This window comes from Bradyrhizobium genosp. L, assembly GCF_015624485.1.
Taxonomy (GTDB): Bacteria; Pseudomonadota; Alphaproteobacteria; order Rhizobiales; family Xanthobacteraceae; genus Bradyrhizobium.
Map to the genome: position 1 here is coordinate 2,953,352 of NZ_CP061378.1, position 57,671 is coordinate 3,011,022.

General features: G+C 64.2%; 53 protein-coding genes (2 of these 53 running past the window's edge). 32 read left to right on the forward strand and 21 right to left on the reverse strand.

Annotated features, from left to right (window positions below; translation table 11 throughout):
- From IC762_RS13710 to IC762_RS13755, 10 genes are all read left to right on the forward strand, one after another.
- Positions 1-307 carry the 3' end of a transporter substrate-binding domain-containing protein gene (locus tag IC762_RS13710; RefSeq protein WP_195789303.1) on the forward strand. The gene continues 944 nt to the left of window position 1, outside the view, so the window shows 307 of its 1,251 coding nt (coding positions 945-1,251); its start codon lies beyond the left edge, outside the window; it ends in the stop codon at positions 305-307.
- Positions 308-397: 90 nt separating this feature from the next.
- Positions 398-1,267: an urea ABC transporter permease subunit UrtB gene (gene urtB / locus IC762_RS13715; protein WP_195789304.1), complete on the forward strand. Its 870-nt coding sequence runs from the start codon at positions 398-400 to the stop codon at positions 1,265-1,267.
- 12 nt (positions 1,268-1,279) lie between these two features.
- Positions 1,280-2,419 carry an urea ABC transporter permease subunit UrtC gene (gene urtC / locus IC762_RS13720; protein WP_195789305.1) on the forward strand — a complete coding sequence of 380 codons (1,140 nt, stop codon included), beginning with the start codon at positions 1,280-1,282 and terminating at the stop codon, positions 2,417-2,419.
- Positions 2,416-3,168, forward strand: coding sequence for an urea ABC transporter ATP-binding protein UrtD (gene urtD / locus IC762_RS13725; protein ID WP_195789306.1), 753 nt, complete (start codon positions 2,416-2,418; stop codon positions 3,166-3,168). The genes urtC and urtD overlap by 4 nt, the downstream gene beginning before the upstream one ends.
- Positions 3,161-3,853, forward strand: coding sequence for an urea ABC transporter ATP-binding subunit UrtE (urtE, locus tag IC762_RS13730; protein WP_195789307.1), 693 nt, complete (start codon positions 3,161-3,163; stop codon positions 3,851-3,853). Before urtD ends, urtE begins: the two co-directional genes overlap by 8 nt.
- Positions 3,854-3,880: 27 nt before the next feature.
- Entirely contained in the window at positions 3,881-4,918 is a 1,038-nt protein-coding gene (locus IC762_RS13735; protein ID WP_195789308.1) for an aliphatic amidase, read from the forward strand.
- Between the two features lie 87 nt (positions 4,919-5,005).
- Positions 5,006-6,337 carry a purine-cytosine permease family protein gene (locus IC762_RS13740; protein ID WP_195789309.1) on the forward strand — a complete coding sequence of 444 codons (1,332 nt, stop codon included), beginning with the start codon at positions 5,006-5,008 and terminating at the stop codon, positions 6,335-6,337.
- A 33-nt stretch (positions 6,338-6,370) separates the two neighbouring features.
- The gene (locus IC762_RS13745) at positions 6,371-7,390 is read left to right on the forward strand and encodes an alpha/beta fold hydrolase (RefSeq protein ID WP_195789310.1); all 1,020 of its coding nucleotides are present in this window, start codon (positions 6,371-6,373) and stop codon (positions 7,388-7,390) included.
- Between the two features lie 48 nt (positions 7,391-7,438).
- Positions 7,439-8,251 (forward strand): CbbQ/NirQ/NorQ/GpvN family protein, encoded by an 813-nt coding sequence (locus tag IC762_RS13750; RefSeq protein WP_283816357.1) that lies wholly within the window; start codon positions 7,439-7,441, stop codon positions 8,249-8,251.
- A 9-nt stretch (positions 8,252-8,260) separates the two neighbouring features.
- Complete coding sequence (locus tag IC762_RS13755; RefSeq protein WP_195789312.1) at positions 8,261-10,552, forward strand: nitric oxide reductase activation protein NorD; 2,292 nt, start codon at positions 8,261-8,263, stop codon at positions 10,550-10,552.
- A 5-nt stretch (positions 10,553-10,557) separates the two neighbouring features.
- Here IC762_RS13755 and IC762_RS13760 read toward each other — a convergent pair whose 3' ends face one another.
- Genes IC762_RS13760 through IC762_RS13790 form a run of 7 tightly spaced genes read right to left on the reverse strand, consistent with a single transcriptional unit; the run spans position 10,558 to position 18,358 of the window.
- Entirely contained in the window at positions 10,558-11,085 is a 528-nt protein-coding gene (locus IC762_RS13760) for a MarR family winged helix-turn-helix transcriptional regulator (protein ID WP_195789313.1), read from the reverse strand.
- A gap of 20 nt (positions 11,086-11,105) precedes the next feature.
- Positions 11,106-11,834, reverse strand: coding sequence for an SDR family NAD(P)-dependent oxidoreductase (locus IC762_RS13765; RefSeq protein ID WP_210338438.1), 729 nt, complete (start codon positions 11,832-11,834; stop codon positions 11,106-11,108).
- 13 nt (positions 11,835-11,847) lie between these two features.
- The gene (locus IC762_RS13770; protein WP_195789315.1) at positions 11,848-12,360 is read right to left on the reverse strand and encodes an aromatic-ring-hydroxylating dioxygenase subunit beta; all 513 of its coding nucleotides are present in this window, start codon (positions 12,358-12,360) and stop codon (positions 11,848-11,850) included.
- Position 12,361: 1 nt separating this feature from the next.
- A complete protein-coding gene (locus IC762_RS13775; protein ID WP_195789316.1) occupies positions 12,362-13,675 on the reverse strand; it encodes an aromatic ring-hydroxylating dioxygenase subunit alpha in 1,314 nt (437 codons plus the stop codon).
- A gap of 13 nt (positions 13,676-13,688) precedes the next feature.
- Complete coding sequence (locus IC762_RS13780; protein ID WP_195789317.1) at positions 13,689-14,651, reverse strand: PDR/VanB family oxidoreductase; 963 nt, start codon at positions 14,649-14,651, stop codon at positions 13,689-13,691.
- Positions 14,652-14,654: 3 nt separating this feature from the next.
- Positions 14,655-16,199 carry an indolepyruvate oxidoreductase subunit beta family protein gene (locus IC762_RS13785; protein ID WP_195789318.1) on the reverse strand — a complete coding sequence of 515 codons (1,545 nt, stop codon included), beginning with the start codon at positions 16,197-16,199 and terminating at the stop codon, positions 14,655-14,657.
- Positions 16,196-18,358 carry an indolepyruvate ferredoxin oxidoreductase subunit alpha gene (locus IC762_RS13790; protein ID WP_195789319.1) on the reverse strand — a complete coding sequence of 721 codons (2,163 nt, stop codon included), beginning with the start codon at positions 18,356-18,358 and terminating at the stop codon, positions 16,196-16,198. The genes IC762_RS13785 and IC762_RS13790 overlap by 4 nt, the downstream gene beginning before the upstream one ends.
- A 294-nt stretch (positions 18,359-18,652) precedes the next feature.
- Between IC762_RS13790 and IC762_RS13795 the strand changes: the two genes are divergently transcribed.
- From IC762_RS13795 to IC762_RS13805, 3 genes are all read left to right on the forward strand, one after another.
- A complete protein-coding gene (locus IC762_RS13795; RefSeq protein WP_195789320.1) occupies positions 18,653-19,744 on the forward strand; it encodes an NAD/NADP-dependent octopine/nopaline dehydrogenase family protein in 1,092 nt (363 codons plus the stop codon).
- 32 nt (positions 19,745-19,776) lie between these two features.
- A complete protein-coding gene (locus IC762_RS13800) occupies positions 19,777-20,718 on the forward strand; it encodes a 3-hydroxybutyryl-CoA dehydrogenase (protein ID WP_246801654.1) in 942 nt (313 codons plus the stop codon).
- A gap of 183 nt (positions 20,719-20,901) precedes the next feature.
- Positions 20,902-21,135 (forward strand): hypothetical protein, encoded by a 234-nt coding sequence (locus IC762_RS13805; protein WP_195789322.1) that lies wholly within the window; start codon positions 20,902-20,904, stop codon positions 21,133-21,135.
- Between the two features lie 134 nt (positions 21,136-21,269).
- Here the strand turns inward: IC762_RS13805 and IC762_RS13810 are convergent, their stop codons facing one another.
- From IC762_RS13810 to IC762_RS13850, 9 genes are all read right to left on the reverse strand, one after another.
- Complete coding sequence (locus IC762_RS13810; RefSeq protein ID WP_195789323.1) at positions 21,270-21,527, reverse strand: hypothetical protein; 258 nt, start codon at positions 21,525-21,527, stop codon at positions 21,270-21,272.
- A gap of 937 nt (positions 21,528-22,464) precedes the next feature.
- Positions 22,465-22,782 carry a DoxX family protein gene (locus IC762_RS13815; protein WP_195789324.1) on the reverse strand — a complete coding sequence of 106 codons (318 nt, stop codon included), beginning with the start codon at positions 22,780-22,782 and terminating at the stop codon, positions 22,465-22,467.
- 3 nt (positions 22,783-22,785) lie between these two features.
- Positions 22,786-23,742 (reverse strand): NAD-dependent epimerase/dehydratase family protein, encoded by a 957-nt coding sequence (locus IC762_RS13820; protein WP_195789325.1) that lies wholly within the window; start codon positions 23,740-23,742, stop codon positions 22,786-22,788.
- 35 nt (positions 23,743-23,777) lie between these two features.
- Positions 23,778-24,686 (reverse strand): LysR family transcriptional regulator, encoded by a 909-nt coding sequence (locus tag IC762_RS13825; protein WP_195789326.1) that lies wholly within the window; start codon positions 24,684-24,686, stop codon positions 23,778-23,780.
- A 163-nt stretch (positions 24,687-24,849) separates the two neighbouring features.
- A complete protein-coding gene (locus IC762_RS13830) occupies positions 24,850-25,047 on the reverse strand; it encodes a hypothetical protein (RefSeq protein ID WP_195789327.1) in 198 nt (65 codons plus the stop codon).
- 313 nt (positions 25,048-25,360) lie between these two features.
- Positions 25,361-26,074: an ABC transporter ATP-binding protein gene (locus IC762_RS13835; RefSeq protein WP_195789328.1), complete on the reverse strand. Its 714-nt coding sequence runs from the start codon at positions 26,072-26,074 to the stop codon at positions 25,361-25,363.
- A complete protein-coding gene (locus tag IC762_RS13840) occupies positions 26,071-27,840 on the reverse strand; it encodes a branched-chain amino acid ABC transporter ATP-binding protein/permease (protein WP_195789329.1) in 1,770 nt (589 codons plus the stop codon). The genes IC762_RS13835 and IC762_RS13840 overlap by 4 nt, the downstream gene beginning before the upstream one ends.
- Positions 27,837-28,880: a branched-chain amino acid ABC transporter permease gene (locus IC762_RS13845; RefSeq protein WP_195789330.1), complete on the reverse strand. Its 1,044-nt coding sequence runs from the start codon at positions 28,878-28,880 to the stop codon at positions 27,837-27,839. Before IC762_RS13845 ends, IC762_RS13840 begins: the two co-directional genes overlap by 4 nt.
- Before the next feature lie 22 nt (positions 28,881-28,902).
- The gene (locus IC762_RS13850; RefSeq protein ID WP_195789331.1) at positions 28,903-30,051 is read right to left on the reverse strand and encodes an ABC transporter substrate-binding protein; all 1,149 of its coding nucleotides are present in this window, start codon (positions 30,049-30,051) and stop codon (positions 28,903-28,905) included.
- Positions 30,052-30,132: 81 nt separating this feature from the next.
- Between IC762_RS13850 and IC762_RS13855 the strand changes: the two genes are divergently transcribed.
- From IC762_RS13855 to IC762_RS13880, 6 genes are all read left to right on the forward strand, one after another.
- On the forward strand, positions 30,133-30,957 hold the full coding sequence (locus tag IC762_RS13855) for an alpha/beta fold hydrolase (RefSeq protein WP_195789332.1): 825 nt from the start codon (positions 30,133-30,135) through the stop codon (positions 30,955-30,957).
- 386 nt (positions 30,958-31,343) lie between these two features.
- Entirely contained in the window at positions 31,344-32,144 is an 801-nt protein-coding gene (locus IC762_RS13860) for an aspartate/glutamate racemase family protein (RefSeq protein ID WP_195789333.1), read from the forward strand.
- 23 nt (positions 32,145-32,167) lie between these two features.
- Positions 32,168-33,346, forward strand: coding sequence for a thiolase family protein (locus IC762_RS13865; protein WP_195789334.1), 1,179 nt, complete (start codon positions 32,168-32,170; stop codon positions 33,344-33,346).
- Positions 33,343-34,584 (forward strand): SDR family NAD(P)-dependent oxidoreductase, encoded by a 1,242-nt coding sequence (locus IC762_RS13870; RefSeq protein ID WP_195789335.1) that lies wholly within the window; start codon positions 33,343-33,345, stop codon positions 34,582-34,584. The genes IC762_RS13865 and IC762_RS13870 overlap by 4 nt, the downstream gene beginning before the upstream one ends.
- Before the next feature lie 30 nt (positions 34,585-34,614).
- Positions 34,615-35,403 (forward strand): cyclase family protein, encoded by a 789-nt coding sequence (locus IC762_RS13875; protein WP_195789336.1) that lies wholly within the window; start codon positions 34,615-34,617, stop codon positions 35,401-35,403.
- Positions 35,404-35,431: 28 nt separating this feature from the next.
- Positions 35,432-36,589: an ABC transporter substrate-binding protein gene (locus IC762_RS13880; protein ID WP_195789337.1), complete on the forward strand. Its 1,158-nt coding sequence runs from the start codon at positions 35,432-35,434 to the stop codon at positions 36,587-36,589.
- Between the two features lie 205 nt (positions 36,590-36,794).
- Here the strand turns inward: IC762_RS13880 and IC762_RS13885 are convergent, their stop codons facing one another.
- Positions 36,795-38,417 carry an AMP-binding protein gene (locus tag IC762_RS13885; protein WP_210338439.1) on the reverse strand — a complete coding sequence of 541 codons (1,623 nt, stop codon included), beginning with the start codon at positions 38,415-38,417 and terminating at the stop codon, positions 36,795-36,797.
- Positions 38,418-38,582: 165 nt separating this feature from the next.
- On the opposite strand from IC762_RS13885, the gene IC762_RS13890 reads away from it, so the two are divergent.
- Positions 38,583-40,211 carry an ATP-dependent acyl-CoA ligase gene (locus IC762_RS13890; RefSeq protein ID WP_246801555.1) on the forward strand — a complete coding sequence of 543 codons (1,629 nt, stop codon included), beginning with the start codon at positions 38,583-38,585 and terminating at the stop codon, positions 40,209-40,211.
- A 128-nt stretch (positions 40,212-40,339) separates the two neighbouring features.
- On the opposite strand, the gene IC762_RS13895 is transcribed toward IC762_RS13890, so the two are convergent.
- Positions 40,340-41,305 carry a GlxA family transcriptional regulator gene (locus tag IC762_RS13895; protein ID WP_195789339.1) on the reverse strand — a complete coding sequence of 322 codons (966 nt, stop codon included), beginning with the start codon at positions 41,303-41,305 and terminating at the stop codon, positions 40,340-40,342.
- 257 nt (positions 41,306-41,562) lie between these two features.
- On the opposite strand from IC762_RS13895, the gene IC762_RS13900 reads away from it, so the two are divergent.
- A complete protein-coding gene (locus IC762_RS13900; RefSeq protein ID WP_195789340.1) occupies positions 41,563-41,856 on the forward strand; it encodes a hypothetical protein in 294 nt (97 codons plus the stop codon).
- 93 nt (positions 41,857-41,949) lie between these two features.
- Here IC762_RS13900 and IC762_RS13905 read toward each other — a convergent pair whose 3' ends face one another.
- Positions 41,950-42,372 carry an SseB family protein gene (locus IC762_RS13905; RefSeq protein ID WP_195789341.1) on the reverse strand — a complete coding sequence of 141 codons (423 nt, stop codon included), beginning with the start codon at positions 42,370-42,372 and terminating at the stop codon, positions 41,950-41,952.
- A 39-nt stretch (positions 42,373-42,411) separates the two neighbouring features.
- Positions 42,412-44,289, reverse strand: coding sequence for a sigma-54-dependent Fis family transcriptional regulator (locus IC762_RS13910; protein WP_195789342.1), 1,878 nt, complete (start codon positions 44,287-44,289; stop codon positions 42,412-42,414).
- 340 nt (positions 44,290-44,629) lie between these two features.
- On the opposite strand from IC762_RS13910, the gene IC762_RS13915 reads away from it, so the two are divergent.
- From IC762_RS13915 to IC762_RS13960, 10 genes are all read left to right on the forward strand, one after another.
- Complete coding sequence (locus IC762_RS13915; protein WP_195789343.1) at positions 44,630-45,673, forward strand: NAD(P)-dependent alcohol dehydrogenase; 1,044 nt, start codon at positions 44,630-44,632, stop codon at positions 45,671-45,673.
- Positions 45,674-45,730: 57 nt separating this feature from the next.
- Positions 45,731-46,102, forward strand: a complete 372-nt coding sequence (locus tag IC762_RS13920; RefSeq protein ID WP_195789344.1) for a hypothetical protein — start codon at positions 45,731-45,733, stop codon at positions 46,100-46,102.
- Positions 46,103-46,173: 71 nt separating this feature from the next.
- Positions 46,174-46,371 carry a hypothetical protein gene (locus tag IC762_RS13925; RefSeq protein WP_195789345.1) on the forward strand — a complete coding sequence of 66 codons (198 nt, stop codon included), beginning with the start codon at positions 46,174-46,176 and terminating at the stop codon, positions 46,369-46,371.
- 152 nt (positions 46,372-46,523) lie between these two features.
- Complete coding sequence (locus IC762_RS13930; RefSeq protein ID WP_195789346.1) at positions 46,524-48,194, forward strand: aromatic/alkene/methane monooxygenase hydroxylase/oxygenase subunit alpha; 1,671 nt, start codon at positions 46,524-46,526, stop codon at positions 48,192-48,194.
- A 106-nt stretch (positions 48,195-48,300) separates the two neighbouring features.
- A complete protein-coding gene (locus IC762_RS13935; protein ID WP_195789347.1) occupies positions 48,301-49,341 on the forward strand; it encodes a 2Fe-2S iron-sulfur cluster-binding protein in 1,041 nt (346 codons plus the stop codon).
- 49 nt (positions 49,342-49,390) lie between these two features.
- Positions 49,391-50,497: an aromatic/alkene monooxygenase hydroxylase subunit beta gene (locus IC762_RS13940; protein WP_195789348.1), complete on the forward strand. Its 1,107-nt coding sequence runs from the start codon at positions 49,391-49,393 to the stop codon at positions 50,495-50,497.
- A 40-nt stretch (positions 50,498-50,537) separates the two neighbouring features.
- Positions 50,538-50,894 (forward strand): MmoB/DmpM family protein, encoded by a 357-nt coding sequence (locus IC762_RS13945; RefSeq protein WP_195789349.1) that lies wholly within the window; start codon positions 50,538-50,540, stop codon positions 50,892-50,894.
- A 110-nt stretch (positions 50,895-51,004) separates the two neighbouring features.
- On the forward strand, positions 51,005-52,048 hold the full coding sequence (locus tag IC762_RS13950) for an amidohydrolase family protein (RefSeq protein WP_195789350.1): 1,044 nt from the start codon (positions 51,005-51,007) through the stop codon (positions 52,046-52,048).
- 5 nt (positions 52,049-52,053) lie between these two features.
- The gene (locus tag IC762_RS13955) at positions 52,054-52,842 is read left to right on the forward strand and encodes a metal-sulfur cluster assembly factor (protein WP_195789351.1); all 789 of its coding nucleotides are present in this window, start codon (positions 52,054-52,056) and stop codon (positions 52,840-52,842) included.
- Positions 52,843-52,920: 78 nt separating this feature from the next.
- Positions 52,921-54,549: a molecular chaperone GroEL gene (locus IC762_RS13960; protein ID WP_195789352.1), complete on the forward strand. Its 1,629-nt coding sequence runs from the start codon at positions 52,921-52,923 to the stop codon at positions 54,547-54,549.
- Between the two features lie 37 nt (positions 54,550-54,586).
- Here the strand turns inward: IC762_RS13960 and IC762_RS13965 are convergent, their stop codons facing one another.
- Positions 54,587-56,527 (reverse strand): sigma-54-dependent Fis family transcriptional regulator, encoded by a 1,941-nt coding sequence (locus IC762_RS13965; protein ID WP_195790123.1) that lies wholly within the window; start codon positions 56,525-56,527, stop codon positions 54,587-54,589.
- A 777-nt stretch (positions 56,528-57,304) separates the two neighbouring features.
- On the opposite strand from IC762_RS13965, the gene IC762_RS13970 reads away from it, so the two are divergent.
- On the forward strand, positions 57,305-57,671 hold the start of the coding sequence (locus tag IC762_RS13970; protein WP_195789353.1) for an ornithine cyclodeaminase family protein. Its footprint extends 635 nt past the window's final position; 367 of the gene's 1,002 nt are visible here — the first part of the coding sequence; its start codon is at positions 57,305-57,307; its stop codon lies off the right edge, out of view.

Here is a 57,671-nt window from a genome sequence, read left to right on the forward strand (position 1 = left end):
CGTGTCGGAGGCCTGCTACTTCCAGACCTACCTGTTCAAGCAGGCGGTCGAGAAGCTCGCGACCAGCGACATCACTCCGCCGAACATCCGCGACGCCGTGAAGGGCGAGGAGACCATCGCGCCGCAGGGTAAGGTCCGGATCGAGCCGGAGAATCTTCACACCTGGCTGTGGCCGAAGATCGCGCAGGCCAAGTCGAACGGCCAGTTCGAGATCCTCGTCGAGACCAAGGAATGGCTGAAGCCGGTGCCCTACGCGGCCTATCCCGGGCAGTCCTGCACCGAAAAGGGCCTGGTCGAGAAGAGCTGACGACGGGGGCCGACGAAGGCCGTCGGCGTGCGGCGCCGGCGGCCATCGCCCAGCGATCATCGGACGAACGGATCACAAGCGGAACTTGGCGTGGACCAATTCATCGAACAGATCATCACGGGCCTCAGCATCGGCTCGATCCTGCTGTTGGTCGCGCTCGGGCTGTCGATCATCTACGGGTCGATGGGCATCATCAATCTCGCCCATGGCGAGTTCGTGATGCTCGGCGCTTACGCGGCCTGGGTGTTTCACACCTATTTCGGGCTCGGTCTGCTGGCGAGCCTGGTTCCGATCTTCCTCGTGGTCGCGGCATTCGGCTGGGTGATCGAGCGCTTCGTATTAAGCTTGCTCAACAACCGGCCGCTGGACACGATCCTCGCGACCTGGGGCGTCGGCATCATGCTGCAGCAGGGGGTGCGGCTGATGGTCGGCAGCGAATTGCGCTACGTGCAATTGCCGCCGGCGCTGTCCGGCAGCATGGACGTGCTCGGCCTGTCGGTGTCGTCCTATCGGGTGTTCCTGTTCGTCATCTCGATCGCGCTGTTCGCGGCAACCTGGTTGCTGATGAACCGCACCACGGTCGGGATGAAGCTGCGCGCCATCATTCAGGATCGTTCGGTCGCGGCGTCGTTCGGCATCAACGCCAAGCGGGTCTACGCGCTGACCTTTGCATACGGTGCCGGGCTCGCGGGCCTTGCCGGGGCGCTGGTGTCGCCGCTGAAAAGCGTGTCGCCCGACATGGGCACCGGCTATGTCGTCGACGCCTTCATGGTGGTGGTGCTCGGCGGCGTGCAGAGCCTTGCCGGCACGGTGGCGAGTGCCTTCATCCTCGGCGAGCTCTCCGGCGGCATCGCCTTCCTGCAGAACGACACGGTGGCCAAGGCGATCGTGCTGCTCGCCATCGTCGTCCTCATCCGTTTCCGCCCGGAAGGGCTGTTCACCGCACGCGTGCGGGCCTGAGATCGCCGCTTCATGTCATCGAACGTCTCCACATCAAACGGATTGCAGCGGCTGACGGTGCAGCTCGCGCCGCTGCTCGTCGTCTGCGCGCTGGTGTTTGCGCTGCCGTTGCTGCTCAACAACGATTTCCTGCTCAACAAGGTCGCGCGCTATCTGGTGCTCGGCATCCTCACGATCTCGCTCGGCCTGTCCTGGGGATTCGGCGGCATCCTCAATCTCGGCCAGGCCATGAGCTTCGGGCTCGGCTCCTACGCGATGGCGATGGCGTTGAAGCTCAAGACCGTTCCGGTGCATACGGGGGCGAGCGGGCTGCCGGACTTCATGGTCTGGAACAATGTCCCGCAGCTGCCGTGGTTCTGGGTGCCGTTCCGCTCGCTGAGCTTTGCGATCGCCGCCGGCATGATCGTGCCGGCGCTGGTCGCGGCGGCACTCGGCTGGTTCATGTTCCGCGGTCGTGTCACCGGCGTCTACGTCTCGATCATCACGCTCGCCACCATGGTGGTGCTCAACCTCGTGATCATCGACCAGCAGAGCTACACCGGCGGCTTCAACGGCATCACCGATCTCGCCCAGCTCGAGATTTTCGGCGTCGCCTTCGATGCCTATGGCCGCGCCACCTACTATCTCGTCGCTGGCTGCGTGCTGCTCAGCCTGCTGGTCGCCTTTGCCTTCACGAAGTCGCGGGCCGGCCTGATCGTGCAGGCGATCCGCGACCATGAGAGCCGGGTGCGCTATTTCGGCTACGACGTCGCGCTCTACCAGATTTTCGTGTTCGCGCTGTCGGCGGCGATCGCGGGGCTTGCCGGCATGCTCTACACGGTGGTGATGGAGTTTGCCTCGCCGACCTTCCTCGGCGTGCAGTTGTCGCTCTCGGTCGTGGTGTGGTGCGCGGTGGGCGGCCGGCAGAGCCTGGTCGGCGCTTTCCTCGGTGCTGTGCTGGTGGCGGGCATGCAGGGCGCGCTGTCGGAATCCGCCGCGTTCCTGGAGACCTGGACGCTGGTGATGGGCGCACTGTTCGTGCTCGTGGTGCTGTTCCTGCCCAAAGGATTGGCCGGCCTCGCGCAGGCCGCGCTGCGCTGGATGGTGCAGCGCCGGCAGGCCGCGGGCGCGGGCGTTGCGCAGGGCGTCGGCCAGACGGAGGGCAGCACATGACCTCCCATCTCGATCTGCGCGACGTCTCGGTGAGCTTCAACGGTTTCAAGGCGCTCAACGCGCTGAACATGAGCGTTCGCAAGGGCGAATTGCGCTGCCTGATCGGGCCGAACGGCGCCGGCAAGACGACCGCGCTCGACATCATCTGCGGCAAGGTCAAGCCGACCGCCGGCACCGTGACATTCGACGGCACCGCGCTGCAGGATCTCGAGGAATACGAGATCGCCCGCGCCGGTGTCGGCCGCAAGTTCCAGGTGCCGAGCGTGTTTCGCGAGCTCACCGTCAGCGAAAATCTCGAAGTGGCGCGGGCCCGTCACACCAGCGTGCTCGGCAATCTGCGCTGGGATGTCCGGAATTCCGGGCGTGAGCCGGTCCAGCGTCTCGCCGAGCTGGTCGGGCTGACCGAACAGCTCGACCGGCCGGCCGCCTATCTCTCGCATGGCCAGACCCAGTGGCTAGAGATCGGCATGCTGGTCGCGCAGGACGCCGAGCTGATCCTGATGGATGAACCCACCGCCGGCATGACGGCGCAGGAGACCCGCAAGACCGCCGAACTGTTCGCGCGGCTGAAGGGACGGCACACCCTGATTGTGGTCGAGCACGACATGGGTTTCGTCAAGGCGATCGGCGACATCATTTCGGTGATGCATATGGGCCAGATGCTCGCCGAGGGCACGGCGGCGGAGGTGGAGGCGCATCCCGAAGTGCGCCGCGCCTACCTCGGATCGGGAGGCATCAGCCATGCTTGAGCTGACCGATATCGACGCCTTCTACGGCAACAGCCGCGCCTTGCAGGGCATCAACCTCACGGTCGGCGGCGGCGAATTCCTCGCGGTGCTCGGCCGCAACGGTGTCGGCAAGACCACGCTGATGCGCAGCATCCTCGGGCTGATGGACCGCGTGACAGGGCGGCTGTCGCTCGACGGCAACGACATCTCTCCTCTACGGACCTATCAGCGCGCCAAGGCCGGCATCGCCTATGTGCCGCAGGGCCGCGGCATCCTGCCGCGCTTCACCGTGCGCGAGAACCTGACGCTCGGCACCTTCGCCGCGCGGTCGCCGAACGGCATCGAGGAGTGGGTGCTCGAGCTGTTTCCGGTGCTCAAGGAGTTCCTCAACCGCCACGGCGGCAATCTGTCCGGCGGCCAGCAGCAGCAGCTTGCGATCGCGCGCGCCCTGCTGGCGCAGCCGAAAGTCATCCTGCTCGACGAGCCGACCGAAGGCATTCAGCCGAATATCGTCGAGCAGATCGAGGACGTGATCGTCAAGCTCAACCGCGAGCGCGGCATCACGGTCGTTCTCGTCGAGCAGAACGTCACGTTCGCACGGCGCGCGTCACACCGCTTCGCATTGCTCGAAAAGGGTCGCGTGGTCGCCAAGGGCGCGATCGGCGAACTCACCGATGATCTCATCCAGCTGCACATGGCGGTGTAGCCAGCTTTCACTGAAGGGAGTCGAAACATGCTGCATGGTGATATTTCTTCCAGCAAGGACACGGTCGGCGTCGCCGTGGTCAATTACAAGATGCCGCGGCTGCACACCAAGGCCGAGGTGCTGGACAACGCGCGCAACATCGCCAAGATGGTCGAGGGCATGAAGCTCGGCCTGCCGGGCATGGACCTCGTGATCTTCCCGGAATATTCCACCCACGGCATCATGTACGACTCCAAGGAGATGTACGAGACCGCGTCGTCGGTGCCGGGCGAGGAAACCCGCATCTTCGCCGACGCCTGCCGCAAGGCCAACGTCTGGGGCGTGTTCTCGCTGACCGGCGAGCGCCACGAGGAGCACCCGAACAAGGCGCCCTACAACACGCTGATCCTGATGAACGACAAGGGCGAGATCGTGCAGAAGTATCGCAAGATCATGCCCTGGGTGCCGATCGAGGGCTGGTATCCCGGCGACTGCACCTACGTCTCGGACGGGCCGAAGGGGCTGAAGATCAGCCTGATCATCTGCGACGACGGCAACTATCCGGAGATCTGGCGCGATTGCGCGATGCGCGGCGCCGAGCTGATCATCCGCTGCCAGGGCTACATGTATCCGGCCAAGGAGCAGCAGATCCAGATATCGAAGTCGATGGCCTGGGCCAACAACTGCTACGTCGCGGTCGCCAACGCCTCCGGCTTCGACGGCGTCTACTCCTATTTCGGCCATTCGGCGCTGATCGGCTTCGACGGCCGCACGCTCGGCGAATGCGGCACCGAGGAGAACGGCATCCAGTATGCGCAGCTTTCGGTGTCGCTGATCCGCGATGCCCGCCGCAACATGCAGTCGCAGAACCATCTCTTCAAGCTGATGCATCGCGGCTACACCGGCCTGATCAACTCCGGCGAGGGCGACCGCGGCCACGCGGTCTGCCCCTACACGTTCTACAAGAACTGGATCACGGATCCTGAAGGCACGCGGGAGATGGTCGAGGCCATGACGCGTCCGACCGTCGGCACCGACGAATGCCCGATCGAAGGCATTCCGAACCAGAAGGTAGCGCATCGCTGACCGAAGCGAGCTGCGTCGGCGCCCGATTCCGCGCCGGCGCAGGTCGATGCGATCGTCGGAACATTTTGCACGGACATTGGGGGTATCATGAGTGGTCAATTGAATAGCGACGCGGTTCATCCGGCCGAGGGACAGATCGACGATCTTCTCGGCCATGAATTCGAGCACGAAGCCGTGCCGATGAACGCCCGGCGCAGCGCGTTCTCGGTCACGATGGTGTGGCTGGGTTTTCCGATGATCATCACCGGCGCGATGACGGGATCGCTGCTGGTTCTTGGAATGGGGTTCAAGAACGCGCTGGTGGCGATGATTCTCGGCAATCTGATCATGTTCGCCTATGTCGGCGCGCTCGGCCTGATCGGCACGCGGCGCGGCATGAACTTCGCCCTGATCGCTAGCATCGTGTTCGGGAAGAAGGGCTACGTGCTGGCATCCGGTCTGCTGTCGACCCTGCTGCTCGGCTGGTACGCCGTGCAGACCGGCATTACCGGCGCCTTGATCTCCTCGACTTACGGCCTCAATTATGTGGCGATGACTGTGGTCGCGGGCATTCTCTACATCGGGATCACCTTCGTCGGGGTGAGGGGCCTGCACTGGATCGGGCTGGCATCGGTGCCGCTGTTCGTCGTGCTCGGTCTCTTTGTCGCGACCGACGCAGCCTCGACGACGACAGCGGCGGCGATCTTCGCCTATCCCGGCAACAACGGCGCGGCCAGCATGTCGATGGGCGTCGGGCTGACGGTCGTGCTCGCGTTGTTCATCGACGCCGGTACGGTGACCGCGGACTTCAATCGCTGGGCGCCGAGTGCGCGCGCCTCGCTCGTCGCCACGTTCAGCGCGTTTCCGTTCGCCAATCTGGTGGCGATGCTGGTCGGCGGCGTGATGACCGCGGCGCTGGCCGTGCCGAACGCCAATCCGTTCGGCGTCGACAACATGTTCGGCTATATGAACGGCAAGCAGATGACCTGGCTGAGCATTCTCGCCTTCGTCTTCCTCTACACCAATCTCGGCTCGGTCTGCTCGCACTGCCTGTACAATGCGGCCACGGGGTGGTCGCGCATTCTCGGCACCAACATGCGATTGATGGCGGTGGTGCTCGGCGCGCTCGGCATCGTCGTCGCCGCAGGGAATGTCTGGGCCTTCTTCATCCAATGGCTGTCGCTGCTCGGCATCCTGGTGCCGCCGATCGGTGCGATCATCCTGGTCGATCAGTATCTGCTCCGCGCCGACGCGCAGGCCGATGTCGACTGGCGGGCCAAGCCCTTCGTTGCGTGGGGCATCGGGTCGCTCTGCGCCTTCGCGGTTGAAAATCTGATGCCGGGGTTGTCCACTGCGGTGTCCGCGGCGCTCGTCGCCGGTATCGTGTATCTGGTGATCGCGCGGGAGCCCTCCGCGCAGAAGGTCGCGCGTGCGGCCTGAGCGACGCGCCTGAGCAAGCAAGGAGCCACATCGATGAGCCTCGACTATCAGATATATGATCTCGGCAATCTGACCCTGCAGCGCGGCGCGACGCTGCGCGACTGCAAGCTCGCTTACAAGACGTTCGGGCAGCTCAATGCGGCCAAGGACAACGTGATCGTCTATCCGACCTGGTATTCCGGCCAGCACTACGACAATGAGTGGCTGGTCGGCCCCGGAATGGCGCTCGATCCCGCAAAATACTTCATCATCATCCCCAACATGCTCGGCAACGGCTTGTCGTCGTCGCCGAGCAACACGCCGGAGCCCTATAACGGGCCGCGCTTCCCGCAGGTCACGGCCTGCGACAATGTGCGGGCCCAGCACCGGCTGGTGACCGAGAAATTCGGCATCGAGCACATCCGCATGGTGGTCGGATGGTCGATGGGCGCCTTGCAGACGTTCCATTGGGGCGCGCTGTACCCCGACATGATGGATTTGCTGGCGCCATTCTGCGGCTCGGCGAAATGCTCCCGCCACAACATCGTCTTCCTTGAAGGCGTCAAGGCAGCGCTGACGGCGGACGCTGCCTGGAAGGAGGGCTGGTACACCGAGAAGCCGGCCCGCGGCCTGCGCGCCGCCGCGCGCGTCTATGCCGGCTGGGGCTTTTCGCAGGCCTTCTATCGCGAACAGCTCGATATCAAGACGTTGGGCTATTCCTCGCTGGAGGATTTTCTGGTCGCTTTCTGGGAGGGCTTCTTCCTGCCGAAGGATCCGAACAATCTGCTGACCATGCTGTGGACCTGGCAGAACGGCGATATCAGCGACAACGAGCTCTACAAGCGCGACTTCAAGGCCGCGCTCGGCGCCATCAAGGCCAGGACCTATGTGATGCCGGGGCAGACCGACCTCTATTTCCCACCCGAGGACAGCGAGTTCGAGGTCGCGAACATGCCGAACGCCAAGTTCGTGCCGGTGCCGTCGATCTGGGGCCATTTCGCGGGCGGGCCGGGAACCAATCCGGTCGACGTCGGCTTCATCGACGCCAGGCTGAAGGAGCTGCTCGCATCGTGACGCCGCTCCTTGCGACATGCCGTCAGCGCGATCATGGGGGACGTCAGCTTGTCCAACCCCGCACTGCTGCTTGATCAGTACCGCATCCCTGACGAGCCGTATTATCGGCCGCTCAGGGACGAGGTCGAATTGTTCAGCGCGGCCTATGCGAGCCGCATGCCGGTGATGCTGAAAGGGCCGACCGGCTGCGGCAAGACCCGTTTCATCGAGTACATGGCCTGGCGGCTCGGCCGTCCGCTGATCACGGTGGCCTGCCACGAGGACATGACGGCGGCCGACCTGGTCGGGCGCTGGCTGCTCGATGCGCAGGGCACCGTGTGGAGCGATGGTCCGCTCACGACCGCGGTGCGGTTGGGCGCGATCTGCTATCTCGACGAGATCGTCGAGGCGCGGCAGGACACCACGGTCGTGATCCATCCCCTGACCGACGATCGTCGGGTGCTGCCGCTGGAAAAGCGGGGAGAGTTGATCCACGCGCATTCCGATTTCCAGCTCGTGATCTCCTACAATCCCGGCTATCAGAGCGCGATCAAGGACCTCAAGGAATCCACCAAGCAACGCTTCGCCGCGCTCGATTTCGGCTACCCCGATCACGCCGCCGAGACCGAAGTGGTCTCGCGCGAAGCCGGCATCGAACGCGAGATCGCCGACCTCCTGGTGAAGATCGCCGCGCACAGCCGCAATTTGAAGGGCCAGGGCCTCGACGAGGGGGCATCGACCCGGATGCTGATCAATGCCGGTCGGCTGATCGGATGCGGCATCAACCTCGACAAGGCGTGCGAGACCACGATCGTCGTTCCCCTGACCGATGATGCGGACACCAGGAACACGTTGCGCGACGTGATCTCGGCCTGCGCCTAGGACAGAAGCGTGGCGGTCGCGCACATCAGTTCGCTCGAAAACATCCGCTCCGGCCGCAGGCTGGCGGAAGTTCTGCGCGGCCATGATGATATCGGCACAGCGGTACGGACGACGCGCGCGACGCTTGAGGGCCGGCCCGAACTGGCCAATCGCCTCGCGATTTGGGACGTGGCCGTGCGCGGCCTGTTCGAGGCCAATCTCGGCGAGGCCGTGGTCTTCAACTTTCTGCGGCTGTCGGAGCACTGGCCGGCGCAGCGTTCGGCCCACGATCTGCTCGCGATCGGCCGCGGCGCTGCCGACATCGGCCGCAGCGCCGGAAGCCGCGTCGCCCATGCGGCGTTGACCGAACTGTCAAAGGTCCTGCCTCGGCTGGCAGGAGCAGGTGAGGTCACGACTGTGCTCGCTGCGCTTTGCGAACTCGCGGATGCCGGGCCGGAATCCGTGGGACTTGCGATTGTTCGCCTGGAGCAGTTGCTTGGGCACGCCAGCGCAGAGGATTTTTCCGCCTGGGTATCCGCCGGCCTGCGCGCTAGCGGAGGTCGCGCGGCGCGGCGACGGGCTTACTTCGCGCTCGACGACGCGCTCTCGGCACGCCTGTTTGCGCTGGGTCGTACCAGTGATGATTTCGCCCGGCTGGAGAAGCGCCTCGCGGCGACGATGACGGCGCTTTGGAACCGCAAGCCGCGCTTTCGCAAGCTCGCAATTGCGCCGACGCCGGTGCCGCGACGGACCTCGCTGGCGGGCGGCCTCGTCGGCTTGCCCGAGACGTTTGCCGGATTTGACGGCGCGCGCGCCGACGCCATCTATCTTGCGGCAGTCGCGCATGCCGGTGCGCATTTCGTGCATTCCACCGCGCGATTTCCGGTCGGCCGGCTGAAGGCGCTGCAGCTTGCGCTGGTCTCGCTGATCGAGGACGCCAGGGTGGAGACGCTGGCGCTGCGCGAGATGCCCGGCCTGCGCCGGCTGTGGCTGCCGTTTCACACCGCGACGCCGTCCGGCCAGGCCACCGCGGCAGGATTGATGACGCGGCTGGCGCGAGCGTTGATCGATCCGGGCTATCAGGATTCCGACGGCTGGGTCGCGAAAGGGCGGGCGCTGTTCGTCGCCGCCTCCGACCGCTGGAGCGATCCTGCCATCAGCCGCGAGATCGGCGGGCTGCTCGGCAACGACATCGGGCAGATGCGGCTGCAGTTCAACGCCAAGAGCTATGTCGTCGAACCCGCCTATCGCGACGATAATCTCGCGCTATGGGATTTCGGCGACCAGCCGGATAGCCCGACCGAGACGATCGAGCTTGCGGTGGATTCGGTGCGGATCGAGCAGCGCGAGGACGCAACCGGGCCGTCGCGCGATGACGACGCGAAGCCGGATGAGACGCTGCGTGCTCGCGCCAGCCAGGTTACTTTGCTAGACGGGCTTCCGGTCGCGACCTACCCGGAATGGGATTATGCCGCCGACATCGATCGGATGGACTGGACGACGATCCTGGAGGCGGATGCGGCCGCTTCCGCCGGAGCCGTTGCGCCGCCCGCGGAGTCGGAGGCGATGCGCAGCATCGCGCGGCTGACCCGTGACGCGTCGATCGGCCGCAGGCTCCGCCTCAAGGGCCAGCGCGACGGCGATGCGCTCGACATCGACGCTGCGATCGCGCTCGCGATCGAGCGCCGTGCCGGCCACCTCGGTGAATCCAGGGTCTACCAGCGCGACGCGCCGGGCCCGCGCGACCTTGCCATTCTCTTGCTGATGGACCTGTCGCAATCGACCGCCGATCGCGACCGCGCCGGCCGGACCGTGCTCGACGTCGAGCGCAAGGCCGCCGCGATCATGGCCACGGCGGTCAACGCGGCCAATGATGCGATCGCCGTGCATGGCTTCAGCTCGGATGGTCGCGAGCGCGTGCGCTATCTGCGGGTCAAGGGCTTTGACGAGCCGATGGACGCGGTGGTGCATTCCCGGCTCGCAAGGCTCGCGAGCGGCCATTCGACGCGGCTCGGCACCGCGTTGCGCCACGCCGGCGGCTATCTGGCGGGCCGCCGCGCCTTCCGCAAGGTGCTGCTGGTGCTGACGGACGGCGAGCCTTCGGACATCGATGTGCCCGACCCGCAATACCTCACCGAGGATGCGCGCCGCGCGGCGCAGCAGCTGCGGCGCGGCGGCATCGACATCTTCGCCTTTGGCATCGGCGGAGGCCGGTTTCACCAGCTCGACCGCATCTTCGGCGAGCGCCGCGCGCTACGCGTGCCACGCATCGATGTGCTGCCGCAGCGGGTGATGCAGCTCTATGCGGAGTTGAAGAAATAGCTGCGTCAGGCGTGCTTGTCGAGCCGGCGCTTCAGCAAGGTCAGGTGTTGCAGCAGGTCGGATTGCGCGACCGGCGACAGCTCGCCGATCAGGGCGATCACCCATTCCTCGTGCCGGCGCGCCATCAGGCCGAATTCCCTGGCGCCGTCTTGCGACAACCGCAGGCGGAAGGTGCGGCGATCCTCGGGCGAGACCTCGCGATGGATCAACCCATCGGCTTCCAGCTTCTGCACCAGCGCGGTGATGGCGCCGTTCGAGACCATCAGGAGGTCGGACACCTCGGACATGCTCGCGCCCTCGGGATTGCGCGCGAGTTGCGCCAGCAAATCGAAGCGGGCGAGCGTGGTGTTGAACTCCTTGCGCAGCCGCGCGTTCAGCGCCTTCTCGATTCGGGTGGCGCAGGCAAGCAGCCGCAGCCAGATGCGCAGCTCGAGATGCGCACCATCGGAGTCCTGGGCGAGTTCGATAGGCCGCAGCGGAGGCGGCCGTGCGCTCTTGGGAGATCGGGCCTTTCGCTTGACCGTGGCATCCATGGCTGGCGTTCTCACACAAGCTAAATCGAAATCGACCCGATGCTGGCGCCGCCGCAGACGTAAAGCGTCTGCCCGGTGATGAAGTCGGCATCGGGTGAACTGAAGAATCTGACGGCTCGCGCAACGTCGCTGGATTTGCCGAGCCGGCCGAGCGGGATCGACTGTGCCAGCTTCCTCGCGCGCTCGGATTCCACCGACATCACGCTCTCGAACATCTCGGTGTCGCCGATCGGGCCGGGCGCCACGACATTGACCGTGATCCCGAACGGCGCGAGCTCCAGCGCCCAGGTCCGCGCCATGCCGATGATGCCGGCCTTGGTCGCGGAATAGACGGTGCGCGTGACGGCGCCGAGCGCCGCGCGGGACGACAGCAAGACGATGCGGCCGAAGCGCGCCCGTTTCATCGACGGCAGCGCAGCCTGGGCCAGCGCGATGGCGGCGCCGAAATGCAGCTGGGCGAGGGCGCCGACATCCTCGTCCTCGACCTCGTCCAGCAGCCTGGCGCGGATCGCGCCCGCATTGTGCACGACATGGGTGATCGCGACCTTCGCGGCGATCTCCGTCGCGATCTGCCGTGTTGCCGTCGCATCGAGCAGATCCACCTCATAGGCGGAGAGCTTCGGATGGCTCCAGTCCGGCTTGCGCCGCGACAGCGAGATCACGTCATAGTCCTCGGCAAGCAGGCTCTGCGCGATCGCCGCTCCGATCCCGGTATTGCCGCCGCTGACGATCGCCGTGTAATCAGCCACGCTTGTCGTCCTCCTACATGAAGAGCTGGATGTTGCCGAAGGCAGCATCGCAATTGATCAGGTCGACGCGCTTGAGCTTGATTCTGAGCCTGCCGTCCTCGACGCTGAGATGATGCGTGGCCCAGGCGGCATAGAGCGTTTGCTCGTCCATGCGGGTCTCGATGTAATGCATCGGGGTCCAGGTGACGTAGCTATTCGCCGCGGGATCGCGCGAATCCACCTGCGGCGTCTGCAGCACGTGATGGCAGCGGCTTTTCGGCTTCTGGCTGAAGGTCCGCGCGCCCTTGAGCCGTTCGACCCGGATCGAGAGCAGCAGCTTGTCCTCGTACATCAGCGAGCAGGTCAACCGCGGGTCGGTTTGATTCCATTCCAGCGGCATCCAGTAGTAGGCGTCGTCGGCGTACAGAGCGAGCCATTCGTCGAACCGCTGCTGATCGATCAGCCGCGCCTCGCGCACCACGAAGTCGATCAGTTCCTGATCGGTCGGGATTGCGTGGACGGCAGGGGATTCGGCGAGCATCGTCATCTCACATCCCCATCGTCATGAACTTGGTCCAGGCCCGGAACTGGTGACGCATCGGCCATTCGCTGGTGCCGTTGATCGCGACGTTGGTCTGGCCGGCCTCGTCGGGGCTGTATAGGCGCTGCAGATTGACCCATTCGTTGCCGTTGGAATGCAGCCCCTCCTGGGCGCGCTCGTACATTTCGAGATCGTCATGGCCGACGATCGAGGTCGGCGCGTTGATCAGGCGGTTGTACATCAACGTACGCTCGAGCAGCATGTCGGGCGCGTCGACCAGCTGGAACGTCCAGGACTCCACCAGTGTCTTGTTGGCCGCGATCGGCTTGAACAGCCGCAACAGCTGGATCGGCCCCTTGATCATGATGTTGGGGAAGTAGACCGTGTTGTGCCTGGCCTCGCCGAGGATCGCCTTGGCGCGTTCCTCACCATAGGCCGCAATCATCTTCTCGAAATAGCCCGGCACCGCCGAGTAATCGGAATGGATCGAGTGATGCACGCCGGTATGGCCGTGGCCGTTGTCCCAGATCCGGATCCCCATGTTCTCGAAGAACTCGTAGGGACTCATGAAGGGGGCGATGATCTCGACCGCCATCGGCTTCTTGGTGCCGGGTGGGGCTTTCTTCCAGACCTCGACCACGGTGCCGGCGGAAGATTCATGCGCCACCATCGGATGGCAGGTGTCGGTCTGGTTCTCGACCAGCATCTTCCAGTTGCAGTTGTGCATGTAGCGCAGCACGCCGCCGGCAACCTTGAGCCGGCCGACCGGCGAGCGGTCGATCATGTTGTCGAAGCTCGACAGGCTGTCGCCGAAAAACTCCTCGAAATCGAGGCCGCCGTCATTGATCTTGGCGAACACGAAGCCGCGGTAATTCCTGACATGGCGCACCGGCGCCATGCCACCAGCCGCACGACTCTGCTCGAAACCGGTGTTCTCGTAGCCCTTCTTCAGGGGAATCGCCAGTAGCGAGCCGTCGGTCTTGAAGCTCCAGGCGTGATAGGGACAGCGGAAGAATTTTCCGGTGTTGCCGCAGGTCTCCGACGTGATGCGCGTGCCCTTGTGCGGGCAGCGGTTGTGCAGCACATGCACCTTGCCGTCGCTGTGGCGCACCAGCAGCACCGGCTGGGTGCCGATCGTGGTGCCGTAATAGTCGCCGGGATTGGGCACCTGGCTGTCGTGGCCGACATAGACCCAGCTGTTCGGGAACAGGTGCTCCATCTCGAGCCGAAACACGTCTTCGCTGACATAGACGTCGCGATGAACCTCCTGGTCGCGGACCAAAGCGCGGATCGCTTCGGAGTTGCCGGCATAGCTGGTCATGCGTGTTCCTCCCTCACAGGTCGAGCACGAGCTTCTTGGTCTTGGCGCGCGAGACACAGATCTGCATCACCTTGTTCGACGCCTTCTCGGCGTCGCTCAGGATGTAGTCGCGATGATCGGGGATGCCGTCGATCACGGCGGTCTGGCAGATCCCGCAATCGCCGCGCTTGCAGTCGTGGATCGGATCCTCGCCGGCCTCGATCAGCACGTCGAGGATGGTCTTGCCGGCAGGAATCTCGTAGATGCGGCCGCTGCTCTTCAGCTCGACCTCGAAGCTGCCGTCGCCGGATTTCTCTTCCGGAGCGGTGAAGATCTCGAAATGCAGCCGGCCCTGTGGCCAATTCAATTGTTTCGCCAGCGCGATCGCGGATTCGATCATCGGCAGCGGGCCGCAGAGATAGAGCGGCACGCCGGGCGCGAGCCGCGCCATCAGGCCTTCGAGATCGAAGAAGCGGCCGGCCTCGTCATCGGCGTGAATCGTTGCATTGGCGCCGGCGAGCCGCTCGATCTCGCCGAGAAAGGCGAGCTCGGCCCGGCTGCGGCCGGCGTAATGGAACGAGAACGGTCGGTTCGCGCCGCTGAGCTCGCAGGCCATCGTCAGCAGCGGCGTGACACCGATGCCGCCCGCGACCAGCGCCACTTCGCCGGCGCTTGCACCCGGCGAAAAATTGTTCGCCGGCGGCGAGACCGTCAGGCGATCGCCGATCTTGAGGCTGTGCATGTAGGTCGAGCCGCCGTGGCTCCTGGCTTCCTGCAGCACGGCGATGCGGTAACTGGTCGGATGCTCGGTCGCGCGGGATGAGTGGGTCTCGATCAGCGAATAGGAACGGCGACCGACATCGGGCAGATGCACATCGATATGGGCGCCGGCGGCCCAGCCAGGCATCGGCGCACCATTGGCGCGCGCCAGCACGAATTCGCGGATGCGCGGCGTCAACAGCTCGGTGTTCGACACGACGACTTCGAAGTGGTCCATGCTTCAAGCGTCCTCGAACAGCGTCTCGACGGTGCGCAGCGCGCCGTCGAGCTCGACGCCATCGGCGTCCTTCAGTGCGACCTTGACGAGCCGCTGCACCCATTCGGCGGCATCACGCCGCCCGGCCAGGCGGTCCGCGGCGCGCATCACCTTGTCGAATTTGGTTTCGCCTCGCGAGTGGGTGTCCGAATAGCCGCCGACGAGGCGGCGCGCCTCGCAGACGGCGGTCGCGAGCGCAGCGTCGGTCGCGGCGAGTTTCTGGATGCGCCGTGCCCAATCGTCGAGGTGGCGCGTCTCGCGCGCATGCCGCAGCGTGCCGCGGCGGAAGCGGCGCAGGCCGGCGACACAGTACAGCAGCAGGAAGGAGAGCGGCGCCGTGGTGCGAAGCTTGCGCCCGCGGTCGACCAACCTGGCGAGCCGTTCGCTGCGCTCGACCCTCTCGCCGAGCCGCGGCGGCAAGAGCCCGGCCATCTCCTCGATCCGTGGATGCATGAACTCGGTGATCGCCAGCACCTGATCGTCGCCGCTCCGCGCCTCGCGGCGCACCCGGTCGAAACGCGCGGCGCGCGTCTTGAGATCGGCGACCCGGATCACGTCGTCATAGGCCATCGCGATCGCGAGATACTTTGCGAAGGCTTGCAGCAGGCCGGTGGCGTCGCGCGGCATGGCTTCCAGCCGGTCGAGATACTCAGCCCCATAGGCGACGTCCTGATAATCGACCACCCGCTGCAGGCCGGCGGCGACGATTCCGTGCAGTTCGCCGGGCAATTTCTGCGCGCGCGCGACCAGGGCGTCGTAGCCGGCGTGACCGATCGGCTCCAGCTTTGGTAACCGCTTGGCGAGCGGCGGCTTCGCGGTGGGCTTGATCGTCGGGTCCTGCTTGAGCTCGGCGATGGCGCGCTCGCGGCCGGCGGCGAACGCGCGCAGGCTGGCATCGACGCCGACACCCGCGGCGCGGATGGTTTCCTCGAAATCCTGCGTCGCGAACGGCAGGGCCGCGGAGCCTGCCAGGGCGCCGAACAACACCGCGGAGACCGCGCTGCCGGTGGCATCGGCAATCTCGGCCATGTCGAAGGCGATGAAGCGGTTGGCCGCGACATTGGCGGCGTCATAGACCTGCGAAGCGTCGGCGGTGCCGTCGCCCGGCGCCGTCTTCTCGATCACGGCGAGCGAGCGGTGCGAGGAGCCGATCAGCAGGGTGCGGTCGGGCGAGACCAGGCCGCGCAGCATGGCGCGGCCGGCTTCCATCAATTCGGCGCCGATCACGATGTCGACCTTGCCCGGCGCCGGCATCAGCGACAGCACAGGATGGCGGTCAGGTTTGCTCGCGTCAGGCGCGATCATTTCGATGTAGTAGATGGTGGCGCCGGTGCGCTGCGCGACACCGGGCACCGACGTCGATTGCGCGTACCAGCCGCGGCGTTCGGCGAGCGCCACGATCCAGTCGACCAGGACGCCGCCGCCTTGGCCGCCCATCGCCAGCACCGCGATGCTGATCGGGCGTGCCTGGCTGAGGCCGACAGAGGAGGGCGCGATGGCGACGTTCATGCCGCCTCCTGCTCGAACATGACGCGCCGGCCGGCCCGCCAGCGCTGCAACGCGCCGATCATGCGGCGCCAGAGCCGGTCGAACCACACTTCGGACGCGCTCGGATTGGACACGATGTCGGCGCGATAGAACGAGGGGCACAGCACGGCGGCGTCGGCGACCTCACCGCAGTGACCGCAGCCGACGCATGAATTGTCGACGGCGGCGACCGGATTGTCCTTCAGCGGATCGCTGGTCGGCTTCACCGACAGCGAGGGGCAGCCGGACAGGCGGATGCAGGCGTGGTCGCCGGAGCAGACGTCCTCGTCCACACCAAAACGTTCGCGCACGACCCGCTCGCCACGCTTGGCCGCGGCCGCCGCCAAAGGTTTCACGCGCCGCTGCTTGTTCAGCATGCACTCGGACGAGGCGACGATGATCTTCGGTCCCTTCTCCTCCGTGGTCAGCGCCTCGCGCAAAGTGTCGCGCATCCGTGTCACGTCGTAGGTACGGTCGATCTGGCGCACCCACTTGGCTCCGACGCCCTTCACCGCCTCGACGATCGGATGCTTGGTCGAGCGCGAACGGTTGTCGGCGCGCGAGGAGGGGATGTCCTGGCCGCCGGTCGCGGCGGAATAGTAATTGTCGACCACCACGATCACGCCGTCGTGCTGGTTGAAGACGGCGTTGCCGATGCCGCTGGTCAGCCCGTTGTGCCAGAAGCCGCCGTCGCCCATCATCGAGATCGAGCGCTTGGCCGCGGGAACGTTGAACGCCGAGGCCGAGGCGGGGCCGAGCCCGTAGCCCATCGTGGTGGCGCCGATATTGAACGGCGGCAGGATCGAGAACAGATGGCAACCGATATCGGCGGCGATGTGGTGCGGGCCGAGCTCCTTTTCCACGAGCTTCATCGCGGAGAAGATCGGCCGCTCCGGACAGCCGGTGCAGAAGCCCGGCGGCCGCGGCGGCACCACGTCGGCCAGTGCGCGGATCTTGTCGTCGACCTCGACCTGGTCGATGTTCGGCGCGCGCGCGGCATCCGGCAGCGCGTCGGAGCGCCAGCGGCGGACGAAGGCACCGATCGCCTGGCTCATGACCTGCGCGGTGTACTCGCCGGCCATCGGGAGCAGGTCCTTGCCGTGCAGCTTCGCCGGAATGTCGGCATTGCGCAGGATCTTGTGCAGCGCCTGCTCGATGAATTCGGGCTGGCCTTCCTCGACCATCAGCACCGCCTTCTTGCCGCGGCAGAACTCAATCACCTCGCGGTCGACGATCGGGTAGGTCACGTTCATCACATAGAGCGGAACGCGGGTCTCGCCCCAGATGTCGGCAAGGCCGGCTTCGCGCAGCGCCGTGACGACGCCGTTATACATGCCGCCCTGCATGATGATGCCGATATCGTCGAGATCGCCGTTGAACGTCTCGTTCATGCCGCGAGCATGGATGAACTCGACCGCCGCGGGCCAGCGTTTCTCGACCTTCTCCTTCTCGTGCAGATAGGAGGCCGGCGGCAGCACGATGCGGTTGGTGTTGCGCTGCGGCTGCTCGAGCGCGCGCGACAACGGAAAACTGGGGCGGACATTGTCGCGGGTGGCAAAGCGGCCATGGACGTGGCAGGCGCGAATCCGCACCTCCAGCATCACGGGCGTATTCGATGCCTCGGATAGCTCGAAGCAATCATGCACGGCCTTGGCGATCGAGGCGACGTCGGGCCGCGGATCGACCAGCCAGAGCTGCGACTTCATCGCGAAGGCGTGCGAGCGCTCCTGCATGATGGAGGAGCCTTCGCCGTAATCCTCGCCGATGATGATCAGGGCGCCGCCGGTCACCCCGCCCGAGGTGAGGTTGGCGAGCGCGTCGGAGGCGACGTTGATGCCGACTGGCGCCTTGAATGTGACCGCGCCGCGGATCGGATACATCACCGATGCGGCCAAGGTCGCCGCCGCGGTCGCCTCGCTGGCGCTGGTCTCGAAGTGCACGCCGAGATCGGAGAGGATATCCTGCGCGTCCGACAGCACGTCCATCAGATGCGAGATCGGCGCGCCCTGGTAGCCGCCGACATAGCTGACGCCGCATTCGAGCAGGGCCTTGGTGATGGCGAGGATGCCTTCGCCGCGGAATTCCTGGCCGGCGCCGAGCTTGAGGTCCTCCACCTCGCGCGCGAAAGAGCGTTCTGCCATGCTCGTCTCCTCGGGCCTTCCACGGTATCCCGTGCGACCGAAACTAGTTTAGACATCAAACAAAAATGAAGTCAATCGAAGTTGCGCCTTTGGCTGCGCGACGGTGCAGCAGCTCGATTTTTGCGCACAATGAGGCTTGTTTCGTAGAATTTGCACGCAGGGCTGTGGCTCCGCGAAACGAGCGGCTTGCTTGACATGATATTTTAAGAGTGAAACATTATCGCGCGCGCCGCATTCCGCAGGAACAGAACGGCAAACCACGCCAGCGTGACGATTTTGAAGCGGGAGGACGTCTTGAAGATCGCAGTGTTGGGTGGGGGAAATGGTTCGTTCGCCGCGGCCGGCGATCTCGCGCTGGCCGGGCACGAGGTCCGTTTGTGGCGGAGGAATTCCAGCGACGTCGAGGCGCAGCGTGCCCAGGGCGGCACGATCACGGTGATCGACCGGTCGGGCCGCCGCGAAGTCCGGCTCGCGGTCATCACGGCTTCGATCGCGGAGGCGATCGAATCGGCCGATCTCATCCTGTGTCTGACACCCGCCTTCGCGCAGGCCGCGATCGCAGATCTTGCCGCGCCGCATTTGCGCGATGGCCAGGTCGTGTTCCTGCCGCCGGGCACGTTCGGCTCCTACATCTTCGCCCGCGCCGCGCGCGAGGCGGGCAATCGTGCGGAGATCGCGACCGCGGAGACCGGGACGTTGCCGTGGCTTGCGCGCAAGCAGGGCCCGTATGCGGTTCGTATTTCGGGCCGGGGCGCGCGGTTGCCGACCGGCGTGTTTCCGTTGCGCTCGGCCCGTCACGCGTTGGAGGTGATCGGACGCGCGTTTCCGAATGCGATCGAGCCCTGCGGCGACGCGCTTTCCGGTGCCCTGATGAATGCCGGCCCGATCATCCATCCGCCGCTGATCACGATGAATGCCGGGCCGATCGAACATTTCGACAAATGGGACATTCACAAGGAGGGAACCCAGCCCGCGATCCGTCGCGTCACCGATGCGCTCGATGCCGAGCGCATCGCCATCCGTGAGGCGCTCGGCTATGGCGGGCCGCATTTCCCGCTCGCCGATCACTATTCGCGCGACGGCGAGCCCTGGATGTATGCGCGCGATGCACACGAGGAACTCACGGATTCCGGCGACTGGTCGGAACGCCTGGTTCTGGTCGCGCACCGCTACATGCTGGAGGATCTGCGCCTCGGCCTATCCTTCTTCGCGTCGGTAGCGGGGCTTGTCGGCGTGCCGACGCCGCTCGCGAAGGCGTTCCTCGCGATCGGCTCTGCCATCACTGGCGAGGATTTCGCGGTGACCGGACGAACCCTGTCTTCGCTCGGACTCGGGCATCTCGATCGGGCCGCGCTGCAATCCCTTCTCGTCGAGGGCTTCAGATGAAACCGCTGATCGGATGCCTCGGCGCCGGGCGCATGGGCCGTGGCATTGCCGTCGTGTTCGCGTTTGCCGGCCATCGGGTTGTCATCGTCGACTTCAAGGAGCGCGATGCGGGTGCGTTCGATGCGCTGGCCGCCGAGGCGCGGGCAGAGATCCGAGCGACGCTGGAGATCCTCTCGCGGATCGATCTCCTCCCGGCGGAACTGGTTCCGGCGATAGCCGACCGCATCACGATTTTGCCGAGGCAACAAGCGGCGAGGGTGTTGCCAGATTGCGACGTCATCTTCGAAGGCATGCCCGAAATCCTCGCGCTGAAGCAGGCGGCGCTGGCCGAGGCCTCGCGGCTGGCCGGCGAACGCCCGATCATCGCCTCGACGACATCGACGATCCTGGTCGACGATCTCGCCGGCGCGATCGAACATCCCGGCCGCTTCCTCAACGCGCACTGGCTCAATCCGGCCTATCTGGTGCCGCTGATCGAGCTATCGCCGGGCAAGCTCACCGCTTCAGAGACCACGGCGCGGATGAAAGCGCTGCTCGAAGGCATCGGCAAGGTCCCGGTGGTCTGTGCGGCGCGGCCGGGCTTCATCGTGCCGCGGATCCAGACGCTGGCGATGAACGAGGCTGCGCGCATGGTGGAGGAGGGCGTTGCATCGGCGGAGGATATCGACAAGGCCATCATCCACGGCTTCGGTTTCCGCTTCGCGGTGCTCGGCCTGCTCGAATTCATCGACTGGGGCGGCGGCGACATCCTGCACCACGCCAGCCGCTATCTGGTTGAGGCGCTCGGCGACGGCCGCTACGCCGCGCCCGACATCATCGCCGCGAACATGCGCGACGGGCGCATCGGCATGAAGACCGGTCAGGGCTTCATGAACTATGACGGCGTCGATCACGCCGCCTACCGCGAAAAACGCCTCGCAGCCTTTGCCGCGGCGCTGCGGGCGATGGGCCTCGCCCGCGATCCCGTCGCGTGACGCACGCTCGGTCTCGGCGGGCCAGAGCTGGGGCGTGTATTCCCAAATCCGCCCTGTCGGCTTTAGCCCCTAAAGCCAGACGTTGCCGGGCGACCGCGGTATGTCGGTTTTGGGCCATGAGCCGACATCGGAACGTGCGTCATGATATGAGAAAGCCACCAACCGCCCAGTCATGAGGTTCGTATGATAACCGACCGTAACGCGCTATCCGCTGATGTCGAATACATCATCGACGCAAATGGTACAAAGACCGTTCTGGTGGTCGAAACCCCCTTGCAACTGGACCCTCCCGAGATCGATTTCGATAAGGCGGCAGTGGATGCGCTTCGCTCTGATCTGGAGCAGCATCGTGCGTCGAATCCCTACATCGACGCTGTCCGGCTCGCCGGAGACGGCTCGGACAAGCGGAGCAAATAACGATAACCGGAACACTCGGCGAGCACCGAATTAGGACTATCCCCTAAGCTCGTCGAGTCATCGCATGTCCGCAACGGGCCAGAAGCGGACGTTCGCAATTTGAAGCAGGCTGCCAACTGATCGCGTAATCCAGCTCATTTGATGAGGAGCTTCCGTGCATCTTCCACCGCTCGATCCAAGCGTATGCGGCGCTTACCTTGGCCTAGTTCTTCGCGATATTGACTAAGAGAGAAAACACGAAGTTCTTTGACGGTCATCGCCCCAGCAGCGCGCGGAATCTCAAAAGTAACAACCGTCCGGTCATCGATGAGCGCAGTGTATATGTCTTCGTATTGCTCTGAAATATGGTTTAACACATGAAAGACCGTGCCACCTTCGCCATTGGCCGCCATGAGGCTTATCAAATCGGCGTCTCGACTACTTTCTTGCGGGTGCAAGGTGCGAGACTTGTATTTGTCATGGTGCCCTTGCGGTGACATCCGTCTAACCCCTCTCATCCCTTCGGACGAAAATGACAGCGTAGACCGAAGTCTGCAATGGGTCATTGGCCGACCTCATCCCGGACACTCGTAGGTCCGCTAGGGGCCAGAAGCGAAGTCGTCCTTAAGCGCCGCCGGTAACCTGAAGCCAAAGGATGTACAGCCCAAGCCCAGTCGAAAACCAAAGGACAAAACAGAAGATCAGCCTAAAAAGGTCGCTGTCACTACGCCGATAATAGGAACGATCCGGGTTGGCTATCTGCTTTTCTTCACGGATCAGCTTGCCAGCACCCCGCGCGAGGGCCAATGTTCCGATCATAATCCAGAGTTGCAGTAGGCTGAACATGCACCCATACGCTATAATCCACATGTCAACCATTCACCCGACCGAACGATAAACTTTGATTGAACAGGCGAGAAGTCGGCTTTGGGTCAAAAGCCGCCCATGGTGGCCAAACCGGCTGGCGTCCGCTCTGCCAAAATGAGCTGACGTGCTGATGGACGGGTAGACCTTCGGCTTCGGGCCAGAAACTGAGAAAAGCGGCAACGCCGATTGCCAGCACTCCTGCTTTCATGGGAAAGGATGTACTTTCCAACTTCGCAGCATCTATCGGCAAGAGCAACTGGCTCCGAGGCGCGGGCGGAGATCCGATCGACGCTGGAGATCCTCTCGCGGATCGATCTCCTCCCGACGGAACTCGTTCCGGCGATAGCCGGTTGCTCCAGATCGTCGTCTGCGGCGTCAAGGAATATCCGGGCAATCCGACGGTTGAAGCCTAAGGGGACTCGTTCTCCTTCGGAATTCAAGCCGATCGGCGGCTCCCCCAAATGCCTGGAAGCCATCGATCTTTCAAGAAATCCGAATCGCCATCAGCAGCAACGCAGCAAAGCAACCGATCGGCGCGAGATGGGAAAACTCCCGATGTCGCAGGATGGTCAAAGCTGCCGCCGCGAGAATGGCGGCGCAGAGGGTCAAACCTGCTGCACGGGTTGCCGGTAGTGCGACCAGGATTGCGGCCGATATCTCCAATCCCCCGGTGACTCGGCACCACCACGCGGGATACCCCCATCGAACAAAGTTGCTCCGCGTCGTCGATGTCGCGATCGCATTGAACAGACCTGCACAGGCGAAGGCTGCGGCGAGCAGCCAAATGAATGTCGTGTGCATGGCTTAAGCAACCGCCAGGGCATATGCGCGCAATTCGTCGATGATCGATGCCCGCCGGGGCTTCCAGCCGAGTTCGCGCTTTGCCTTCTCGCCCGAGATGATCTGATCGGAGGCGATCGCATCGGCAAAGCCCCAGAGGACCTTGCGCGCCTCGTCGAGCGGCCATGCCGCTACCCGACCCCCGGCACCGCCTAACTCGCTTGCTGCGCGTGCGATCTCGATGAGCCGCGGCGGCGAACCGTGCGCGCCATTGAAGACGGATCCCGCCGGTGCCCGTTCGAGCGCAAGCGCATAGAGCTCGGCCAGATCGTCGGCATGCACGGTCGACCAGCGATTTTGACCATCACCGACATGAAGCGCCGCGCCATGTTCCTTGGCCGCTGCGACCATCATCATCGCGGCGCCGCCCCAGTTGCCGTATACCCAGGCAGGCCGGATCACGACCGGATGGACGCCCTCGGCTGCGGCCGCCAGGATCTCGCGTTCCAGCGCCTGGCGCCAGCGGACCATCTCGACCGGGTTGAGGGAAGTGTCCTCGGTCGCCGACGTGTCGCCCGTGGAGCCGTAGACCAAGCTGCCACTGGTATAGATGAAGCGCTTACCCGTTCCGCGCTGCGCTTCGAGGATTGCGCGCGTTGCAATCTCATCGAGCGACGCAGCGTTGTGGTCGTTGGGCGAAGCGGCATGGACGACGGCGTCCACGCCCCGCACCGCCGAGGCCAGGCTCGCCGGGTCGGCAAGCTCACCTCTCTCCACCACGAAGCCCAGGTCCACTAGCTTGGCCGCACTGGCTTCCGACCGGGCAAGCCCTACGACTTCATGACCTCCCTCTTTCAATCGATGCGCTACCGCACCGCCGATCAAGCCAGTCGCGCCTGTTACCAAAACTCGCATGTCGATCACCTCTTCTATTTCGGTGAATCCAACAAAGCGGAACGGCGATGCGGATGGAAATCGCAAGTCCTGATGTGGCACTATCGATCAGACTGATGGCGTCAAGCCGACGCGGCGATCTTGGTGATGATGCCGCGCATCCAGGCGATTGCCCCATGCGTATCCGCCCGCCGGTGCCACATCAAATGGAGTGGCCAGGTGGGCAATTCGAGCGGCGGAGCATACACCGTTATTCCAGCTCCGGTATCAGCGAACCTTCGTGCAATCCGGGAGGCCAGCGTCGCGACCATGTCGGTTCCGGCGATCACGAAAGGTGCGGCCAGAAATTGCGGCAGGCTCAGCACGATGCGCCGTTCGAGGCCGAGATCGGCAAGCTTTCGATCGACGATCCCGGAACGGTCGCCTTCGGGAGAAACCAGAAGATGCGGCGCTGCTGCGAAAGCCTCGATGCTTGGACCACCTGCGAACGCCGGGTGTCCCTCTCGCACGACGCAGGCAAAACTCTCGAAAAACAGCGGGCTGCTCATGATGCGCGCTGACGTCTCGACGGGGAAACCGATCGCGAGGTTCGCCTCGCCGCTATCGAGCAGGGTGATAGCTTCATCGCGTCCGAACATCCCGCAGACCCGCACGTTGATGTGGGGGGCATCGACGCTGAGGCGGGCCATGAGTGGCGGCAACAAGACGAACGCCGCATAGTCGGTCATCGCGAGCGTGACGGTATTGTCGGCCGTCGCGGGATCGAAGCTATCGGCCTGTAGCGCGCTCCGGAGGAGCCGGAGCGCGTCCGAGACGGGACCAGCAAGGTCATGGGCGCGGGGTGTCGGCTGCATGCCTGAAGGCGTTCGCACGAATAGCTCATCCCCAAGAAGCTCTCGCAAGCGCGTGAGTGCTCCGCTCATCGCCGACTGGCTGAGGCCGATCCGCGATCCGGCGCGCGTCACGTGACGCTCCGCGTACAGCGCATCAAAGGCCTTCATCAAGTTGAGGTCGAAGCCAGCTATATCCATGTGGCCGATCATAAGGGGATGCGCTCAACGGGGATAGCGGCCATGCGTCGAGCGTACACCCCGGTTGGGCTGGATCCGATCCATCGAGGATCGCGCTCCGGCAAGTCATTCACCACTTGGCGGTCCGCGCTTACCCAACACGCGGAAGCCGCCGCTCCGCGGCCTACGACGCTGCGTCCGTTCGCAGCGCGCGCACCGCAGCTCTGATCATCGCGACGATTTCGACCCCGGCGTTGCTGTCCTCCGGCTGGCGCCACGCGCTCTGGATTGCGACGACCACCTGCTCGGTCGGATTGACGAAGATGATCTGGCCGAAGATGCCGTTCGCCGAAAAGGCACCGTTGTTGATGCCGCCGGGCAAGGGCGGTACCGCCCACCAGTGGTATGAATACCCCCTCGCTTTGTCGAGACGGCGCCAGATCGGCTGCGTGGTTGCAAAGCAAATCAAGTTGGTTTGACGTGGTCTTGTCCCGCTGACATGCTGACGGCCGACCGTAGCGGAGACATACCCCCGTCAGGGGATGTGCGTCGCTTCGCCAGTCCGTTTATTCTCCGGAAGCGGACATCGAACTGCTGGCATTTATAGCTACAAGTTCTGGTGTGTTTGGATGATGCGAGGCACCAACCCTACTTTGCATGGGGTTGTTTTGCTGCTTTTTAGTCCAGCTCTTGGTCTAATGCCCGCCGAGATAGGCCGCGATCAGTTTTGGGTCGTGGATCAGGGTGTCGGCGGGCCCTGACTGGATGATCTCGCCGGTCTCCAGCACGTAGCCGTAATCGGCGGTCTCGAGCGCGGCGCGCGCGTTCTGCTCGACCAGCAGCACCGACACGCCGAGGCTGCGCAGCGAAGCGATGGTGCGGAAGATCTCGCGGACGATCAGCGGTGCAAGCCCGAGGCTCGGTTCATCGAGCACCAGGAGCTTCGGCTTCGCCATCAGCGCGCGGCCGAGCGCCAGCATCTGCCGCTCGCCGCCCGATAGGGTGCCGGCCGCCTGCTTGCTGCGCTCCCTTAATCGCGGAAAGCGATCGAATACGTCGTCGAGGCATTTTCGCGTCGCCGAGCGGTCGCGCAGGCTGTAGGTGCCGAGCAGGAGGTTGTCGGCGACCGACATGTCGGCGAACAGTTCGCGCTTCTCGGGCACCAGACAGAGGCCGCGTTCGACGCGGCCCTCGACGTCGATCTTCGCCAGGTCGTTGCCCTGGAAGATCATCCGTCCGGTGGATCGGAGCAGGCCGATCGCCGCCATCAGCAGGGTGGTCTTGCCGGCGCCGTTCGGGCCGATCACGGTGACGATCTGTCCCTGCTCGACCGACAGCGAGACGTTGCGGACGGCCTCGACCTTGCCGTAGGCGACAGATACATTCTCGATCGAGAGCATCTGCGTCACGCGACACCTCCGAGATAGGCTTCCTGCACGCGGACGTCGCTGCGGATCGCCGCCGGGCCGCCCTCGCAGAGCTTTGAGCCGAAATCGAGCACCACGATGCGATCGACCAGCGACATCACGAACTCCATGTCGTGCTCGACCAGCAGCATGGTCAGATGATCCGCGCGCAGCGAGCGTAACAGCTCGGCGAGCTTCAGCTTCTCCTGGCGGCGCAGGCCGGCTGCCGGCTCGTCGAGCACCAGCAGCGTCGGATCGGCGGCGAGGGCGCGGGCGATTTCGAGCACGCGCTGGCTGCCGAGCGGCAGATTGCCGGCGAGCTCGAACGGCTTGTCAGCGAGACCGACCCGTTCGAGCTGCTGCAAGGCCTCGTAACGCGCGCTCGCTTCCTCCGCCTGGTTCAACCGCAGCGCGCCGGCGAGCAGGCCGGTCCCGGTGCGCGCATAGGTGCCGAGCAAGACGTTGTCGAGCAGCGTCATGCGCGGGCGCAGTTTGACATGCTGGAAGGTACGGGAGATGCCGGACCGGGCGATGCGGAACTGCCGGTCGTGGGTGATCGACCGTCCCGCGAATTTGATCTCGCCGCCGTTGGCGCGGAGCGCGCCGGTGAGCAGGTTGAACATCGTGGTCTTGCCGGCGCCGTTCGGCCCGATCAGGCCGAGGATCTCGCCGGAGCGCACCTCGAAGCTGACATTGTTGACGGCGACCAGCCCGCCAAATCGCCGTTGCGCGCCGCTGACCTTGAGCAGCAGCGTGCCTGGCGCCGGCTGCTCGCGGCGCGGCAGGGGGGCGGCCGGTTCGGGCCGGGATGATTTCAGGTCCGGCAGGAGGCCGGCGACGAACGGCACGATGCCCTGCCGCGCCCGCTGCAGAAACAGGATGAACAGCGCCGAGAACGCGACGACCTCGAGTTGGCCCGAGGCGCCCTTGGCGATCAGCGGCAGGTAGTCCTGCACGGAATTCTTCAACAGCGTGACGATCGCGGCCCCGACCACGCCGCCGAGCACGCTGCCGGCGCCGCCGACCATCGCCATCATCAGATATTCGATGCCCATGCTGGCATCGAACGGCCCCGGGCTGACGAAGCGGCCGAGATGGGCGTAGAGCCATCCGGACAGCGCGCCGAGGAAGGCGGCGATGACGAAGGTCACAAGCTTGATCTGGAACGCGCTGATGCCGAGGCTCTCGACCAGCGTATTGCCGCCGCGCAACGCCCGCATCGCGCGGCCGATGCGGGAGTCCAACAGGTTGTAGCAGACCAGAAGGACGGCGCCGACGATGGCCCAGATCAGGAAGTAGATCTGCCAGCTCTCGACCAGGGCGATCGGGCCGATCGAGATCGGCGGAAGGCCGGAAACGCCGTTGTGCTCGCCGAGCCCCTCGATGTTGCCGAACAGGAATGCGATCGCCAGTCCCCACGCCACCGTGCTCAACGACAGGAAGTGCCCCTGCAGGCGCAGCGTGATGAGGCCGAGGATCGCCGCAACGCTGCAGGTCAGGAGAACGGCGAGCACTAATCCCAACCACGGCGAATAGCCGTGCACCGCGGTGACCCACGCCGTGGCGTAGGCCGCGATGCCGACGAAGGCGGCCTGGCCGAACGACACGATGCCGCCGACCCCGGTCAACAACGCAAGCCCGATCGCCGCGAGTGCGTAGATGCCGATATAGTTCATCAGCGTGATGCTGAATGGATTCAGCACCGCCGGCGCAGCGACGAGGCAGGCGACGACCGCTGCGATGACGAGACGGATCTGCGTCGGGCTCATTCCTCGACTTCCTCTTCGGAATGCTGCGAGGCGAGCGACCGCCAGAGCAGGACGGGGATCAGCAGCGAGAACACGATGACGTCCTTCAGCGTGCTGCTCTGGAACGAGGCGAAGCTTTCGAGAATGCCGACGCCGAATGCGCCAAGCGCTGCGCCCGGATAGCTGGTCATGCCGCCGATGATGGCGCCGACGAAGGCCTTCAGCCCGATCAGGAAGCCGGAATCGTAGAAGATGGTGTTGACCGGCGCGATCAGGATGCCGGAGACGCCCGCCATCAGCGATCCCAAGAGATAGGCGATGGTGCCGGCGCGCGCCGGCCTGATCCCCATTAGCCGCGCACCGGTCCGGTTGAAGGCTGTCGCGCGCAGCGCCTTGCCGAGCAGCGTGAAATCGAAGAACACCAGCAGCAGGCCGCTGAAAACCAGTGCCGCGACGAGGATCAGCACCGTCTGCCCGGACACCTGGACGCCCGCGATCTCGATCCCGAGCGAGGTCAGCGGCTCGGTCCTGACGCCCTCCGGCCCGAAGAACAAAAGGCCAAGGCCGACCAGCGCAAAGTGGAGCGCGACGGAGACCGTGAGCAGCAGCAGCACCGAGGCATCCGCGATCGGGCGGAACACGATCCGGTCGAGCAGCGGCGCGACCGGCATGATCAGGAGCAGCGCCAGCACGATCCTGGCCGGCGCCGGCGGATTGAAGCGCATCGTCAGCCAGACGATTCCGACCACGATCAAGGGAAGCACGAGATAGCCGAGGATTGCTTTCGGTACCGAGCGTAGCTCGCCGGCGCGGGCGAGCGAACCCACCTCCATGACGCAGGCCATGCACGCCAGCACGACCACCAGTCCGACCGTTCCCGGAAGCTGCCGGGCGTCGAGCGCCGCCAGCGTCAACGCGGTGAAGGCCGCGATGTCGCCGAACGGAATGAAGATCACCCGCGTGACGGTGAAGATCAGCACGGTGCCGATCGCGACCAGCGCGTAGATCGCCCCGGTCCCGATTCCGTCGATCGCAAGGATCGCTGCGATGTCTGCCGTCATGGTCTCGGCCGTTCTTCGTTGCTCAGGGCTCGTAGGTCCAGGCGCCGTTGGTCAGGCGCACGATCACCAGCGCACGTTCGTCGACGCCGTGATAGGCACCCGCCTTGAAGTTGTAGATGGCGTGGACGCCGGCCAGTTCCCTCGTGTTGAGGATCTCGTCGCGCAGCGCCTTGTGGAATTCGGCCGTGCCGGGTTTTGCTGTCTTCAGCGCGCGCTCCGCCGCCGTGGTGAAGACCCGCCAGCCGTCAAACGAATAGGCCGAGAAGCCGTCCGTCGTTGGCATGTTGTTGGCCTTCTGATAGGCGTCGCGGAATTCGAGCGCGAGCTTCTTGGCGAAATGGTTGTCCGGCAGTTGCTCGGCGACGATGACCGGACCGGCGGAGACCTGGATGCCCTCCGCGGCCTTGCCGCCGACGCGCACGAAATCAGGATTGACCAGCGCCACCGTGCCGTAGGTCTTGCCCTTGAAGCCACGGTCGGCGAGCGCCAGCAGCGGCAGGGCGCCCTGCGTACCCGACCCGCCGTCGAGGACGGCATCGGGACGAGTCGCAAGCACCTTGAGGATCTGGCCGGTCACCGAGGTGTCGACGCGCGCATAGCGCTCGTTGGTCAGCACCTTGATGCCTTCATTGGCCTCGGCCGCCTTGGCGCCGTTGTAGACCAGATCGCCCCAGGCGTCGGAGAAGCCGATATAGCCGATGTTCTTCATCCCATCGCGCTTCATGCGGTCGGCGACGACCTTGACCAGCAGCGAGGCGGGCTGCGGAATGCAGACGCCCCATTGGTCGGCTGGGTCCGGCTGTCCGGTGATCGGGGAGACGGCGATCATCGGCACTTTCAGCTCGGTCGCGACCGCAATCATCGCGATGGTCGAGGGCGCGGTCGCGGTGCCGATTAGGAGATCGACCTTCTCCTCCTCGATCAGCTTGCGTGCGGCGCGGCTTGCGGCGGACGGGTCTGAGCCGTCATCGAGCTGGATCAGCTTGATCTTCTCGCCATTGACTTCTCCCTTGTAGGCGAGCGCGGCCTGGATACCGCGGCCATAGGGGATGCCGATCGAGGCGCCGGGGCCGCTGAGCGAGGTCACGAATCCGACCACGATGTCGGCTTGCGCGTTCGAAGCCGCAATCAGGCCTGCCAAGAGTGCAGTCAAACTCAAGATCTTGCGCATTGCATTCCCCTTGGTTGAAAACAGCCGCTACCTGAGCGAGATGTCAGTATGGATCGGGATATGACCGACGGGAGTTGTGAAATGACCGCTAGCAATCGAGGCTCCGGCGTCGAGCGCCGCTTCGTCGCGACCCGACTCGGCCGCATCCACGTCGCGATGGCGGGAACAGGATTTCCGGTTCTGCTGTTGCACCAGACGCCGCGCTCGTGGGACGAGTACCGCGACGTGCTGCCGCTGCTCGGCCGCGATTTCCGCGCGATTGCGATGGACACGCTGGGCTTTGGGGATTCCGACCGGCCGACAGGCGAGCCATCGATCGAATTGTGGGCGCAAGGTGCGCTCGCGCTGCTCGATGCGTTGGAGCTGCCGCGCGCTGCGATCGTTGGCCATCACACCGGCGCTGCGATCGCGGTGGAGATCGCCGCGGCGGCGCCGGCGCGGGTCGGTGCGCTGGTGCTCTCGGCCTGTCCTTTCGTCGATGCTGACAGGCGCGCCAGGCATGCGAACATGCGGGTGATCGACGACGTCGAGACGCGCGGTGACGGCGCCCATCTCACCGAGCTGTGGGCGCGGCGGCAGCCGTTCTATCCGGCCGACAATGCAGATCTGCTGCGGCGTTTCATGATCGACGCCCTGCGGGCTGGCGAGATGGCAGCGGAAGGCCACCGGGTGGTGAATCGCTATCGGATGGAGGATCGTCTGGGACACGTCAGGTGCCCCACGCTGGTCATCGCGCCGACCGACGATCCGCACGCTCATCCGGCGGCTCCGAAGGTTGCTGGAGCCATCGGCGGCAGTGTCCTGCACGAGCTCTCAGGAGGCATGGTGCCGCTTCCCGATCAGATGCCGGAGGTCTTTGCCGGCCTGGTGCGCGATTTCGTGGCTGTCCACGTTGCCAAATCCTGAAGGGGCGTGCGCGATCGCAGCGAACGCCGGGCCGCGCGTCGTACCTGCTGTTCCGAGCTCGATGATCTCAGCCACGGTCGAGGAACCCTAAGCAACGCAACGATCGGCGCGCGCCCGCACCAGCGTCGATGCCTGTCAATTATTTAAAGCCTAAAGTATTTTGCGACGGAACGTCAATACGTCAACTCTACGGTTCTTGGAAAAGTTTGCGTCGGCGCGGACGGCCGCGAAGGCAGGATTCGCCGGTGCAAATGCGAACGGCATCAGCTGCTCGTCGTTTCGGCAAGCCGGCGAAGTCACGCGCTGCGTGCGCGGCGGCGTCGCTGAATTGACGTCAAAATTATTTTGTGCTTGAAATATTTCCGCCGGTGAACAGGATATCCGCTGTGCGCGTCTTCTGGCAGAGCTTCGTCGACCAGACCACGAGCGCGCCCTATATGGCGCGGCTCGCAGCTTACCTGAACGAGATCGCAGCGCCCGGCACCAGCGTTCATGTCGAGGGCATCACGCCCGCCGATCGCGACTTCGGGCGGTTGAGCGAATTTCGTTGCGCGATCCAGGCCGTCGATAACGGGCTCGAAGCCGAGGGCTGCGGCTTCGACGCCTATGTCATGGGCCACTTCCAGGATCCGGGACTGTACGAATTGCGCTCGGCGCTGAGGATTCCCGTCATCGGAGTCGGCGAGGCGACGCTGCTCGCGGCATCGCAGCTTGGCCGCCGCTTCGGCCTCGTCACGATCGATTCTGCGTTCGAGGTTTGGCACTACGAGCAGGCCGAACGCTACGGTATCGGTAGTCGCGTGGTGCATGTCACCGGCATGGGCTGCCGTCCCGAGGATTTCAGCGCCGCATTCGCCGGCGATGCCGAGGCGAAAGCGCGCATGTTGCGCGACTTCGCGGCGTGCGCGCAGCCGCTGCTCGATCGCGGCGCCGATGTCGTGATTCCCGCAGGCGTGTTGCCGGGTCTTTTGATCGCGAGTGAGCATGGCTTCAAGATCGGCCATGCGCCCGTGGTCAACTGCGCGGCGGTCGCGCTGAAGAGTGCCGAGATGTGGGTGCAGCTGCAGCGGCTCAACGGCACCGAGCCGAGCCGCGGGCCGAGCTTCGCGCTCGCCAACGAGCGCGCCCGCCAGGATTTTCGTGCGCTGGTGGCGCGCACGCAAAGCACCGAACCCAAGCTCCGTTGAGGATGCAGGAACCCGGCCGTCAGATGCAGAACTCGATCCGCACACCTTATGACCGGGTGGTGATGGCCGTTCCCGTAACGATCCCCTATGTGCGCTACTCGATCGAGAGCGCGCAATGGTGGATCGGCCGCGCCCTGAAGTCGCTGGTTGATGGCGCCGGCATCGCGCCGCGCGATATCGACGGCTTCTGCGTGTCGAGCTTCACGGCCGGGCTCGACAGCGGGATCGGTCTCACCCAGCATTTCGGCCTGTGCGTGCGCTGGATCGACACCATCCCGCTTGGCGGCGCCAGCGCGATTGCCGCGCTGCGCCGGGCCGCGCGGGCGGTGCAGGCCGGTGACGCCCGCATCGTGGCCTGCGTCGCCGGTGACACCAACCACGTCGATTCGTTCCGCGCCACGCTGGAGAATTTCTCGCGCTTCAACCAGGACGCCGTCTATCCCTATGGCGCCGGTGGCGCCAATGCGAGCTTTGCGCTGATCGCGCGCAACTACATGCGGAGCTTCGGCGCGACGCGCGAAGACTTCGGCAAGATCGCGGTGGCCCAGCGCGCCAATGCGCGGCGCAATCCCAACGCGCTGATGAAGGCGCCGCTGTCCATCGAGCAATACATGGCGGCGCGGCCGATTGCCGATCCGATCCATCTGTTTGACTGCGTGATGCCCTGCGCCGGCGCGGAGGCGTTCCTGGTGATGGCCGAGGATGTCGCGGCGTCGCTCGATCTGCAGGCGGTGAAAATCCTCGCCACGATCGAGCGCCACAACGCGTTCGGCGACGATCCCGTCCAGGTGCGCGGCGGCTGGGCGATGGATGTCGACGAGCTCTACGCGATGGCCGGCGTCAAGCCCGACGATCTCGATTTCGTCGAGACCTATGACGATTATCCCGTGATCTCGATGATGCAGTTCGAGGACCTCGGCTTCTGCCGCAAGGGCGAGGGCCCGGACTTCGTGCGGCAGCATGACCTGACGATCGACGGTTCGTTTCCGCACAACACCTCCGGCGGCCAGTTGTCGGTCGGGCAGGCCGGCGCCGGCGGCGCCTATCTCGGGGTGACCGAGGCGATGCGCCAGGTGCTCGGCATCGCCGGTCCGACCCAGGTCAAGGACGCGCGCATCGGCCTGGCGTCGGGCTTTGGCATGATCAACTATGATCGTGGCCTCGCCTCGGGCGCGGCGATCCTCGCGGGACCAGGCGCATGACCGAGCCGATCGCAAAACCGCGCCGCAAGAACCCGCTGACCCGGACCCGGCTGCCGACGTCGCCGCCGCGTCCGCGCAGCCGCACGTCGCTTGGTCTGACGCGCGCGGCTGCCGAAGGCCGCTTCATGCTGCAGCGTTGCGGCGCCTGCGGCGCCTTCTGCTATCCGGCGCGCGATGCATGCCCGTCCTGCCTGTCCGCCGATCTCGCTTTCACGGATGCGCCGCGGCGCGGCACGCTGCTGAGCGAGACCACGCTGCACGTCCCGGCGGACGTGCATTTTCGCGAGCGCGCGCCATGGCGCGTCGGCCTGGTCGCGATGGATTGCGGACCGCGGCTGGTGACGCATTTGCATGCGGATTGCGAAGAGGGCCGGCCGGTCACGATGTCGTTTCAGCTCGACAAGAGCGGGCAGGCCGTGGCCTTCGCACGTCCCGAACGGGAGACCCCTGGCATGACCGACGACAGGCAGTGGCGGGAGATGACCGCCGATCCGAAATTCCGCCGCGTTCTGGTGACCAACGGACGAAGCATCGTCGGCCAGGAAGTGGTGGGGGCGCTGAGGGCGGCCGGCGCATCGATCGTGTTCGTCGGCGTCGCCGAGCCGTGGAAGCCGTTCCGCGGCGAGGAGGCGTTGCGCGCGCTCGACGGCGTCGAGATCGTGCCGCTCGATGTCGGCGACGAGAAATCGGCCAAGGACCTTGCCGCCGATATCGGCGGCAAGGTCGATATCCTCGTCAACACGTCAGAGCACATTCGCGCCGGCGGGCTGCTCGATCGGCCTGGCACCAGCGTCGTGCGTGACGAGATCGATCAGAGCTATCTCGGCTTCGTGCACTTGGCGCAGGCGTTCGGACCGGCGATGCGGATGCGCGGCGCCGACGGCGTCAACAGCGCCGCCGCCTGGGTCAACATCCTGTCGGTCTATGCGCTGGCGAACTGGCCGGCCTTCGGCGCTTATTCGGCCTCGCAGGCCGCAGCTCTCTCGCTGTCGCACAGTCTGCGCGCGGAGTTGCGGCCGGGCGGCGTCAAGGTGGTGAACCTGTTCACCGGTCCGCTCGACACCGAGTGGTTCCAGACCGTGCCGCCACCGAAGGTCGCGCCACGCGTGGTCGCGAACGCCATCGTGTCGGCGCTCAAGCGCGGGCTCGAGGACGTCTTCGTCGGCGATGTCGCCGAGGAGATCCGTCAGCGCCTGGCCGCCAATCCCAAGGCGGTCGAACGAGAGCTAGGGGCATAGCCGAATCGAGAAAGAGCGGGAGAAAGCGCAATGGACAGCAACAGTCTCATGCAATTTGCCGGCGCGGTCGCATCGGGCGCGGTGCGTGTCGTCGACCTGACCTTCACGCTCAGTCCGGACTTTCCCGTCATCGTGCTGCCGCCCGAGTTCGGCCAGGCAGCTCCGGTGCGGATCCAGAAGATATCGCAATACGATGCCGCCGGCCCCGCCTGGTACTGGAACAATTTGACCTTCGGCGAGCACACCGGCACGCATTTCGATGCGCCGATCCACTGGTTCACCGGCAAGGACCTGCCGAACAATTCGGTCGACACGTTGCCGGTGCGCGACATGATCGCACCGGCCTGCGTGATCGATTGCTCGACGGAGGCCGCAAAGGATTCCGACTTCCTGCTGACGATTCCGGTCGTCGAGGCCTGGGAAAAGACGCACGGACGAATTCCGCCGCGGCACTGGGTCTTGCTGCGCACCGACTGGTCGAAGAAGGGCTGGCGCGACTACGCCAATCTGAAGGACGACGGCGCGCATACGCCGGGGCCGGGGCCCGAGGTGATGCGGTGGCTGGTCGATGAGCGCGGCATCATCGGGCTCGGCACCGAGACGATCGGCACTGATGCGGGGCAGGCGGGGCATCTCGATCCACCCTATCCGGCGCATCATTTCCTGCACGGCGGCGGGCGCTACGGCCTGCAATGCCTGTGCAATCTCGACCAGCTGCCGCCGACCGGCGCGGTGATCTTCGCCGCGCCGCTGAAAATCCAGAACGGCTCGGGCAGCCCGCTGCGCGTGCTTGCGCTGGCGCCGGCAGGGCAGGGTTAGCGCCGTTGCGTCCACATCGAGCGAGTTCATGAACAAGAAAAAGACTTTGTTGGTCGGCGCCGCGCTGCTGCTCGCCGTCGTGGCACCGGCACACGCTGAAATCCTCGTTGGATTCGTGACCGGCTTGAGCGGTCCGGTGTCCTCGATCGGCGTGCCGAACGCCAAGGGACTGGCGGCGGGCCAGGCCTATATCGGAGATGTCGATGGCGAAAAGGTCCGCGTCATCCAGCTCGACGACGGCTCCGACCCTGCGGCATCGACGCGCAACGCGCGCAAGCTGGTCGAGCAGGAGAAGGTCGACTTCCTGATCGGAACGTCGGGCGCGCCGCAGACGCTGGCCATGGCCACGGTCGCGGTCGAGATGAAGGTGCCGATGGTGGCGATCTCGCCGATCGCGCAGGTCGCGGCAGGCGAGGGTGGGCCTTGGGTGGTGCAGACGCCGCAGCCGACATCGCTGCTGGTGCAAGGCATCGTCGACCACATGAAGGGCCGCGGCGTGAAGACCGTGGCGTTCATCGGCTTCTCCGATGCCTTCGGCGATCTCATGTATAACTCGCTGGTGCAAGGCGCCGAGAAGACCGGGATCAAGGTGGTCGCCAATGAACGCTATGCGCGTTCCGACAATTCGGTGACGGCGCAGGTGCTGCGCGCGATGTCCTCACACCCCGATGCGATCATGTTGGGCGGCACCGGTACGCCCGGCGCGCTACCCGTGATCGCGCTGTCCGAGCGCGGCTACAAGGGGCCGCTCTACGGCAATCACGGCATGATCAGCGCCGATTTCCTGCGGCTCGCCGGCAAGTCGGCGGAGGGCATCATCTGCCCGACCGGACCGGTGACGGCGGCCGAGCAGCTTCCCGAGAGCAATCCGATCCGCAAGGTCGCACTGGCGTTCCGCGCAGCCTATGAAAAGGCCAATGGCGAGCCGCCGGCCGATGCGTTCTCGCCCTATGCGTTCGATGGCTGGCTGGTGTTCATCGATGCGGCGAGGCGCGCCAAGGCGACCGGTGCGGCGCCGGGCACGCCGGCGTTCCGCAACGCGCTGCGCGAGGCGTTGTTCACGACCAAGGACGTGATCGGCACCCACGGCATCTACACCTACACGCCGGCCGATCGCTACGGCGTCGACGAGCGCGCGCGGATTCTGGTGCAGATCGAGAACGGCAAGTACAAGCTATTGCCATAGCGCACGACAGGTTTTGGGCGAGTCGCATCGCCGAGGCTTCAGTTTTACCTCTCCCCTCCGGGGAGAGGTCGGCGCGCAGCGCCGGGTGAGGGCTCTTGCTCTCTCGATAGACCGTAACCCTCACCCGATTTGCTGCGCAAATCGACCTCTCCCAAGGGAGAGGTGAACCGTCGTCGCGGTTCCAGCCGAACCCGATCTTTCCCACTCAGGCGTGGCGCAGCTTGGCTTTCAGCGCGCGCATGTCGATCGCGGTGTTGGCGGCAACCGCTGCGGCCGCCAGCGTCTTGATTTCGCCGCGGGCGAGCTTGCGCGTCGATGACAATGGCAGCTCGCCGACGATCGCGACATAGCCCGGCACCTTGTGATAGGCGAGACGCTCGGCGCAGGCCCTGACGATCGATGTCGCGAGCGCATCGGCGTCGTCGACATCAGCATTCGATACGATGAAGGCGAAAACTTCCTCGCCCCTGATATCGTCTGGAACGGGCGTGACCGCGCAACTGCCGATGCGCGTGTCCATGTAAAGCGCGCTTTCGACCTCGAGCACGCCGATGTTCTCGCCGCTGCGCCGCACGATGGTCTTCTTGCGGTCGAAGAAATACATCAGGCCGTCCGGATCGGCGAACACCAGGTCTCCGGTGTGGAACCAGCCGTCCTGCCAGGCGGCCTCGGTGGCCGCTTCATCCTTCAGGTAGCCGCTGAAGAAGCCGGCGCGCGGCGCGTCGCCTTTGGCGCGGACCAGGAGCTCGCCGGGTCTGCCGAGTGCCACATCGGCGCCCTGATCGTCGACGAGGCGATACTCCATCCCCTCGGACGGTCGGCCGACGCAGCGCGCGCCGAAGCCGGCCGGCTCTTTCGCGGTGGTCGTTGCTGCGGCCCCTCCGGTCTCGGTCATCGCCCAGGCTTCGACGATCGGGATGCGGTAGCGCTCCTCGAAAGTGGCGCGGTGGCGGACATCGACACCGGGTGCAAAGGCAAAGCGCACGCGATGCTGGCGTTCGACCTCGGTCGCCGGCAGTTGCAGCAGGATGGCCGGGATGACGCCGAGACAATGCACGACGGTTGCGCCGCTGTCGGCGACGCACTGCCACCAGCGGTTGGCGTGAAAACGGTCGAGCGGCACCACGGCGCCGCCGAGCACCATCATGCCGACCGCGCTGCAGCCCAGCGCGTTCATGTGGAACATCGGCAGCGGCGTCAGATTGATTTCGCGATCCGCCTGCAGCGTGGCGACGCCGCCTTGTGCGAGATACCAGTCGGCGACTTGCAGGAAATAGCGGTTCGAGAGCATGCAGCCCTTCGGCTTGCCGGTGCTGCCTGACGTGAACAGCAGCGCGCATTCGCCGTCGAAGTCGGGATCCTGGGTCGTGACCACGCTCGCGCATGAGGGAATGCGACCGTCGGTATCGATCAGCCTCGCGCGCCCGAGCGTCGCATCCCTGGTCACGTTGATACGATCCGGCGTCGCCACCAGCAGGTCGGCTTCCGACAGTTCGAGCTGGAACGACAGCTCGTCCGGCCGGACGTCCGGGTTGATCGGCACGATCGACACCCCGAGCGCGTTGAGCGCCAGCCAATGCAGGAAGAACACCGGGCGGTTTTCCAGCAGCAGGGCCACCCGCGCGCCGCGGCCATAGCCGGCCGCCGCGTATTCCGCACGAAGGCGATCGACCTCCGTCTCGAACGCCCCATATGCGATTTCGAATCCGTCGGGCGCGTAACTCAGTTTTGCGCTTGCCGGCGCAAGCAGGAACGGGGCGTCCGGACGCCGTGCGGCCGCCGCCATGAAGGCATCGGAGGGCGATCGATAGGGAAACTCACGGCGCATTGCGGGCAGTGCTCCTGTTGATGCCTCCGGCCCTTCACCGGATCGCGGCCGGAACCCGCACGCAGCCCTTGCCGCAGCGGTGGCTTTGGTGAATACTTTAAGTCTAAACTATCTCGCTGACCAGCCGTGATGTTGGCGTGGGTGATGCGGTGGGTGGAGGTGCGTGTGCAGGCAGGTGAGGGCAATGCCGCCGGGCAGCCGCCGGGGCAGGCAATCTGGCCGCAGGCAGCAGAGCGTTTCCCGCCGGCGGACCGGATTCTCTCGACGGTCTTGATGCGGCAGGCCGCGCGATATGGCGACCGCACGCTCTTCATCTGCGGTGCGACACGATGGAGCTACGCCGATGCGGCCAGGATTGCCGCCGTATCGGCAGCGCGGCTGATGCGAGCGGGGATCTGCGCCGGCGACCGCGTCGCGCTGATGTGCTCGAACCGGCCGGAATTTCTCGAAATCTATCTCGGCTGCGCCTGGATGGGGGCGATCAGCGTGCCGATCAACACGGCGCTGCGCGGAATTCAGCTCAGCCACATCCTGCGCAACGCGAGGCCGAAGCTGCTGGTCATCGACCTGGCTTGCAGGCTGACCCTGGCAACGCTGGAGAGCGATGTCGCGCCGCCCGACCTGATCTGGACGATGGGAGGCGGCGCCTTGCCGCCCGCGCCGGAGTTGGCTGCGCCTGCGGAGGAAGCGCCGCCGGCGCAAGTCAGGCCCGGCGACACGGTCGCGATTCTCTACACGTCAGGCACCACGGGGCCTTCCAAGGGCGTGTGCTGTCCGCAAGCGCAGATGTTCTGGTGGGGCGTCTATTCGGCGCGTGCGCTCGGCATCGTCGAGGGCGACGTCCTGTTCACGACGTTGCCGCTGTTCCACACCAATGCGCTGAACGCGTTCTACCAGGCGCTGCTGAACGGCTGCACATATGTGCTCGAGCCGAAATTCTCCGCGTCGGGCTTCTGGGCCGCGGCGCGGCGGCATCAGGCGACGGTCGGCTATCTGCTCGGCGCGATGGCGGTGATGCTGCTGGCACAACCGCCGTCCGAAGACGACAGAGCCCATCGCCTGCGCGTCGCGCTCGGTGGCGGCGTTCCCGGCCAGTTTCACGGTCCGTTTCTGACGCGCTTCGGCGTGCCGCTGCTCGACGGCTACGGTTCGACCGAGACCAATTTCGTGTTCGCGAGTAGCATTCCATCCGATCGGCCCGGCACCATGGGCCGTCTTGCCGAGGGCGTGGAAGCCTGCATCGTCGATCCCGACGACGCGGTGCTGCCGGACGGCGAAGCCGGCGAATTGCTGCTGCGCGCGCGCGAGCCGTTTGCGTTTGCGACGGGATATTTCGGCATGCCCGACAAGACCGTCGAGGCCTGGCGGAATCTCTGGTTCCACAGCGGCGATCGCGTCGTGCGCGACGCCGACGGCCATTACCGCTTTGTCGACCGAATGAAGGATTCGATCCGTCGCCGCGGCGAGAATGTTTCGTCCTGGGAGGTCGAGCAGGTGCTGCTGAGGCATCCGGCGATCGCGACATGCGCCATCTATCCGCTGCCATCCGAGCTCGGCGAGGACGAGGTTGCAGCGGCCATCCAGCTCGAACCAGGACATATGCTCGATGCCATCGACGTGGTCAGGCATTGCGAGGGGCAGATGGCTTATTTCGCGATCCCGCGCTTTGTCCGGATCGTCACCGATCTGCCGCTCACCGAGAACGGCAAGATCAAGAAGGTCGCGCTGCGCGAGGCCGGGAGGACGGCCGACACCTGGGACCGCGATGCTGCGGGATACAAACTGCGGCGCTAGGAGCTGCCAAGCATGGTCGCGGAGCGTCGTGCTGTACCAACTAATTTTTAAAGAAGCACAGCCGCGCAATTTCGCGTTGTTACCTTGAGCTGCTGCGAATAGTTGGGTTGCCGAACGATCAGCAGCCGTCAGCGCAGGTTCGCGCGGAGCTCGCGCACGCCTCGTCCCAGGCGTTCGCGCAACAGCGTTCGCAACGTTGCTCCATCGACGTAGCCGACCTCGGCGGCAATGGCGTCGAGGTCGAGGCCGCTGCCGTGGAGCAGCGATTGCGCGCGTTCGACCCGGAGATCCTGGAAGTAGGACAGCGGCGACTTGCCCAGCACCGCTTCGCAGCGGCGTTGCAAGGTGCGCGCGCTCGTCGCCAATGCGTCGGCAGCGTCCTGTAGCGAGAAGCCGTCCTTGAGATGGTCGCGTGCCCACCGCTCGAAACGCTGAATGAGCGGATCGGCCTGGGCGAGATGGTTTGGAATGATGAAGGTGGCTTGTGAGGAACGCAGGTCGGCGAGCAGATAACGCGAAACAACGGCCGCGAGTTCGGGGCTGGCGCGGCGGATCAGCCACAATGCGAGATCGAGATGTCCCATCGCGGCGCCCGCCGTGGCGCCCACATCCGACGGCACCAGCATCCGGGTCTCATCGAGCCGGACACGCGGGTAGCGTTGCCGAAACAGCGGTGCGAGCCACCACGTCGTCGTCGCGTCCTGATGATCAAGCAGGCCGGTCTCAGCCACAACGAACGAGCCGATGCAGGAAGCACCGATATGGGCGCCTCCCGCGTGCCACTTCTGCAATTCCGCCTTGGCCTGGATGACGTCCCGTCGTTCGAGCGCGGGGACCAGCTGCTCGGGCCTCGCCGTACTCAGCGCCGGCACGACGACCCAATCGGGCTTCAACTCCGGCGTGATGGCTTGCACCGGGATCGTCAGTCCCTGACCGGACCGGACCCGTCGCCGCACGCCCACGACGGAAACATCGAAGCGGAGTGTTCCGCCCATTTGCAGGGTGGAAAATTTGTGGGCGAGCGAGAACGCATCGAGCATCACGGTGAGCCCGGTGTCCCACAATCCTTCCAAAGCAAGTATCGCGATGCGCATGGCGTAAATGGCTTCAAAGTTGTCGGATACGACAATACAAGATCGGAGATGGTTAGGCTATCTCCGTTCGCGCAGCACATCGGTGCCGCTGCTCAGCGATACCGCCATATCATTGATAGTTCAATGAACTTACGGAAAGTCGAGCTTTGTCATATGGCGTGAATGACACCAAAAATGTCGTTTCCGCCCTGTCACATCAGCTCGATGGGCCACGGGCAGATGTCTGCGTCAACCAAGTCAATCCAAGGAGAATACGCATGAAAGTCTTCGCTATCGGATCGTTTGCCAAGCCGATCACCGACGAACAGAGGCAGGAGATCATGCCGAAGGAAGTCCCGAACACGCTCAGGCTCTACCTCGACGGCAAGATCGAACAGTTCTGGTTTCGCGACGACAGGCCCGGCGTGGTCTTCCTCATGAACGCCGACTCGGTCGAGCAGGCGACGGCAGCCGTCAATGCGTTGCCGCTCGCAAACGGCGGCTTCCTGAAGTTCGACATGATCCCGGTCGGCCCGCTCAAGCCGCTCGGCTTGTTGATCCAGGGCAAGTAAACGCGGGAGGCAACGTCCGTTAAACCCCCATCCTCATCGGTGGCGCCGCAGGCGCCACCGGCAGTCGTCGTTCGGCGTTGCGTCGCACCGCGCCTATCGCGCGGACCTCATCGTTATGTCGAAGATCTTGCCGTTCATAAGCAAGGCGATCTCGCTCGCGGGCAGCGGCTTCTGACATTCGGACAATGGATTGAGCCAGAAATTCGAGTTGGGCAACATTTCGAACAGACTGCGCGCGGCAGCGCCAAGGCACACCTCAGGCTCCCTTATATAGTCGTAGATGCGCTTCTTTGAGGTAAAGGCGGGGTGCCATTTCATGTTCTGGAAATCGACTGTTGCGACATTGATCTGTTCCTGAAATTTAAGCGAACGGCGGCGTCCAGGTTTCATCGGTGCTTCCGGCGTCAGAATGTAGATCTCCGTCTCGAGCAGCGCGTGATAGAACGCGGGAACGATGTTGGCGTCCTTGCCGGCGGCTTGCATCAGGGCTTCGAGGCTGTTTTCCGGTTCGAACATGCTGACACTCCTAATTCCATGCGACAAAGCCGGATCGTGCTAGTCCTGCTTGCTGCGAAGGGCGCGGTAGATCGTATTGCGCGACACGCCGAGGCGGCGCGCGGTCTTGCTGATGTTGTTGCCAGTTTCCGCATACGCGCTCAGCACATGCGAGCGCTGTAGCTCATGCAGGTTGGCCTTGAGCGCGCCCGCACCGATCGCCCTGCCAGGCAGGCGCTCGCCGCCCGAATGTGCAAGGACCGTCTCGACCGATGTCTCGTCGATCAGATCTCCCGGCTCGGCCAGGGACAATCGGGAAAGAACGTTGCGCAGCTCGCGGATGTTTCCGCCCCAATCCAGCTCCGCCAAACTATCGATCGCGCCTTCCGTCAAATCCATCAAGGGATCGATCTTGTGGATCAAATGCCGCGCAATCTCGGCAAAATCGGAACGTTCACGCAAAGGCGGCAGCGTCACCTCCAGGGTGTTCAGACGGAACAGCAGGTCGGATCGGAACCGGCCTCTTGCAATCGAGTCGTCGAGATTGGCATTGGTGGCGGAGACCAGGAGAACGTCGACCTGGCGCTTGGTGCCGCCGACCGGACGGACGGTCCAATCATCCAGAAAGCGCAGCAGCACGGCTTGCAGCGTCACCGGCATGTCGCCGATCTCGTCGAGGAAGAGCGTGCCGCCATCCGCCTCCTTGAACAGCCCCGCAGCGCCGCCCTTCTTGGCTCCCGTGAAAGCGCCCTCGGCATAGCCGAAGAGCTCCGCCTCGATCAGGCTGTCGGGAAGCGCTGCGCAATTGACCGGGACGAAGGCGCCGGCCCGTCCGCTGGCGGCATGGGCATGGCGGGCGAGTTGCTCCTTGCCGGTGCCGGTTTCGCCGCGGATCAGGATCGGCATCTTGCGGAGTGCTGCGGTTCCGACCCGCTGCACCACGGCCGCGATCGCCGGATCGGCGGAGACGAACGGTGTGGAGGCCTTCGGCGTCGGCAGCCGGGGCCGCGAGATGGCTTGCATCATCGAAAACTGCCGCGCGTTCTCGATCGTCGCAACGAACTGGCTGCCGACCTCGTCCTCAAGGCGCTGGCGCTCCTTACGCCGGCCTTCATCGACAAAGGCGCTGAATTTCGTACGGAACACATCGGCGAAGCGCCGGCCGGGCGAGGCCGGCAGGCCATGCAGCAGAACGCTTGCGGCCCTGTTGGCGGCAAGGATCCTGCCCTCATTGTCGACGGCCAGCAGGCCCGCGCTCAACGTGTGCAGATATTCGCCGCGGTTGTGGAACGCGATCAGGATGTTGCCGCGGTGATGTTCGCGGAACAGGCCGTTCTCGATCTGGGTTGCGGCCATGGCGACCAGCGCCTGGGTGTGCGCCTGCCGCGACATGCAATCCGACGACGCATCCAGGATGCCGGCCAGTTCGCCATCGGGCGCGAAGATCGGCGCCGCGATGCAGGTGAGATTGTTGTAGCGGGCGAAAAAGTGGTCACGGCCATGAACGACGATGGCCCGCTTGAGATACGCCGCGGTGCCAAGGCCGTTGGTGCCGCAAATCGCTTCGGTCCAGACGGTGCCGGGCCGAATGCTCGCGGCGTTCGAAGCATCGCTGAAGCTCGAGTCCGAGATGATGTCGAGCAGCAGGCCGTCGGCGTTCGCAAAGGCGATCATGAAATTGGAGCCGGCGATCTGCTGGTGCAACGTGTGCATCTCCGCGAGCGCAAGGCCGCGAATCAACGAACAACGTTGCTGTTCCTGGCGCAACACCGCGGCGCTCACGAACTCGGGCGACGGAGGCCGCAGAGTATCGAGGCCGAGCGAAATGCATCGCATCCAGCTATCGTAGATATCGGCAGACAGAAGTTCTGCTGGTGGCGCTCCGCGCTGCTCGAGCGTCATCCAAGCATTGTCCATGCGTCGGCCCGTGGTCAGCATCAATCGCTCCTCCCGGAGTCGCTGCTTGGCGATTTCCTCTTGGTCGTAGCCCGTTTCGGGTCGTTCTCGCGCCTGGCGCGGTTCTCACGATCATAGATCAAACAACTTAAAATCCAAATTTCCGCTCACGCGCTGTTGCTGCCGTGAAACTGTTCCGTCTCGGAACAGTCGCGCGCAAAGTCTGCTCCGAGGCGGATCGGCGCGAGCACTCGCGAGATCGCAAGAACAATAGAAAGATCAGATCGTTGTGCGCTTGGCACAGCCCTTGCTGAACTATTCTGCGGGATGGCGATCACGTCAGATCGACAAAACAAAAAATTTTGCCGGGGAGGCTGATTCAATGAAAGCGGCGGTGCTTCATGAGTTCGACGAGAAGCTGACGGCGAAGGAGTTCGTCAGATTCGAGGACGTGACCGACCCGAAGATTTCGCGCCCGATGGACGTGATCGTGCGCATCGGCGGTGCGGGCGTCTGTCGCACCGATCTGCATATTGTCGAAGGCATCTGGCGCAGCAAGGTCGACGTCAAGCTTCCCTACATCATGGGTCACGAGAACGCGGGCTGGGTCGAGGCGATCGGGCCGGGGGTTGAAGGGGTCAAGGTCGGCGATAGCGTGATCTGCCACCCGCTGGTGACCAGCGGGCATTGCCTTGCATGCCGGCGCGGCGACGACATGCACGCGCTGGACAGCGCGTTTCCCGGCATCAACGCCAATGGCGGCTATGCGCAATATCTGCTGACCGGACAGCGCTCCCTCATCAAGCTGCCGAAATCGCTCGCACCGAAGGACGTCGCCCCCTACACCGACGCCGGGCTGACGGCGTATCGCGCCGCCAAAAAGGCATCCCGTCATCTGTTGCCTGGCGAATATGTCGCGGTGATCGGCGCCGGCGGACTGGGCCATATCGGTATCCAGGTTCTCGCGGCGCTGTGCGCGGCGGAAATCATCGTGATCGATCGCGCCGAAAAGTCGCTCGAGCTCGCCAAGACGTGCGGCGCGCATCATCTCGTGAAGGCCGACGGCAACGAGGTCGAGGCCGTGCTCGGGTTGACCGGCGGCCGCGGCGCCGAAGCCGTGATCGACTTCGTCGGTGAGGGCGATGCCATCGCCAAGGGCCTGTCGATGACGGCGAACGGCGGCTCCTACTACATCGTCGGCTATGGCGGAAAGATCGATATCCCGACCATCGACATGATCACGTCGGAAAAGACCATCGTCGGCAACCTGGTTGGCACTTACGCCGAGCTGGTCGAGCTGATGGCGCTCGCGGATCGCGGCCTCGTCGAACTCCACACAAAGGAATACCGGCTCAGCGAGGCCAATGACGCGCTTCATGATCTGCATCATGGGCGCATTCACGGCCGTGCGGTCCTGGTTCCCTAGCTCATGTACCGCGAGATGTTCGCCTTCAGTCCGGATCATCGAACGAGAGTGGCGCGAGTGACAAACGACAGCCCGCGCGGGCCAGAGCTCACCGCCGAGAAAGCCGCCGAATTGCAGCGCGCTCGCGATCGGATGGTCGCCCGCGACAGGCTGATCGACGAAATGGTCGAGAACAACGAGCGGCAGATCAAGAACGAGCACGCGCGCGGTGGTGCCGAAATCGAACTGGCATGCGCCCGGCGCGATGCCGCACGCGTGGACGCGGGAACCGAAGCGCATGCCGAACTGGGTCGAGCGACCGCACGCCTGGAAATGCTTCGCGAAGAGCATCGGCGGCTCGTGGCCGAACGCGAATGGCTCAACACATCTCTGCTTGAGATCGACAATGGCCCGTCGTCCGGCGAACACCAACAGTCAGGTCACGCATGATGGGCAACAGCAAGGTGACGACCATGATGGCATCGAAAGAACAACAGCGTACGCCGTCTCCGCAATCGGACATGAGCGATGAAGAGAAGTCGAAGGACACCTTCTTCGTTCAGTTGGCCGAAATCACCGAGGCGATGACCGCCGCGCACGGCAAGGATTTCGCGATCGGTGCGCTGGTCCTCTCGGCGAAATTCGTCGCCGAAGGCAAGCCCCTGATCAAACGCGCCGACGGAGGCGACAAGACCGTCGGCGCCGAGAAGCCGAACTGACGTGAAACGACGAGCTAGTAGATCAGAAATCCATTTAACGGAATCAAAGTGAGTTCTGCGGCCGAGAATTTCAACAAGGCGATCCAGGCGTTTTTGACCTGGGACCAACGCGCGAAACGCTGAAGACAACGCAACGTTCAAAGGAGCTGGAAATGACTGCAAGTCTGACACTGAACAAGATCACCGCGCAGAAAGGGATCAGCATCGCTGAAGCGGCCAACCGCGTCGCGGACCTTGGCTGGACGCCAAGCTACGTCCAGGAGGCGATGACCTTCCCGACCGACTACAAGATCTCGAAGACGCCGCGTGACCCGATGAAGCAGGTCCTGCGGTCGTATTTCCCGATGCAGGAAGAGAAGGACAATCGCGTCTACGGTGCGCTCGATGCGGCGCTGCGCGGCGACATGTTCCGCAACGTCGAGCCGCGATGGGTCGAGTGGATGAAGCTGTTCCTGGCGATCATCCCGTTCCCGGAGATCTCGGCGGCGCGCTCGATGGCGATGGTCGGGCGGCTGGCACCCGGCGAGGAATTGCGCACCGGATTCACCATGCAGATGGTCGACGAGTTCCGTCACTCGACGATCCAGATGAACCTCAAGAAGTGGTACATGGAGAACTATATCGATCCCGCGGGGTTCGATATCACGGAAGCCGCGTTCGGCAAGTGCTATGCGACCACGATCGGCCGCCAGTTCGCCGAGGGCTTCCTGACCGGCGACGCCATCACCGCCGCCAACGTCTACCTGACCGTCGTCGCCGAGACGGCGTTCACCAATACCTTGTTCGTGGCGATGCCGTCGGAAGCGGCCCGCAACGGCGACTATGCGCTGCCGACCGTATTCCTGTCGGTGCAGTCCGACGAATCCCGTCACATCGGCAACGGCCACTCGATGCTGATGGCGATGATCAACGATCCGTCGAACCATCAGCTGCTCGAGCGCGACCTCAAATACGCCTTCTGGCAGAACCACGCGATCGTCGACGCCGCGATCGGGACGTTCATCGAGTACGGCACGACCAACCGCGACAAGAACAAGGAGTCCTATGCCGAGCTCTGGCACCGCTGGATCTACGAGGACTATTACCGGACCTACATGCTGCCGCTCGAGAAGTACGGCATCAAGATCCATCACGACGACGTCGCCGCCGCCTGGGATCGCATCGTCAAGAAGAACTACGTCCACAAGACCGCGCAATTCTTCACGGTCGGCTGGTCGGTGAACTTCTGGCGCATCGAGGCCCAGACCGAGAAGGACTTCGAGTGGTTCGAGCACAAATATCCGGGCTGGTACGCCGAATTCGGCGACTTCTGGAAGTGGCACGCCAAGCTCAGCGTGCCCGGCGAGACCAACATCCTGTTCAACAGCGAGGTCGGCTATGTCTACCCGCACCGCTGCTGGAGCTGCATGGTCCCGTGCCTGATCCGCGAAGACTTCGTCTGCGACGAGGTCGACGGCAAGATCTACACCTACTGCTCCGAAGGTTGCCGTTGGACCCACAAGGTGGCGTTCGCCGCCGAATACGAGGGTCGGGCGACGCCGGCGATGGGCCGCTTCAGCGGTCGCCGTGAATGGGAAGATTGCTATCACGGCTGGGATGTCGCCGACGCGATCAAGGATCTCGGTTTTGTCCGGCCTGACGGCAAGACCATGATCGCGCAGCCGCATCTGCGCTTCGACTCCAAGGACATGTGGACGCTCGATCACGTGCGCGGACACACGCTCGGCAGTCCGTTGCGCGGCTTCAGGGCGCTGTCGCCGATCGAGCGCGAGGTCGCGACGGCCGAATACCGCAAGGGGTTCAAGATCAATCCCTGCAACTGAGCAGCGACGACAGGAGGGGCCGCTTTCCCGCGGCCCCTCCTGCCGGACCGGCAAGAGCGTTTGCCGGATCGATCTATTCAATGGCCGTGACGACAAGGCGGGGATAATGGCGGACGTGCGGATTCACAAGGTTCGTTTCGAGCCGGTGGGCATCGAGATGGAAGTCGAAGAGGGCGAGACCGTCCTTGACGCGGCGTTCCGGCAGGGCATCTCGCTGATGCACGGCTGCAAGGAAGGCCAGTGCGGCAGCTGCAAATCGAAGCTGGTCGACGGCGATGTCGAGCTGCTGAAATATTCGACCTTCGCCTTGCCGGATTACGAGAGCGAGACCGGCCACGTCCTGCTGTGCCGGACCCATGTCTACAGCGATATCAGCGTCGAGCTGCTCAATTACGACGAAGACCTGCTCAGCCGCTCGATCGCGGTCAAGGCATTTGCCGGCCGCGTGGCGGGGATCACGGCGTTGACAGCCGACATCCGGTTGCTGGAGATCGAGATCGAAAGGCCGATGAAATTCTGGGCCGGCCAGTACGTCGATCTGACCCTCCAGGATGGCTCCATCACCCGCGCCTTCTCGATGGCGAACCCGCCAGGCGAGGGCGCCAATCTTCGCTTCATCATCAAGAAATATCCGAACGGGGCATTTTCGTCCCAGCTCGACGGGAAATTGGCCGTCGGCGATGCGGTGATCGCGAAGGGGCCGTATGGCACCTGCTTCCGGCGCGAGGAACGAGCTGGCCCGATGCTGCTGATCGGCGGCGGTTCAGGAATGTCGCCGCTGTGGTCGATCCTGGCCGATCACATCGGCAGCGGCGAGCAAAGGCCGGTGCGGTTCTTCTACGGTGCCCGAACGCGCGCCGACCTGTTCTACCTCGACGAGCTCGCAGCCATCGCCGCGCGGCTCGACGATTTCAAGTTCGTGCCGGCGCTGTCGCACGCGGAACCAAACGACAGCTGGGACGGCGAGACCGGGCTGATCCACGAGGTCGTGCTGCGCCATCTACGCGAGGAAAAACTGAGCGGCGCCATCGACGCCTACGCGTGCGGGCCGACGCCAATGATCGACGCCGTCTTGCCCGTTCTGCAAATGAACGGCGTCGAGCCGGACCACATCTACTTCGACAAGTTTACGCCGGCGGTGCGATGACGGCGTTGAAAAGTTCGTCGCAGAACAGAATGGCAAAAGGGAGTGAGCAATGAGCGCACAAACGAGCAGAGCAGCAGCGGCGACCAAGCCCGCAGCAGTTGTCAAGTCCGGAGCGGCGGGAGCCGCAGTGTTTCCGGGCTCCGACAGCCGCAAATACAACTACTTCGAACCCAAGGGCCGCAAGGCGACCCACTACGAGGACATGACGGTCGACGTTCAACCGGATCCGGAGCGCTATCTGCTGCAGGACTGGATCATCTCGTTTCCGGACGGAACGCCGACCTATTCGAAGGATTGGACGGCGGCCAAGAGCTCGAATTGGCACAAATTCCGCGCCGTCGACCAGGAATGGGAGCGCACGCACTACCAGCGCCAGTCGACGATTTGCGGCATGGTGCAAAACACCATCGAGAACGGCCGGAAGTCGGGCGCGCCGACCCGCTTCGACCCCGCCTGGGTGAAGATCCTGCAGAACCATCTCGGCGCCTACAAGCACGCCGAGTTCGGTCTCGGCACCTCGACCATGCAGGCGCAGCGTTACGGTTACACCCAGATGGTCAACAATGCGATCCTGACCAACTCGTCCTACAAGCTCCGCTTCGCGCAGGACGTCACGCTCTATCTGAGCGAAATCGGGCTCGACCTTCCCGGCTTCGACACTGCCGCCGGCAAGCAGCACTGGCTGGACGATCCGGTCTGGCAAGGCGTCCGCAAGTCGGTCGAATCGGTGATGGGTTCAAACGACTACCTCGAGCAGTATTTCGCGACCAACGTGGTGTTCGAGCCGCTGGTCGGCGAGTTGTTCCGCTCCGGCTTCCTGATGCAGGCGGCCTCTGCGCAGAACGATTTCATCACTCCGGCGGTCGTCTCCGCCGCGGAGGCCGACTATGAGCGCAACCTCGCCAACACGGTCGAGTTGTTCCACATCCTCGGCACCGATCCTACCTACGCGACGCAGAACCTTGCGCTGTTCAACAAGTGGCTGGCCAAACACGGCGACCTCGCGCTCGATGCCGCCAATCATTTGCAGCCGGTCTGGTCGCAGCCGCGCGTCAAGGTCGCGGCATTCGCCGACGCCATGGCGCACGCGAAAAACCGCATCAAGGGCATCGCCGCCGAGCTCGGCCTGACGGTTCCGGCAAATCTCGCGTCGTAATCAATATCGTTTCACCTCTTCAATCCTTCAGGAGATCGACATGCTGCACGAGACTGACAACATCTTCAAATCGATGAAAGACATCACCTTCGAGGACACGGTGTCGCATCAATGCGGTGTCACCATGAACGACAGCGTCGAGGCGCGCGCGATCGCCGAGGTCATGAGTCGGCATGACCATATCAAGGTGACCTACATGCCCGCGATGATCCGCATCGACGGCGACGGCAAGATGGAATTCAAGATGGACGAGATTTCGGAGGAACTCGGCCGGGTGATGACCCCGCATCTCTTCGAGATATCGACCTCGACGCACTACGGCCGCATGGTCATGACGGACGACAACACCGTCATGCTGTTCGGCGACATGAACGAGATGATGAAATACATCGTCTGACGGCGGCCTGCGACCTGGTCCTGGCCGGCGCGAAGCCGGCCGGGCCGATCCAACGACATCAATCACGCGCCTCATAACAGGACGCATCCAGCGGGATCCGGAGAAACGCCATGTACAGGACAGCCAAGGGTGAAGAGATTTTCGTCATCGATGGACATACGCATTTCTGGGACGGAAGCCCGGCGAACCAGAAGAATATCCACGGCAAGCAATTCATCGAATGTTTCTACGCGTATCACTCGAACCTGAGCCCGCCAGCGGAGAAATGGGAGAAGGAGAAGTTCGAGAAGTACGATGCCAAGACGATGTTCGACGATTTGTTCGTCGCCGGCTACGACGACATGGCGATCCTGCAGCCGACCTATCTCACCGATTTTTACAAGAATGGCTTCAACACCACCGAGCGGAACTCGGCGATGAAGAAGAGCCATCCAGACCGCTTCATCCTCAACGGCGCCTTTGATCCGCGGGACGGCACCAAGGGCCTCGAGGATCTGCACGCGCTGTCCGAGAAACACAAGCTCAAGGGCGTCAAGCTCTATACCGCCGAATGGCGCGGCGAGTCCAAAGGCTACAAGCTCACCGACAAGGCGTCCTATCAGTATCTCGAGGCGGCGCAGAAGCTCGGCATCAAGAATATCCACGTCCACAAGGGCCCGACGATCATCCCGCTGAACCGGGATGCGTTCGACGTCGCCGACATCGACGATGTCGCGACCTCGTTCCAGGACCTGAACTTCATCGTCGAGCATTGCGGCCTGCCGCGGCTTGACGATTTCTGCTGGATCGCGACCCAGGAAACCAACGTCTACGCCGGCCTCGCTGTTGCGTTGCCCTTCATCCATTCCCGGCCGGGGTACTTCGCCCACGTGATATCAGAACTGCTGTTCTGGGTCGGGCCGGACAAGATCCTTTACGGCAGCGACTACGGCATCTGGACCCCAAAATGGCTGATCGACAAGTTCATGGCCTTCGAAATTCCCGCCGACGTCACCAAGGAGACCGGCTCGGTGCTGTCGATGGAGGCCAAGACAAAAATTCTCGGCCTCAACGCGGCTCGTATCTATGGCATCGATGTCGAAGCGCAGAAGAAGAAGATCCGGGCCGGCGGTGGTTACGCCCATCTGCCTGAAGCCGTGCACGCGCCGCGGTGACAGCCATGAATGGTGCCGTTGACGAGGCGATGCGGCCGGAAGGCCGTTCGTGCGACGACAAGCGGGCCCAGATCTGGGCCTGCCTGCAGGGCGTGATGGATCCGGAGCTCGACGAGTCCGTTACCGAGCTGAATTTCGTGACCAGGGCCGATGTGGACTCGACGGACCGTGTCCACATCGAGTTCCGCTTGCCGACCTATTGGTGCGCGGCCAACTTCTCTTTCCTGATGGCGGATGACATGCGCCAGGCGATCAGCGCGCTGGACTGGGTCAAGGGCGTCAGGGTGGTGCTGGGCGAGCACATGTATGCCGACAAGATCAATGCCGGCCTTGCAAAAGGGTGGTCCTTTCAGGAGACGTTCGGCGCCGAGGCCGACGGCAGTCTGGATGATTTACGTCGGACGTTTCTCGTCAAGGCGTTCCAGCGCCGGCAGGTCGCGCTGCTCGCTCACCTCATTGCGCTCGGGCAATCTGCGGCGGGGATCGTAAGCCTGACGCTGACCGAGCTTGGTCGCCTGCCGCTCGACGATGCTGGTGAGAGGCTGCGGCAGCGTTATCTCGAACGACGTGCCGTCGCAGGCCCGGCGGCAGGCGATGCGCCTGCTTTTGTCGATGCGGCCGGGGCGCGGCTGAAAGCCGACGGCCTTGCGGGTTATGTGTCGGGTCTGCGGCGCGTCGGCATCAACGCCGAATTCAATGGCGCGCTGTGCCGCGGTCTGCTCGCCGCACGGTTCGACCTCGAAACGCCATTCGTCCCGAAATCGAAGACAATGCCGGCCTCGCCGGGCACATAGCAGGTGCTGTGATGCGGATGTGCAGCAAGAGAACGAGTCCAGACCAGACGACCTCAAGCCAAAGTTCGGGGACATAAAATGCCGAAGATCATGCTGCACGATGAAGCGGCGCGGGCCGCGCTGGGCAGGGGCGTTGCCAAGCTCGCCAAGGCGGTGAGGGGTACGCTTGGTCCAAAGGGCATGAACGCAATCATGGACCGGCCGATCGGCACGCCGATCGTGTCGCGCGACGGCGTCAGCATCGCCAGCGAGATCGAGCTGGAATGCCCGTTTGAGAACATGGGTGCGCAGGTGCTGCGCGAAGTCTCGGCGCGGACCAATGAGGTGGCGGGAGACGGGACCACCACGGCCACCGTGCTTGCCGATGTCCTTGTGCAGGACGGCCTGAAATGTCTTGCGGCCGGCGCCAACCCGGTCGAACTGGTCGAAGGGCTGGAACTGGCCGTCACCGAGACCATCGCCGCGCTCAGGCGTTCGGCGAGGCCGCTGCAGGGCGCTGCTGGTCTACGTGCCGTGGCGAGCATTGCCGCCAATGACGCCGCGCTTGGCGACATGGTGGCCGAAGCCTTCGAACGCGCTGGCAATCATGGGATCGTCGCGGTGGAATATGGCAGCACGGTCGAGACGACGTTGGAGATCGTTGAAGGCATGGCCTTCGATCGCGGCTATCTCTCGCATCACATGGTGACCGATGTCGAGAAGATGCAGGTGGTGCTCGACAATCCGTTCATCCTCATGACCGATATCAAGATCCAGACCGGAGAGCAGTTGGCCGGTGTGATCTCGCTGATCGAGAGGAGCGGCAGGCCGTTGCTGATCATCGCCGAAGAGGTGGCGCCGCCGGTCATCATGCAATTGCTGGCGCGCCGGGAACGAGGCGGCTTCAAGGTCGCCGCGATCCATCCGCCGGAATTCGGCCATTGGCGCAAGGCAATGCTCGAGGACATCGCGATCACGACCGGTGGCCGTGTCATCTCGGTTGATCTAGGCGGAAGGCTCGAAAAGGCCGAGCTAAACGACCTCGGGTCGGCGCGCCAGGTGCGCATTTCCGCCTCGAAGACCCTGATCACAGCGGGCGGAGGCGATCAAAAGAACATCGCCGCGCGACGCGAGCAAGTGCTGCGCCAATACGAGGCCGCGCCTGAAAATATCGAGCGGGATAAATTCCAGGAGCGAATCGCGAAGCTGTCCGGCGGGACGGCGATGATCCTCGCCGGCGGCGCCACGCCGGTTGAACAGAAGCGCCGAACCCAGCTGATCGAGGATGCGATCAATGCGACCCGCGCGGCGATCGAAGAGGGCATCGTGCCGGGCGGCGGGCTGGCCCTGCTCAGGACGGCCGGGAAACTCGATGAGCTGATCGGCCGTCTGGACGGCAGCACCAGGCAGGGCGCCGAGCTGCTGCAGGGCGCGCTCAGTCGGCCGCTGTTCTACATTGCCAGCAACGCCGGCCTGAACGGTGAGGCGGAGGTTACGAAAATTGCCAAGGCCCGGAATGGCCATGGCCTCGACGCGCGCAATGGCGCGGCAGTCGATCTTGTCGAAGCTGGCATCATCGACCCGGTCAAGGTCTGCTACAGCGCGGTTCGCAATGCGGCATCAGTGGCCGGTCTGATCCTGACGACGCAGACATTGATCGCCAAGAAGTCGGATGATTACGATCCGACCGCCGGGCCCGCGCGAGGCGGCGGTGCCGAGCTGCTTTGATCAGTGGCGCAGCTTCGGTGGTTGACGCGCTCGCGGCTCACTCAGGCTTCTTTTGCCCGAGTGCGCGATAGATCGTGTTTCTCGAGACGCCGAGACGTCGCGCCGTTTCGCTGATGTTGCCGGCGGTCTCGGCATACACCACGAGGATTCGGGCCCGATGCACGTCGTGGAGCGATCCGGCCTCTGCTTCCGGGTGTTGGGCGGCGATATCCACCCGGCGCGTCTCGCTCAGAGTGCCATCCGCAGCGCCAAGGGTGAAGCGCGCCAGCACATTGCGAAGCTCGCGGATGTTGCCAGGCCAGGGACGCGTGGCGAGCTGCGCGATCTCTGCCGGCGCGATTTCGCAGCTGGGATCGATGGCATCGAGCAGATGGCGAACGATGACGTCGAAGTCGCTGCGATCGCGGAGTCTCGGCAGCGTCACCTCGAGCGTGTTGAGCCGATAGAGGAGATCGGATCGGAACCTGCCCTCGGCGATCGCCTTGTCGAGCCGGGCGTTGGTCGCGGAGACCAGAAAGACATCGACCTTCGATCTGACGCCACCGACCGGGCGCACGGTCCAGTCGTCGAGCAGCCGCAGCAGCACGGCCTGCAACGCGACCGGCATGTCACCGATCTCGTCCAGGAACAATGTGCCTCCGTCAGCCTCCTTGACCAGTCCGATCGCGCCGCCGCGCCGCGCTCCGGTGAATGCACCCTCGGCGTAACCGAACAATTCGGTCTCGATCAGGCTCTCGGGCAAGGCTGCACAATTGACAGGAACGAATGCGCCGGTCCGCCCGCTCGCCATGTGGGCGTGGCGGGCGAGCTGTTCCTTGCCGGTCCCGGTCTCGCCTCGGATAAGGATCGGCATCTTGCGCGCTGCCGCGGTTTCGATCTGACGGACGATGGCTCGCACAGCCGGATCGCGGGCAACGAATCCGGTGGCTGTGCCCTGGGCGGCGCGTGGAAGCGACCGGGTTTCCGGCTTCGAATCGTTTCGAACGGACGATGAACTCGCGGTCTCGCGGTGTTCAAGCTCGGATTTGGACCTCTGAACGTCCCGATGCGTGACCAGCTGGCGTCGTCTTGCATGCAGCACCACGATGGCGCCGATGCCGGAGCGTTCGTTCTCGACGAAGTTGAAGCTGGCGTTTGGAAGCAGCTCCTTCAATCGGCTTGGCCACTCATCGAACGGAATGCTCTTCAAGAAGCGGGTTGGCACGTCGTCGCGAGCACCGCGGTGGTCATGCCGGATCGCGTTGAGGGCGCGCTCCGAGGCGTGAAGGATCGTGCCGCGACGGTCGAGCACGATACATTCGTCATTCGACCATTGCGCTCTCTTGGCCAGAAATCTGCACAGCAACTCTTCATGTTCCTGTCGGATCGATTGCGCCAGGACGCTCTCCACGTGATGGCCGACCGCGACCGCCAAAGCGAGGCTTTGCGGATTGAAGGTGCTTGCGGGGCCCGAGATGTCCACCACGCCAAGCAATTCGCCATCGCTGGGATCGTGAACCGGAACGGCAGCGCAGGTCCACCGCTGCACCTCCGAGCAGAAATGCTCCGCCCCGCGAATCTGGACCGGTTTCGATTCCGCGATCGCGGCGCCAATTGCGTTGGTGCCGATATCGGCCTCGCTCCAGCGTCCTCCGTGTTCGAGGTGAACCGCGCGGCCGGCGTCGATGACCCTGTCGTCGCCTTGCGTGTCGATGATCAGCCCGCTGGGATCGGTGAGGATCATGATCGAATTCGCATCGCGCAGGAACGTCTTGGAGTTCTCGAGAGCGCACCGGGCGGCGTGACGAAGCGAAGCATGCTTGGAGCGACGGCGAAACAGCTCGGCGTCGGCGACAAGCGGCGCCCGCGCCCGGTCGACTGTAACGTGGTGATTTCTGGATCTCTGCCACGACGCAGCGACCGACGATCTCAAATCGGACGACAACGCTCCGCGCTCGACGAACTTCTCCCACGCCGCGAGCACTTCTCGTTGGTCCATCCTGGCTCCTCCGAGGTCAAAGCCCACAACGCCCGCTCATAACGGGCCTTGTGATCAACCATCTGCATGTGGGGGATTACCTGTCGCGACTGCCAGTCTGATCACGCAAGGTCGCAACGACAGAACTCGCCAGGCCGCCGGATCGCTGCCCGCATCGAATTCCATGCTGCCGCACCCGCCGTGAAAACAGCCGCGCCGCCCGACCAAGCAACCCCTTCAGCGTCCCGCTTCCCTGATGTCCCGGGCATCTTTCTTGCTCGAGCCCGGTGACGAAATCACCCTATACGTTTTGAATGGTTCTAGCAAAGGTAGCGATCTAAAACCTCGCGAGGAACCGGCAGGGCCGGCTTCAACTTCCACTCCTCTGGATCGATCCTTTTGCCGAGGGGCCGCCGCGGCCCGAATTGATCGAGAATCCGCAAGCAAGGGCTCAGTGCAGCGCAGCATCCAGGAAATGCGCGCGCGATAACCACCTGGCAGCAGTTGGCCGTCGAGGCCGGCCCTGAGGCGGAGTCCTCTCCGGGCGCACCTCCGCGACCAGATTTCGAGGCAGTGGAGACGGCGTGCGCTGACGCGCAGTCTCATTGTCGAAGGTAGGACCTTCACGACTTCTTCGGACATCCGTGTAGCGTCGCACATCCGATGAAATCGAGTAGTTCTTGCGGAATGAGTTGATTGCGCATCAGCGGCTCGAACCGTGACACATGCATATTTGCAGGCGATTGACACACTGCTCATCCAGAGTTTATGTATAGACATATTTCGGGAGCGTTCGGTATGCCGCCAATCTACATCGCCTACCTCAACCGGCTCGACATCGAAGAGCTCAAGATTACCGACGAGGAGATCCTCGCTGCCATCGAAACAAGCCTCGCAGCGCAGGGCAGGGGTGATACGGTCATCGAACCGCGCGTCCACCTCGAGCCCGGCGCAGCCAACGGCCATTTCAACGTGCTGCGCGGCGCGATCAAGCCGCCGATCGACAGGGCCGGCGTCAAGATCGTCGGCGACTTCGTTGACAACTACAAGGTTGGGCTTCACTCGGAGCTGGGCATTCTCGCTCTGTTTGATCCCCGGACGGGCGCGCCGAAGGCGATCATGGACGCAAGCGGCATCACCGACATGCGGACCGGCGCGGTTACCG

Excerpts from the sequence above, each read along its gene's own strand:
- IC762_RS13935 (WP_195789347.1), top strand. The coding sequence starts at position 48,301 with ATGGCGGACGTGCGGATTCACAAGGTTCGTTTCGAGCCGGTGGGCATC.
- IC762_RS13895 (WP_195789339.1), bottom strand. The coding sequence starts at position 41,305 with ATGCGCATCGCGATACTTGCTTTGGAAGGATTGTGGGACACCGGGCTC.
- IC762_RS13850 (WP_195789331.1), bottom strand. The coding sequence starts at position 30,051 with ATGCGCAAGATCTTGAGTTTGACTGCACTCTTGGCAGGCCTGATTGCG.
- IC762_RS13815 (WP_195789324.1), bottom strand. The coding sequence starts at position 22,782 with ATGCACACGACATTCATTTGGCTGCTCGCCGCAGCCTTCGCCTGTGCA.
- urtE (WP_195789307.1), top strand. The coding sequence starts at position 3,161 with ATGCTTGAGCTGACCGATATCGACGCCTTCTACGGCAACAGCCGCGCC.
- IC762_RS13945 (WP_195789349.1), top strand. The coding sequence starts at position 50,538 with ATGCTGCACGAGACTGACAACATCTTCAAATCGATGAAAGACATCACC.
- IC762_RS13950 (WP_195789350.1), top strand. The coding sequence starts at position 51,005 with ATGTACAGGACAGCCAAGGGTGAAGAGATTTTCGTCATCGATGGACAT.
- IC762_RS13880 (WP_195789337.1), top strand. The coding sequence starts at position 35,432 with ATGAACAAGAAAAAGACTTTGTTGGTCGGCGCCGCGCTGCTGCTCGCC.
- IC762_RS13770 (WP_195789315.1), bottom strand. The coding sequence starts at position 12,360 with ATGACGATGCTCGCCGAATCCCCTGCCGTCCACGCAATCCCGACCGAT.
- IC762_RS13930 (WP_195789346.1), top strand. The coding sequence starts at position 46,524 with ATGACTGCAAGTCTGACACTGAACAAGATCACCGCGCAGAAAGGGATC.
- IC762_RS13915 (WP_195789343.1), top strand. The coding sequence starts at position 44,630 with ATGAAAGCGGCGGTGCTTCATGAGTTCGACGAGAAGCTGACGGCGAAG.
- IC762_RS13965 (WP_195790123.1), bottom strand. The coding sequence starts at position 56,527 with ATGGACCAACGAGAAGTGCTCGCGGCGTGGGAGAAGTTCGTCGAGCGC.
- IC762_RS13870 (WP_195789335.1), top strand. The coding sequence starts at position 33,343 with ATGACCGAGCCGATCGCAAAACCGCGCCGCAAGAACCCGCTGACCCGG.
- IC762_RS13940 (WP_195789348.1), top strand. The coding sequence starts at position 49,391 with ATGAGCGCACAAACGAGCAGAGCAGCAGCGGCGACCAAGCCCGCAGCA.
- IC762_RS13800 (WP_246801654.1), top strand. The coding sequence starts at position 19,777 with ATGGGCCGTGGCATTGCCGTCGTGTTCGCGTTTGCCGGCCATCGGGTT.
- IC762_RS13925 (WP_195789345.1), top strand. The coding sequence starts at position 46,174 with ATGAGCGATGAAGAGAAGTCGAAGGACACCTTCTTCGTTCAGTTGGCC.
- IC762_RS13790 (WP_195789319.1), bottom strand. The coding sequence starts at position 18,358 with ATGGCAGAACGCTCTTTCGCGCGCGAGGTGGAGGACCTCAAGCTCGGC.
- urtD (WP_195789306.1), top strand. The coding sequence starts at position 2,416 with ATGACCTCCCATCTCGATCTGCGCGACGTCTCGGTGAGCTTCAACGGT.
- IC762_RS13905 (WP_195789341.1), bottom strand. The coding sequence starts at position 42,372 with ATGTTCGAACCGGAAAACAGCCTCGAAGCCCTGATGCAAGCCGCCGGC.
- IC762_RS13775 (WP_195789316.1), bottom strand. The coding sequence starts at position 13,675 with ATGACCAGCTATGCCGGCAACTCCGAAGCGATCCGCGCTTTGGTCCGC.
- IC762_RS13740 (WP_195789309.1), top strand. The coding sequence starts at position 5,006 with ATGAGTGGTCAATTGAATAGCGACGCGGTTCATCCGGCCGAGGGACAG.
- IC762_RS13875 (WP_195789336.1), top strand. The coding sequence starts at position 34,615 with ATGGACAGCAACAGTCTCATGCAATTTGCCGGCGCGGTCGCATCGGGC.
- IC762_RS13955 (WP_195789351.1), top strand. The coding sequence starts at position 52,054 with ATGAATGGTGCCGTTGACGAGGCGATGCGGCCGGAAGGCCGTTCGTGC.
- IC762_RS13855 (WP_195789332.1), top strand. The coding sequence starts at position 30,133 with ATGACCGCTAGCAATCGAGGCTCCGGCGTCGAGCGCCGCTTCGTCGCG.
- IC762_RS13885 (WP_210338439.1), bottom strand. The coding sequence starts at position 38,417 with ATGCGCCGTGAGTTTCCCTATCGATCGCCCTCCGATGCCTTCATGGCG.
- IC762_RS13910 (WP_195789342.1), bottom strand. The coding sequence starts at position 44,289 with ATGCTGACCACGGGCCGACGCATGGACAATGCTTGGATGACGCTCGAG.
- IC762_RS13780 (WP_195789317.1), bottom strand. The coding sequence starts at position 14,651 with ATGGACCACTTCGAAGTCGTCGTGTCGAACACCGAGCTGTTGACGCCG.
- IC762_RS13785 (WP_195789318.1), bottom strand. The coding sequence starts at position 16,199 with ATGAACGTCGCCATCGCGCCCTCCTCTGTCGGCCTCAGCCAGGCACGC.
- IC762_RS13865 (WP_195789334.1), top strand. The coding sequence starts at position 32,168 with ATGCAGAACTCGATCCGCACACCTTATGACCGGGTGGTGATGGCCGTT.
- IC762_RS13960 (WP_195789352.1), top strand. The coding sequence starts at position 52,921 with ATGCCGAAGATCATGCTGCACGATGAAGCGGCGCGGGCCGCGCTGGGC.
- IC762_RS13735 (WP_195789308.1), top strand. The coding sequence starts at position 3,881 with ATGCTGCATGGTGATATTTCTTCCAGCAAGGACACGGTCGGCGTCGCC.
- IC762_RS13805 (WP_195789322.1), top strand. The coding sequence starts at position 20,902 with ATGATAACCGACCGTAACGCGCTATCCGCTGATGTCGAATACATCATC.
- IC762_RS13845 (WP_195789330.1), bottom strand. The coding sequence starts at position 28,880 with ATGACGGCAGACATCGCAGCGATCCTTGCGATCGACGGAATCGGGACC.
- IC762_RS13760 (WP_195789313.1), bottom strand. The coding sequence starts at position 11,085 with ATGGATGCCACGGTCAAGCGAAAGGCCCGATCTCCCAAGAGCGCACGG.
- IC762_RS13825 (WP_195789326.1), bottom strand. The coding sequence starts at position 24,686 with ATGGATATAGCTGGCTTCGACCTCAACTTGATGAAGGCCTTTGATGCG.
- urtC (WP_195789305.1), top strand. The coding sequence starts at position 1,280 with ATGTCATCGAACGTCTCCACATCAAACGGATTGCAGCGGCTGACGGTG.
- IC762_RS13745 (WP_195789310.1), top strand. The coding sequence starts at position 6,371 with ATGAGCCTCGACTATCAGATATATGATCTCGGCAATCTGACCCTGCAG.
- IC762_RS13900 (WP_195789340.1), top strand. The coding sequence starts at position 41,563 with ATGAAAGTCTTCGCTATCGGATCGTTTGCCAAGCCGATCACCGACGAA.
- IC762_RS13840 (WP_195789329.1), bottom strand. The coding sequence starts at position 27,840 with ATGAGCCCGACGCAGATCCGTCTCGTCATCGCAGCGGTCGTCGCCTGC.
- IC762_RS13810 (WP_195789323.1), bottom strand. The coding sequence starts at position 21,527 with ATGGCGGCCAATGGCGAAGGTGGCACGGTCTTTCATGTGTTAAACCAT.